Below are 52,712 nucleotides of genomic sequence, written 5' to 3' on the forward strand. Positions count from 1 at the left end.
GGGTAGATATCGGCAAAGACCGTGACATTCAGCCCGGGCGCTTCGAAATAGCCCTTTTCGTTGAGCTTCAGATTGGGGGCTGCGAATGCGGTTCCTGCGGTCAGCGCCAGGACGGCGCAGGTGGTCAGTAAGCTCTTAAAAGCTGGTCTCATCGTGTTTCTCCCATGCGGCGGCATATGTTCAGCCACTCTTGTAATCGGTTTCAACCGGCCTCGACCTTAGCCGCCTGACAGCGCTATCACAAGTGCGATGTCAGGTGACCTTTGACATTCTGCCTTCGGCGCACAATATCACCGACCATGACCGATACCCCCTCTTCCGTGCGCCTCGATGTCTGGCTGTGGCGCGCTCGCTTCTTCAAGACGCGCGCCCTGTCGGCCAGTATGTGTGACAGCGGCCATGTTCGCCTGGAACGCTTCGGCGCCGTATCGCGCGTCGAAAAGGCCTCCCACGCCGTCAAGCCCGGCGACCGCCTGATCTTTGCCCTGGGCGCGCGTTTAATCGACGTCACCATCCTCGATAATGGCGAGCGGCGCGGTCCGGCAACTGAGGCGCAAACCCTCTATAAAATCAATGAATCCCAGTCCTAGCTTGGTCGCAATGTCCAGCCAAAAACCGCTGCACACTTTTTGGCACATTGCTCTAAACCCAAGCGTTAGAACAAATGGCGCGTCACCCGCTTGACGGGGGCTCAAGTTTGCCGCATGACGCCAGCGAATTTCCAGAAGTCATGCTCTAAAGGCTTGTAAGCGTTATGACCTATATCGTCACCGACCCCTGCGTGAAGTGCAAGTTCATGGACTGCGTGGAAGTGTGTCCGGTCGACTGCTTCTACGAAGGCGAAAACTTCCTGGTCATCAATCCGGACGAATGCATCGACTGCGGCGTCTGTGAGCCGGAATGCCCCGTGGACGCAATCAAGCCGGACACTGAGGACGAAGGCACCAAGTGGCTGGAGATCAACACCAAGTACGCGGCTGTCTGGCCGAACATCTCGGAAAAGGGCACGCCGCCCGCCGATCGCGAAGAATTTGAGCGCGAGACAGGCAAGTACGAAAAGTACTTCTCGGAAAAGCCCGGCGACGGTAAGTAATCGCGCACCGTGCGTTGAAATGTCGCAGACTCTTTGGGTGATCATCGCCATCTGGTTTACAGGCGTGAACCTGATGGCGGCGATCCTGTGGTCGCACGACAAAAGCCGCGCGGTACGCGGTTCCCGGCGCATTCCTGAGAAAACCTTGTTTCTGCTGGCGATGCTTGGCGCATGGCCGGTATCATTGTTGATGGCGCAGTTGGTCCGGCACAAGCGCCGCAAAGATGCCTTTATGGGCCGGCTGTACCTGATCGCGGGACTGCAAAGTCTGGGGATTATGACAATTTGGCTCTATGCGGCCACGCATTAACGTTATAATGCGGACATGGTGCCGACTTTATGAAAATTATTTTAGTCCCGCACGGAACGATAAGGTGTAAAAATACCTGCGCCGCACGCAATGTCATTGACTTATAAAGTCTTTATACGTGATCGCCCCGCGTCGGGGCGAGACTTTATCTTGTCGCAAATTTGTGATATATACTAACGTATTGCAAGAGTCGCAAAGTCCTCCCGACGCCTCTGACATTCACCTGAACGTCACCGGCACAGACCCAACGCTCCACGCATAACTTCGTTTGTTTCTTGCGTTCAGTTCCGCTTTCCCTGGATCTGATGCGCACCATCGACACAGGTCGGATGAGAATCTTGTCATAAGTCAGGAATTCAGCGCGCCACCCGTTTTACAGAAATATTCTGTGCTACGGCGTGGTTTTTTTGCGTTCCATGAGGCCCGAGTTTTTGCCCTCCCCGGCCGAAACCACCTTTCTGACGGTTGGAAAGACATCGTACTCGCCACCCTGTTCCACTTTTGAAGCGAAAGGCTTTAAAGATGTCAGCAGATACCCTTACCCTCGCACGTCATGATTTCTCCATAGGCGACAAGGTCGTCTATCCGGCGCACGGCGTCGGCCAAGTCGCCGCTGTCGAGACCCAGGAAGTTGCAGGCCTGACACTGGAAGTCTTCGTCGTCACGTTCGACCACGAAAAGATGACCCTGCGCGTGCCGACCAAGAAGGCCAAGACCGCGGGTCTGCGCCACCTGGCCGCCGACGCCGTCATGTCGCAAGCCCTGGTGACCCTGAAGGGCCGCGCCCGTATCAAGCGCACCATGTGGTCGCGTCGCGCCCAGGAATACGAAGCCAAGATCAATTCGGGCTGCCTGGTTTCGCTGGCCGAGGTCGTGCGCGACCTGCACCGTTCGGACAGCCAGCCGGAACAGTCCTATTCGGAGCGCCAGCTCTATGAATCGGCGCTCGACCGCATGGCCCGTGAAGTCGCCGCCATCGAAAAGATCGATCGCGACGCCGCCGTCGCCATCCTCAACAAGAACCTGACCAAGGCCGCCTAAGCACGGCTCCTGATCGGACGGAGACAAGCCCTTCGGTTCGCCGGAGGGCTTTTTTCGTGGACCGGGGCAAACACGCGCGCATTTGAAGACCCGTGTTTCCACGAGGACGGAAAGGTGGCGTTTTCCCCTTGACCTGCCATCCCTCTTTGCCTATAGAACGCCCCTCTTCAAGCCTCGGCTTCGGCCGCAGGCATGTCTGTCATTTTTTATTTCCTAAGGTGGAACACATGTCGCGTCGCTGCGAACTCACCGGTGTCGGCCCGATGGTTGGCCATTCCGTGAGCCACTCCAACATCAAGACGAAGCGCCGCTTCCTGCCGTCCCTCCGTCAAACCGCCCTCGCTTCGGATGCGCTGGGTCAGTCCTATCGCCTGAAGATCTCGAACGCTGCCCTGCGCACGCTCGACTTCCGTGGCGGCCTGGACGCCTTCCTGGTCAAGGCTGACGACGCCGACCTGTCTTTGCGCGCCCGTCGCCTGAAGAAGCAGATCAAGGCGAAGCTGGAAGAAGTTAAGGCCTAAGGGTCGGCTTCCATTGCCAATTCGAAAAACCCGGCCATCGTGCCGGGTTTTTTGTTGTCCGAAACGCCTGACGAACTGACCGATTTCCGAAATCGGCCGGAACATGCAGCAGGCGCGCGGCATGACACAACCTCCAACAGGAGGTTTCATGCCCGATATCCATACGCTCAATATCCTTACTCACATCACAGCCGGATCCCTGGCCATTCTGACCGGCCTGGTCGTACTGGCCCGCCACAAGGGAGATGCCGCCCATAAGACCGCTGGCTGGGTTACGGTGGCCCTTGCCATAATGTGCGTCACGACGGCGCTGATCGGCGCCTTCCTGTTTCGCGGCAAGCTGGACCTGATGGGCGCCAGCATCGTTATCAGCTACAATCTGTGGGCTGGCGTGCGCGCGCTCAAACTCGAGAACAATGGCAGAGGCCTGGCAGACCTTGGGCCGGCGTTTTTTATCTTCGTTGCCGGCAATGCCCTGTTCGCCACGTCGCAGGTCAAGGGCCTGCTCAACTGGCAACCAGCTTTGGTCTATTCGATTGCCGGCAGTCTGGTGACCTACGGCAGCTGGGACGTCGTTCGCACGCTTCTGCCACAGCGCTGGCGTCTGTGGCTGAACCCGGCCGAGCACGCCTTTCGCATGGCAGGCCTGATCGCTGCACTCAGTTCGGTTGCTGCCGCGACGTTGTTCCCGTCGCCCTATGTGGCGCTGGGCGTGTCGGGCGTGGGCTCACTGATCGCTTTTGTATTCGCTTTCAGCGCCGCGCGGAAAGCACTGGGCGTCACGCCTTCAGCGGCCTTGAAGGCACGGTTGAACGCCGACAGTGAATTGTAGCCGACAGCCAGGGCAAGCGCCAAAATGGTCTCGTCCTCATTGATGCGCGCTTTGAACGCAGCGATGCGATAGCCATTGAGCCAGGCGCTGAAATTGCGCTGGCCTTCGCCCAGGTGGATGACGCGGCGCAGACGGTGTTCCGGCACGTCGAGGCGCTGGGCCAGTGTCGATAACGTCAGGCCGGGGTCGCTGTAGGCCTCGGCTATGACATCCCGCAGGCGGCGCAGGACCTGCTGCTCGCGGCCGTCGAGCGGCGCCCTGGCCTGCGCCCTGGCCGACAATTCATCACCAAAAGCCACGGCCGCCAGGGCCATCACACAGGTCAGCGCCGCCGCGATCGGCACAGCCCAGGCGGCGCCGCCGAGGACCGAGGTGATGGCCACGCCGGCGCCCATGACGGCTGACAATCCCAGGGCCCAGATGCGAACATTGCGGCGCGCTGTGACAAGGTCGTCGGGCAGGCCACGCCAGACAATAACCGGCAGTTCGAGAAACAGCGCCAGACTCAGCAAACTGGACGCCATGCCCGTCCACGCCGGCGCACCGCTCCGTGCGGCAAGGCCAAGGCCTAACAGGAGCAGCAGCACGCCGACATCCAGCCACAGGGGACGTGACGGCGTCTCAAAACCAGCGCGGATGGCGCGGTTGCACGCCAAAGGCGCCGCCAGGACGACGGGCAACAGAAAGCGCAGGGTTTCTGGAAACGCGGCATAAAGGAAGTAGGCGGCGCCTGCCATCAGGCTGACGGCCAGTTCGCCCCGTCCCGGCAGTTGCGTCCGCCGCCAGATCAGCACGGCCATCATCAGCTGACAGGCGGCAGCGGCGGGCGCCAGCACGGCAAGCATCAGCGCGTCCAGTCGTAGACAAGCAGCTTGGGCCTGGCCACCGGATCGAGATTGTCGCAGATCAGGTAGATGCGATAGCCGGTCGCTGTCCTGACCGTCGCCACGCCTTCGTAATTGTCCGCCGGCATTGGGGGCGCGATCTTCAGCAGGTCGCTGACAACGCTCAGGCGGTCGCCATCGAGCCGCAGCAGGCGCAACTGTGTGCGCAGTCCAATCAACGGATTATAGAAGCGATACAGGGCCAGGACCTCGTTGCCACCGGGCTCAAGTGTCGTCAGCGACGTTAGCTTGTACATGAAGCCTGGCGCCTGCGGCCCCTTGACGGCGCGGCACGCCAGTGTCTTCAACGGACACAGCCAGAAGCCGCCGCCTTCCCCGCCGGCCAGCAGGCTATCGCCGACGAGCGTCAGACCTTCCATGCCCTCATTGGCGGGAAAGACCGGCAGGCCGCTTAACGGCAAGGTTTCGCCTTTTTGCGTCCAGCCGTTACGGAAGGCCATGATGCGGTGGGTGCGCTCGAATGAGACGTAGCGCGTGCCAGTGCGTGGATCGAAAGCGCCATCTTCGGCATCGCTGAACAGGCGGTTGGTGAAGCTCTTGCCGTCGTCTCCGCGCAGTTGTTCAAGATCGATCGGCGCGTCCTGTTTAAGGTCGAAGCTGATGGCGACGCCGATGTCACTGATGACCTCGACACGCGGAGCGCCATTGCCGGGTGTGACGCGCAGGTCGGACATGCCGCGGAACTGCCACATGCGTTGTTGTGAAGACAGTTCGTAGCCACCGGCATAGCGGGCCGCCGGATTGACCGGACGTGGATCGCTGGCCGCCGGCAATGGCCGCATGTTCAGCGTGCGCTGCTGTCCGTAAGGGTGCAATCCGGCATGGGCGGAGACTGCGGCGAAGAAAGCAAGAGCCCCCACCACCACGCCGGCAAGCCGTCGCGGCCCCCCTCCCCAACAAGTTGGGGAGGTATGAGAAAGTACAGATGCTTTTCCCTTATACCTCCCCAGCTTGCTGTGGGCAGAGCGCAGCGAAAGTACAGCTTTCGCAAGCGATGGGACCGCACGACGCGAATGCTTGCATTCGCTAGATGCGGTGGTGGAGGCCTTTTTACGGCTCACTGAAAAGTTCCGTCAATTTGTCCATAAGGCCACCGGCAAGATGTTCGACGTCAATCAAAGTCAGGGCGCGCTTGTAGTAACGCGTGACGTCATGGCCGATGCCGATGGCGACCAGTTCGACCCGGCGCGCACCCTCGATATCGCTGATAACCTTGCGCAGGTGGTTTTCGAGATAGTGGCCTGAATTGACGCTGAGGGTCGAATCGTCGACCGGCGCGCCGTCCGAAATCACCATCAGGATCTTGCGCTGCTCGGGCCGTCCAGCCAGGCGGCTATAGGCCCAGTTCAGCGCCTCGCCGTCGATATTTTCCTTCAACAACCCCTCGCGCATCATCAGGCCGAGGTTCTTGTGCGCCCGGCGCCACGGATTGTCGGCGGCCTTATAGATGATGTGGCGCAGGTCATTAAGCCGGCCGGGGCCTGTTGGCTTGCCTGAGCGCACCCAGGCTTCGCGCGACTGTCCGCCCTTCCAGGCCTTGGTGGTAAAGCCCAGTATCTCGACCTTGACGCCGACGCGCTCAAGCGTCCGCGCCAGGATATCGGCGCACATGGCCGCGACCATGATCGGCCGGCCGCGCATCGACCCCGAATTGTCGAGCAGCAAGGTCACCACCGTGTCGCGGAACTCGGTGTCCTTCTCCTGCTTGAACGACAAGGGCGCCGACGGATCCACAATCACCCGCGTCAGCTTGGCGGCATCGAGCACGCCTTCTTCGAGGTCGAAGGTCCACGAGCGGTTCTGCTGCGCCATCAGCTTGCGCTGCAGGCGGTTGGCCAGGCGCGACACGACGCTGGCCATGTTCGCCAGTTGCGCATTGAGGAACCCGCGCAGCCGTTCCAGCTCTTCCGGGTCGCACAGTTCCTCAGCCGTCACGACCTCATCGAACTGCTTGGTGTAGATGTCGTATTCCGGCTTGATAGCGCCCTGGGGCTCGCTCTCGTCGCGAAAATCAACCTCACCCGCTTCACCATCCGGGATTTCATCGCTCGTCGACTCCGACGCCATCTGCGGGTCGCCCTGCATCTGCGTGTAGTCGTCCTCGCCCTCTTCGGACTGTTCCTGGCCATCGGCGCGCGGTTCGTCCTGTTCGGGGCGGTTGTCCTCTTCGGCCTCAGGCTCCTTGTCGTCCTCGGCGTCAGCCTCGGCTTCGCCTGTATTGTCTTCGTCCTGGCCCTGGTCTTGCTTTTCCTTCTCGGCGTCGAGACTGTCGTCCGTAAGATCGAGATCGGTGAGGATACGCCGCGCCTCTTCGGAAAAGCGCTTCTGGTCGTGGATATAGGGAAGGAGCGCGCGCAGGCGTTGGCCGGCCTTGTCCTCGACCTCGCCGCGGAAGAAGTTGACGACGCGCTCGATCAGGTCAGGGACGCTGTCACCCGTCAGGTGCTCGCGCGCGATCTGGCCCAGCATGTCGGCGAAGTTCAGCTCGTCCTTGTCTTCCTTGCGGCCCGTGCCCTTGCGTTCCAACTCACTGACATTGGCCGCGTGGAGGTTGGCGCGCACGCCCATCAGTGCACGGGCGCCCAGTGCCTCCAGACGCGCTTCTTCCAGGGCGTCAAACGCCTCGGCGCTCTTGTCGTCACGCGGACGGGCGCTGGAATGGATGCGGTCGTTGTGGTGGGCGATGCGCAAGGCTGCCCGGTCGGCGACGCCACGGATCGACTGGGCCTGACGCGGCGCCAGATCGCGCGGCGGATGCGGCAGGGTCAGCTTGTTGCCCTCACGCTTCGGACCATCGGAGCCGAAGATGATCTCAAGCTCGGAATCCTCGGCCAGGGCGCGGGTGGAATGCACCAGCGCCTTCTTGAACGGTTCGCTTAAGATGGTCGTTTTGGGCGGCATGGCCCTAGATCACCTTTACCTTCAGCGCGCTTTCCTTGACGTCGGTACCGAAGGCGCGCTGGTAGAACTCCGCCAGGGTATGGCGTTCCAGTTCGTCGGACTTGTTCAGGAAGGACAGGCGGAAAGCCAGTTCCGGATCGTCGCCGAAGATCAAGGTATTTTGGGCCCAGGTGATGACGGTACGCGGGCTCATGACGGTTGAGATGTCGCCATTGGCGAAGGCCGAACGCGAATAGTCGGCGACGCGCACCATGGCGTCGATGATCTGGCGTTTCTCAGGCGTGTCGAACTCAGGCACCTTGGCCAGGACGATCCCGACCTCGGCCTCGTGGCTGAGATAGTTGAGCGTGGTCACCAACGACCAGCGATCCATCTGGCCCTGGTTGATCTGCTGGGTGCCGTGATAGAGGCCCGTCGTGTCGCCAAGACCAATGGTGTTGGTCGTCGAAAACAAGCGGAAAGAGCTATGCGGCTTGATGACCTTGTTCTGGTCGAGCAGGGTCAGGCGCCCTTGTGCTTCCAGCACGCGCTGGATGACGAACATGACGTCCGGGCGGCCGGCGTCGTATTCGTCGAATACAAGCGCAACAGGGCGTTGCAGCGCCCACGGCAGGATGCCTTCGCGGAATTCGGTGACCTGCTGGCCGTCCTTCAGCACGATGGCATCCTTGCCGATCAGGTCGATCCGGCTGACGTGGCTGTCGAGGTTGACGCGGACCAGCGGCCAGTTCAGGCGCGCCGCGATCTGTTCGATGTGGGTCGACTTGCCCGTGCCGTGGAAACCCTGGACCATGACGCGACGGTCGAAGGCGAAGCCGGCGCAGATGGCAAGCGTCGTCTGTGGATCGAAGCGATAGGCTTCGTCGATATCGGGGACGTGGCTGTCGCGGGTGGAAAAGGCCGGCACCATCATGTCGGCATCGACGCCGAACACCTCGCGAATGCTGACCTTTTTATCCGGTTTCAGGTTCAGCAACGGATCGGCATATTCAAGATCGGCAGGCATTTCTTGGCTTTCAATCAAACGAAAACAGACCGTTTTCAGCTAGGCCGTTCGGGCGGGTGAAACAACCCTTAATGTTTGCACTGTGTCATATTTTTTCGCTAAAAATGCCGGCATGACACAGCCAGCCTTGCAAGCCGACATACCGGCCTCCGATCTCAACCGCACGTGTGTGAAAACCTTTCTGCGCGCCATCGAAGACGGCGATCTCGACACCATCATTTCGTGCTACCATCCGGACGTCAAACACACCGAATGGCCGAACGCACTGCGCAAGGATGGCGTGGTCTCAAGCCTCGAAGACATCAAGGCCGCCTTTTATCGCGGCAAGACGGCGATCAAAAGCCAGACCTTCCATATCAACGCCCTGATCTGCGACGGCGACGTCGTGGCGGCGGAATGCCTGTGGCGCGGCGTGCTGAATGTCGATTTCGGCAAGCTGCAAGCCGGCGACACAATGACGGCGCACGTCTGCACGGTCTTCGAACTGCGCGACGGCAAGATTTTCCGCCAGCGCAATTACGACTGTTTCGAGCCCTTTAGCTAATCCTCATCGGGATACTGATAGCTCTCCAGCTTGTCGAGAAACGGTGCGGCCTCGACGTCGTCGAGCGTGACGCGCGCCGGCCAGTCGTTGACGTGATCCATCCATGGAATGCGCATTTCGACGCCGAACTGGATATCGGGAGCGATGCGCTCGGGATGATCGAAGGCGCCGATGGCAATCGCCTGCCCGTCCGGCGCTTCATAGGTCAGAGGCGTGCCGCACTCCGGGCAAAAACCGCGCAGGACGAAGTTCGAACTCTGAAAGCGCTTGGGTTCGGCCTTCGTCCAGGTCAAGGCGCCCTCGGGGATCGACACCAGAGGCGCGAAGACATTGCCGAACGCCTTCTGGCACATGCGGCAATGACAGACAGACGCCTGACCCAATGGCCCGGAGACTTCGAAGCGCACCGCGCCGCACTGACATCCGCCCGTTGAAATCGTCATCTGCGCCTCCGCTTGCACGCTTCGTGTCTCCGGCTATATGAAGCAGCAACCGAAAAGCGGCAACAGGACAACCTGATGAAGCACGCAGACCTCGACACGCCCGTCTGGCACGCCCTGACCACACGCCACGCCCACCTGGCCGAAGGCAGGCCGCCGGTGCTGCGCTATCCTGCCGAGGTCTCGCCATTCGCGGCTTTGCAAACGCCCGATGCGCTTGAACACCTGATCGATGTCGTGCCCGATGGCGGCAATGCCTTGTTGTGGGCGGACGATACCCTGCCCGCGCCCGCCGGTCTCGAACGGCTGGTGGCATTTCCTGTGATGCAACTGATGGCCGAGAATTTTCGGCCGTCCCAGGTCACCGCAGATATTCGTCCCCTGACAGCCGCCGATGTGCCCGACATTTTGGAACTGACAGCCCTGACCCGACCGGGACCGTTTGGCACGCGCACCATCGAAAAGGGCGACTTTGTCGGCATCCGCGATAACGGCCGGCTGATCGCCATGGCGGGTGAGCGCATGTGCCTGCCCGGTTACACGGAAATCACCGCCATCTGCACCCATCCGGACTATCAGGGACGCGGCCTGGCGAAACAGCTGATCTCGGTCATGAGCAGCAAGATCGTTGCCGAGGGACGTATCCCCTTCCTGCACTCGCTGCCGGACAACGAATCCGCCTTGCGCGCCTATGCCGCCACCGGCTTCAACCCCCGCCGCATGTGGCAGGTCAACCTGTTCGGTCGTGCTGGCGCCGCGTCAGGTAGTGACGGCTATTTTGCCGGCCGCTGATCCTCTTCTTTTCGTCGTCTCTCTTGCTCTTCAGCATATTTGAACGCGGGTGCAAAATCGCATTCGGCCTCAATCGTTTTGTTATAGATGACAATAAAGTCCCACGCCTTTTTTTGATCGTATGGCTCGTCCCTGCTTTCATCCAATAGGATTAGCGAAACGATGTTTGGGATATCGGTTTTTGTAGCGATGTACGGCACATAGCCCTTCAAGCCGAACAGACGACAATTATCGACGGCCGCCTGCTCGCGGGCTTCAGCCTCAGCAGTTGTGGGATCTAGATATTTCGGATTGACTGACCACTGCACATGGCCACTCTTGCTACGATATTCCCTGTGATATTTTTGGAGGTTGCCTGTCGGTACCGGCGCTGCTGCCGACGATGCGGGCTCAGACTCGGCAAGGACCTGTTTTTCGCACCCTCCGCAGAGGATTAACACGGCCACGATTGCTGAAAGGCGCCACATGCGAACCTCAAGGTAAACTCGCACCATCGTAGCAAACAAAAAGCCCGGCCCAAAGACCGAGCTTGATATTTAGAACTCCCGCCACACACACCGGCGGGTAAAAGCCGTCAAATTGGATGAGATGCTAGCTGGCTAGCGCCGGCTGTATTCTTATACAGCCAAGCGACGACTGCGACGCAGATTACCAATTTCACGGTTTTTACGAGGTTTGCATCTTTTTGAGGACTTTATAGGCCTTGATCACACGTTGCAGCTTGTCTTCCGCCGAACGGTCGCCCCCGTTGTTGTCCGGGTGGCAGCGCTTGAGCAGCTCGGTATAGCGCACGCGAATCTGGTCCCAGGTCGCACCGGCTTCGAGGTCGAGGTCGGCAAAGGCCTGGCGCTCGATCTTGCCGTACTGCTTCTCGACCGGAATGGCCTTGTCGCGATTCGGCGACGCGCCGGCGCCGAAGACGCTGTGAGGGTCGTACATGCCGGCGCCTTTAGTGCCCTTGGTCGTGAAATTGGCAGCTTCGCGCGATTGACGCGACGCCCGGAACGCCCAGGTCGGACGGCCGCCAGTGGCGATCGCTTCGCGGTGGCTGCGCGCCTCGCCTTCGGACATGCCGGAGAAGAAGTTCCAGTTCTTATTATACTCGCCGGCGTGAAGCTGGCAGAAGTTATAGAACTCGTTCATCATTTCGCGCGACTTCGGGGCGCGCGCCGTCGCTGCCTTGTGGCACTCCGGCCACTCGCAAGGCTTCTGGCCCGGCTTGAGCTGCAGAACGTCGTCTTCGGGGCGGCGCGTGTGTTCCTCGCCTTCCTTGGGAGGCCGGATGCGCATATCCATAAAACGCGGCTTGTACTTGAATTCATCGCTCATATGATGAGATAGCACCTTGAAAGCATAATAACTGCTGAATTGTATCTGACGTGTGAGGCCGAAAATGGGTGAAATCGCTGATCGTATCCGATCGAAGCTAGAAGCCGCCCTTAGCCCGGTGCGTCTTGATATCCAAGACGACAGCGCCAAACATAGTGGGCATTCGGGCGCGCGTGAAGGGGGCGAGAGTCATTTTTCCGTGCTTGTAGTGTCCGAAGCGTTCGAAGGGCTTAACCGTGTGGCCCGTCAGCGACGCATAAACACCGTCCTGGCCGTGGAACTGGCAGGTCCGGTCCACGCGCTGAGCATCCAGGCAAAGACGCCGGCTGAGGCATAAAAGCGCGTCCCAAAGAGTGAACCGGTTTTTGGACAGGAAGCGCGACAGAAGACTGTCGCACTTTCAGCACATCGCTGAAAATCCTCCACCCAAGCCTTGACGCGCAAAGGCGCACACCGTAATGGCCCGGCCGTGCCAATGGTGCTTCCCGAAAGGGAAGATAATAGGGAACCGGGTGGAAATCCCGAACTGTCCTCGCAACTGTAAGCGTTGAGCCCGCCGCCACACGTCACCTGCTTTCGCGGGGAAGACGGCGTCGGGCGCTGGAAACGCAAGTCAGGAAACCTGCCGTGGCTGTCGTCCTTTGCCGGGTCGAGGTGTGCCGGGCGAGCGAGAAGCCTCTCGAAAGACGATGTGTTTGTGAGCCGTAGTCCAATGTGGGCTATCGGCTCTCGTCTTCTGGCGGAAAGAAACCGTTCCATGTTGAAGAAGATCCTCACGCTCGGCGCATCCGCGCTGGCGCTCCTCTCCCCGACGCTCGCTCATGCCGATGGCGAAGACGTCATCGTCACCGTCACGCGCGAAGCCCTGTCGGTGTCCAAGATCGGCCAGGCCGTCGACGTCCTGACCGACAAGGACATCAAGTCCTATCAATCCCTGTCGGTCAGCGACCTGCTGTCGCGCACCACCGACCTGCACACCATTTCCAATGGCGGTCCGGGCGCGGCGGGCGCCTCCAGCATCCGTGGCGCAGGCGCCGATCAGGTCCTGTACCTGCTCGACGGCATTGCGCTCAATGACCCGTCGCAGGTCGGCGGCGGCGTCGATCTCGGCGTCCTGTCGACCGGCGACGCCGAACGCATCGAAGTCCTGCGTGGACCGCTGTCGACCCTGTGGGGATCGGGCGCTGTTGGTGGCGTCGTCAGCATCACCACGCGCCGCGCGACGGAAGCCCTGGAGGGCGACCTGTCCGTCGAAGGCTTCGACCATTATGGCGCGGCACGCCTCGGTGTTGGCGGCAAGGCCGGCCGTCTGAACTGGCGCGTTTTTGCCTCCGGCCTGAACGATCGTGGCGTATCGGCGGCAGCCACCGGCACCGAAGCCGATGGCTTTACCCAGACGCAACTGAGCGCACGTGCAAGCTACGCAATCACCAACACGGTAAGTGTTACCGGCCTGGCGGCAAAGACGCACAATTACAGCGAAGTCGATGGCTACGACATCAACTTCAATTTCACCGACACGGATGAAACCTCGCTCAGCGACACGACTCTGGCCGCGCTTGGTCTAACGGCGAAGTATGACGCGTTCGAACACACCCTGTCGGTCAGCGCGACCGAAACCGAGCGTAACCTGTACGATCAGAGCCGCACCCCGACTTTTGAGGGCCGCGGCCGCTCGCTGACGGCGGATTACCACCTGGTCTATCGCATATCCGACGCCACGCGCCTGCTGGCTGGCCTGCGCCATCAAAAAGATGAGATGCGCACGCAATCGACCTGGACACCGCTGCAAACCGCCGATCAGGACCTGACCAGCGCCTATGGCCAGGTTCGCCACGATTTCGGCGCCACCACCGTGGCCGTCAGCGCCCGTCACGACGAGTCGTCGAGCTTCGGCGGCCAGGACATCGTTCAGGCTTCGGTAGCCTTCCCCGTCGGCCAGTGGCGGTTCCGCGCCAGTGCCGGCCAGGGCGTCAAGGTGCCAAGCCTGTATCAGCTCTACAGCGACTACGGCAATGCGGACCTTCAGCCCGAAAAGGCGCTGACCATCGACGGCGGCTTCGACTACAGCTTCGCTTCGGGCCAGGTTTCGGTGACGGTGTTCACGCGCAACATCGACAACCTGATCGGCTTCGATTCGTGCTGGCCGGCAACGGCTGCCCTGTGCGCAACCCATCCCTTTGGCTTCTACGACAATATCGACAAGTCCGAAGCCAATGGTGTCGAGCTGGAGTGGACGCAGGACATCAGCGATCGCCTTCACCTGCGCGGCAATCTGACGGCGCTCAATACCCGCAACGAATCGGCCGGACTGGAAGGCAAGGAGCTGGCGCGCAAGCCGAACCTGCTGGCCAATGTCGACCTCAACTACGACGTCAGCGACGCCCTCAACCTGGCGATCGGCGTGCGCCACGCCGGCGATGCCTTCGACAATGCGGCCAACACGGTCGCCCTCGATGCCTACACCCTGACCGACCTGCGCATGCGTTACCAACTGAACGATCGCGTCGAACTTTATGGCCGTATCGAGAACCTGACCGATCAGCGCTACCAGACGGCTGCCGGTTACGGCCAAGTCGGCCGCAGGCTGTGGGTCGGGGTGCGCACGCGGTTATTCTAGCCCTACGTGCACGAGTGCACACCAAATTGAGCGTGTGCAACAACTTACCTCACGCTTTTGGCAATTGTGGCGCGAATATGAACGAAAAACGTATTGTGCGTTGCGATGAAAAATGCTTCGTTCCGGGCGTACTTTAAGTATTGCCGGGCGCTTTCAGGCCGTCGGACGTTCCAACCCGTCCGACGGCCGTATAACATCTGCGCTAGACCATGATGCGTTTCGGTTGAACCGCCATCATGGCCTAAGTTTTTGCTTTGTCGCGATATCCAGCCAAAAACCGCTACACACTTTTTGGCATGTCGCTTTGAGCCGGCCAGCCGTCGGATTTCCCGCCCGTCTTTGACAAAACCTCGACACCTTCGATGCGCATGGCCTTATCGACCGCCTTCAGCATGTCGTAGAGAGTGAGCGCCGCCACGCTGACCGCGGTCAGCGCCTCCATCTCCACGCCGGTCTGCCCCGACGTCCGGACCTCGGCCGAGATATCGAAGCCCGGCAGGCCGGTATTTTCGGCGATGACCACCGCCACCTTGGTAAGCGCCAGCGGATGGCACAGCGGGATCAGGTCTGCCGTGCGCTTGGCCGCCATGATGCCGGCCAGTTCCGCCGTCGTGATCACCGCGCCCTTCGGCGTGCGGCCTTCGCGCACCAGGGTGACGGTTTCGGCGGCGCAGATGAGCCGGCCCGCCGCCTTCGCGGTCCGGACCGTCACGGCCTTGTCGGAAACATCGACCATACGGGCGCGGCCCGATTCGTCGAGATGCGTCAGGTCACTCATGTCCACCTCTTCAGATCTTGCGCATCGGCGGCACGCGGCTCGACCCAACGTTCCCCTTCCCGCCCCGCCTCGCGCTTCCACAGGGCCGCTTCGGATTTCAACCGGTCCATGGCATAGTCGGCCGCCTCGAACGCCGCACGGCGATGGGCGCTGGCGGCGGCGACAAAGACGATCGCTTCACCCGCCATCACCTTGCCGCAACGGTGCAGTACCGTCAGGGCCGTGATGTCGAAGCGCGCAGCGGCGGCGTCGGCAATTTCCCGCAGCGACAGTTCGGTCATGCCGGGATACCAGTCGAGATAGAGATGATCGACCGCCCCGTCTTCATTGCGCACGACACCGGAAAAGCTGACGATCGCACCGGCCGAACCTTCGGCGCGATCAAAGGCGGCATAGGCTGCCGCAGCGTCCAAGCCCTGTTCCAGCAGTTGCACGTCGAGTCGGGTCATCATCCCCCCGAAAAGATAGAAAAGAAGGCCACTTCATCACTGTCACCGATACCCTGATCGGCGGTGACGATTGCCTTGTTGACGCTCATGCGGATGTCGCGCACCGTCACCCGGCGGGCTGCCAGAGCATCGGAAAATATCCTGTCTCGCAATGCGTGCAGCGTTCCGTCGTCCGGAATGGCGGTGGTTAAGGACTTGCAGCCCACCACATCCGCCATCTTGCCAAAAAACAGCACTTCCACCTTTGCACTCCCTTGGATGGACCAATTTCCGCAATTCGCAACCACCAGTGAAAAAATTCAGCGGTTTCAGGCATCCCCCCCTTGCTAAAACACCTATCCTCGGCTCAATACAAGGCCTCAGTTTTACCAAGCCGGACTCAGATGGGCGCTTCGAACTACAGACTCTTGCGTTTCCTTGCCCGGCTTGCCGCTTTTGGAAAATCTCCGCCACCACTGGTCCTGCCTGACCCGAGCGACCCCGCGTCATTCAAGGTGCTTCTGCACCGCCCCCAGGTTGAGCTCGACACCGAAGGCCTGCGCGGCTTCTTCGCCGGTAAACGCATACTTGTGACCGGCGCCGGCGGATCGATCGGTTCGGAAATCTGTAAGCAGGCCCTGAGCCTCGGCGCCGCCCACGTGACCCTTATCGATCACTCCGAGCTGGCGCTCTATGAAATCGATCGTGCGATTCGCGAGCAGTTCGGCACAGCACACGCCCAACCCATCCTGTGCAGCATCCGCCGTAAGGAGCGCCTGGCCGCCGTCGTCAAGGCCCAGGCGCCAGACGTCATCTTCCACGCCGCCGCGCTCAAACACGTGCCGATGGTCGAGCTCAATCCGTGCGAAGCCGTTTTGACCAATGTGCTGGGCACGCAATATGTCATCGACGCTGCCAAGGCCGCCGGCGTCAAGCAACTGGTGCTGATCTCGTCCGACAAGGCCGTGGCGCCGTCGTCGCTGATGGGCGCCACCAAGCGCATGGCCGAACACCTGATCCGCAGCCAGATCACCGATTCGCACCAGGCCTGCGTCGTGCGTTTCGGCAACGTCCTGGGCTCGACCGGATCGGTCGTGCCTTTGTTCCGTTCGCAGATCGAGCGCGGCGGTCCGATCACCCTGACGGACAGGGACGCCGAGCGTTACTTCATGACGATCTTCGAGGCGGTCCAGTTGGTCCTGACCGCCGCCATGACCAATGCCCAGACGCCGGACACCCATTCCGGCCTCTACATCCTCGAGATGGGCGAACCGGTGCGCATCTACGACCTGGCGACGCGCATGATCAGCCTTTACGGCCTCAAGCTGGACAAGGACATCAAGATTACCTTCACGGGCCTGCGCGAAGGCGAGAAGATCACTGAAGCCCTGGTCGATGACAATGAGGTGCGCAAAGCGCTGTTGCCCGGCATTTTTGAAGTCTCCGACCACGTCAGCGTCCAGCCGATCGCCGACAACGTCATGCAGACCCTGTACGGAGTTGCGCAGGAAGGCCACGACGACACCGCCAAGGAAATGGTGTTTAACCTGGTGAATTCGCTTCGCGAATAGTGGATTAGGTCTTGAGGCAAGATCGCGAAAAGTCGCGATAGCTCTGCCCACCCGTCTTCCCCTCGGCCTTCAGTGTCCGCCATTGCGCGCCGCAGATCTTCATCCGGTTCGGCCCGCGCTTTTTCGCCTTTTTCCCCGCTTTGACGACTTTGGTCGCGGCTGAAGCTGGACTGGCGAGGCAAGTTTTCAGAAACGGCTTATAGGCCTCGGTATGCCCGGCATCGCGGCGTTCCAGCCAGGCTTGCGTGCAGGTCTGCATCCGGCCGTTCGGTCTGTCGGCTGCAGCTGCTGGAAAAGCCACGGTCATACCTGCCAGAACCAGCCATTTCACACCTTTCTGACACCGTAGGCGGCGCAGAACACGAACATGGCGGCCTCGACCTCGGCGTCGATTTCGGCATCGGTGGGCGGTGCTATGTAGTTCAAAAGCATCGCCTTGATCATCCGGCCGTGGATCAGCGAGGTAAACTGATGTGCCGCCAGCAGCGTATCGCCGATCTGTAACTCGCCGCGCGCCACGGCCTTGCCGAGATACTCCGCCAGCAGTTTCGCGCCCCGCAAAGGACCGGTTTCGTAAAACAGCTTGCCGATTTCAGGCGACTTGGCGCTTTCGGCCGAGATGACGCGCCAGTTGGCGAGCGTCCGTTCGCTGGTGAACATGCGCAGGTAACGCCTGGCGAATCGCGCAAGGACGACACGCGCCTCGTCCTCCTCGGTTAGCAACTCGCTCATCTGCTTGCGGTGGATTTCGCAGTGCCGTTCGACATAGGCGGCGAACAGCTCTTCCTTGCTGCGGAAATAGCTGTAGAGCGTGCCCTTGGATCCGCCGACACGCGCGGCAATGGTCGAGACCGAGGCCGCCGCGTAGCCCTCCTGCAGGAAGATTTCGCTGGCGATGTCGAGAATCTGCTCGCGACGCGCCGCCTGCTTTTCGGACTTGGTGTCCTTCGCCACACTTCGGGTTGGGGAGGGTTGAGCGCTGCTGGTCATGGGCGTCAGCGGCACAGCTGGTCGAGACCAGCCACCGACGTATTGGCGATGGCCGAGATATCGATATGTTTCGCCTGGGCGGTGCGCTCCATGACGAGGCCCGATTTCAGCCCCGGCTCGGCATAGGCGGCGTCGCTTTGCGCGTCTTCCAGCGTTACGAAGTGCGCGCCGCTCTTTTCCAGTTCGTCGAGGACCTGCGGCAGCATGATCGCGCCGAAGCCCCCAATATGGGTCAGCAGGACCTGGGGGATCATTCGGCCATAGACCTTCTGCGACACGGCCTTGCTGCGCGCGATCTGGGCCCTGACCTCGCCCATATAGCGGACCTTCATCGCCTCGACCGTGGCCGTGTCTCCCTTGGCGACGCAACGCGCATGGGTATCGGTATAGGCCCAGTCGTTGAAAGACATCGACACGTCCGCAATCGTGTAGCCATGCGTCTTCAGCCATTCCGCCACCACCGGCCCGCGCGTCACGTCACCGGCATTGAGGAAGGGATAACGGAAGGAGTGCCAGTTTTCGCCGGGCATCAGTTCGCTCAGCACCGGCTCATTCGCTGCGATGCCAGTGATGAAGTCCTCGGCCGTACCGGCATCGATATTGGCGTGGCTGACATGGTGATTGCCGAGCGGATGGCCGGCGGCGCGCCACATCTGAAGGACTTTGGCGTTATCGGGGTCACCCTTGAGGTGGACGGCATTAATATAGCCGTAGACGCGCGGCACCTTGTGCGTCGCGTACGCATCGAGCGTCATCCTGGCGACACCGGAGCGCGTCATTCCGGTCGGCAGGGCGCCGTGCGACGGCAGGTCGTCGATCGTGATGGCCAGCTTGTAGCCGCCGTCTGCTGCCGCAGCGTGTCCCGCCAGCACCAGAGCCACCGCGCCCACGCACATCCCGAGCCACTGACCGAATCTCATACCTTACGCCTTCCCTGGATTGTCCTTAGCCGCACTGTGCGTCAGAACGCCGGACGCCGCAAGTGTGACGAGGGTATTGCCCGCCAGTCGTTACGGATGTAATAAATAACGGGGCTATTTAAACAGGGGCACTTTCAATGACCGGCAATATCTTCCTGCGCACAAGCGTCATCGCTTTTGTGCTGTCCATGTGTTTCGGCGCCTATATGGGCGGAACCCATGACTTTACTTACGCGCCGGTGCACGGTCACCTCAACCTGATCGGCGGCGTACTGATGTTCCTGGCCGGCCTGTTCTACAACAGCCACCCCGGCCTGCCGCCGAAACTCATCCTGACGCACTACGGTATCGCGCTGCTGGGCCTGCTGCTGATTATCCCTGGCATTTATGGTTCTATCTCCGTGGCGCCTTGGGCGGCGCCGGTCGTAGGCGTTGGCTCGGTCGTGACCATTGCCAGCGCACTGTTCTTCGCCTTCATGGTCTACAAGGGTACGGGCAAGCCAAAGGCGTAACCCGGGTTGGATTACGCCTTCAAATCCTGATAGAGATGGTGGCTTAGCCGAACGCTTTGGCGATGGTGCGGGTGACGTTTTCCAATTCACCGAACAGTTCCGGCTCAATCGTATCGAAGACGAAGCAGGTCTTGCTCTGGGCGTGGCTCTTCAGCGCGTCCGGAACAGGGACGTCGCGCCCTTCCTTCATGGCTAGCGGGGGCAGGTAATAGGAGACGCGGCTGCCAGCCAGGCGAACCGTGCCGAACCACACCGGATCCTTCGCCGCCATGGTCGCGGTCGGCACATTGACCGTGCATTCTCCCACCACATCCTTGCCGATTTTCATGGCGGGGGCCGCGCGCACCATCAGGTCACGCAGGGCGATGTAGAGCGGATACTGGTCGGCCATGGCTATAATTCCTTTTAAAAACTGCCCGGTTTATGCTGACGCGGCTGATCGTCTCTAACATACGAGTTGCAAAAAAAGCGTTGCCATGGCGGCCATAGCATAATAGTTTCTATTGATACTATTGCGCGGAGGTACGCCATGGCTGAAACCGAAACCAACACCTTGGGTCTCGACGGCTTTGCCTTTGTGGAGTTTACCGGTCTCGACACGACCGACATGGCGGCTCAGTTGGAAGCCATGGGCTTTACGGCCGTTGCGCGCCATCCGGACAAGGCTATCACGCGCTATCGTCAGGGCAGCGTCGATTTCCTGCTGAACACCTGCGCCACGCCTCAAGCCCAGGACTTCGCCCGCGACCATGGCCCATCGGCCAATGCCATGGCCTTTCGCGTCCGCGATGCCGCTCGCGCCTATGCCTTGGCGCTGGAAAAAGGCGCACGGCCTGTCGACGCAGCGTCCGGCGCCTTTCCCGGAGCTCCTGTGATCGAAGGCATCGGCGGCTCACTGCTCTACCTGATCGATCATGATGTCTTTGCCGGCTGGGTGCCGCTCTCTGACGCGGGAGACGGCGTCGGCTTTGGCATTATCGACCACCTGACGCACAATGTCGGCCGCGGCCGAATGCGCGCCTGGTCGGAATTCTACCGCGACATCTTCGGCTTCGAGGAGCAGAAGTATTTCGACATCAAGGGCCAGGCGACCGGCCTGTTCAGCCAGGCGATGATCGCGCCCGACCAGCAGATCCGCATTCCACTCAATGAGAGCCAGGACGATGCGAGCCAGATCGAGGAATTCCTGCGCCAGTATAATGGTGAAGGCATCCAGCACATCGCACTCACCACCAAAAATATCTACGAGACGGTCGAGCGTCTGCGCGCGCGCGGCGTCAAACTTCAGGACACCATCGACACCTATTATGACCTGGTCGACAAGCGTGTGCCCGGCCACGGCGAGGACCTGGAACGCCTGCGTCGCAACCGCATCCTGATCGATGGCGGTGGTGAAGAGGGGATTCTGTTGCAGATCTTCACCGAGAATATCTTCGGGCCGATATTTTTCGAGATCATCCAGCGCAAGGGCAATGACGGTTTCGGCAACGGCAATTTCCAGGCCCTGTTCGAATCGATCGAACTGGATCAGATTCGCCGGGGCGTGATTAAAGTCGCTTGAGGATACCCCTCCACCGCTTCGCGGTCCCCCTCCCCATTCTCATGGGGAGGAGAGATGGAGGTAACTCTTCTCCTCCCTACGCTATGCGTGGGTAGGTCGGGTGAGCAAGAGTGCAGTTGCGCTCGCCACGCAAGGAAGCGGTGAAGTGGCACCTTTCTTCTACGGGAGCACAACGATGTCCCAGTACATGACCGGTTTCGGCAATCATTTCGCGACGGAAGCCGTGCCTGGCGCCCTGCCCGTCGGCCAGAACGCGCCGCAGCAGACGCCGTTCGGGCTCTATGCCGAGCAGTTGTCCGGCTCGGCCTTCACAGCGCCGCGCAGTGAGAACCTGAGATCATGGCTCTATCGCCTGCGCCCCGCCGCCAGCCACGCGCCATTCTCACCAATGCGCGACGCCCCCACGGTGGGCCTGGCCACGCCCAATCGCCTGCGCTGGTCGCCCCAGAAATTTCCGGAAAATCCGACAGATTTTCTCGATAGCCTGTTGCCATGGGCGATGAACGGCGACGTAGCCACGCGAAGCGGCATGACCGTCTGGCTCTATGCTGCCACGGCTTCCATGCGGCGTGTCTTCTTCAATGCCGATGGCGAAATGCTCATCGTGCCACAATCAGGCAATATTTCTATTTTCACGGAAATGGGTCGACTGGACATCGCGCCGTTGAGTATTGCCGTCATCCCGCGGGGCATCCGCTTCCGCGTCGCGCTCAAGGGCGACAGCGCCTCAGGATACGTCGTTGAGAACCACGGCGCGCCATTTCGCCTGCCCGACCTTGGCCCGATCGGCGCCAACGGCCTCGCCAATCCGCGCGATTTCGAAACACCGGTTGCCGCCTTCGAAGACGACGATACCTCCACCCAGTTGATCCAGAAATTCCATGGCGCACTCTGGACAACGACACTCGACCATTCTCCGCTCGATGTCGTCGCCTGGCACGGCAACTACGCCCCCTATCGCTACGACCTGACGCGCTTCAACACGATCAATACGGTCAGCTTCGACCATCCCGATCCCTCGATCTTCACCGTCCTGACCGCGCCGTCCGAAATCCCCGGCACGGCCAATTGCGACTTCGTCATCTTTCCACCGCGCTGGATGGTCGCTGAGCATACCTTCCGGCCTCCGTGGTTCCACCGCAACATCATGAGCGAGTTCATGGGCCTGATTGACGGTGCCTATGACGCCAAGGCTGGCGGCTTTTTGCCCGGTGGCGCAAGCCTGCACAACTGCATGAACGGCCACGGCCCGGATGCCGCCAGCTACGCCGCCGCCGTCAAGGCCGACCTCAAACCGCACAAGATTACTGACACCATGGCCTTCATGTTCGAAAGCCGCTGGGTATTGCGCCCGACGCACGCCGCCCTCACCTCACCAACGCTACAGAGCGACTACGACGCCTGCTGGCAGGACTTTCCGAAAGCCGAGTTGCCGAAATGATCGACGCCACCCACGATATCGCCATGCAAAGCTGGGTCGCCTCGGCCAACGGCCATCACGACTTTCCGATCCAGAACCTGCCGTTCGGCCTGTTTAGCCCGGCTGGCGAAGCCCCGCGCCCCGGCGTCGCCATCGGCGATCATATTCTGGAACTCCAGGCCCTGGTCACAGCAGGTTTAGCGCAGGACATTCCGCATAATCTGGAAATGATCCTGGCCACGCCCGCCTTGCGCAAATCTCTCCGCCAGCAACTGTCGCGCCTGCTGTCTGACGCCAGCTACCAGACCGCCGCCGAGCCCTATCTGCACATCGCGCGTGACTGCACGATCCATCTGCCGGTGCACGTCGGCGACTATACCGACTTCTATGTCGGTATCCATCACGCTACCAAGGTCGGCGCCCTGTTCCGGCCGGACAATCCTCTGCTGTCCAACTACAAGCACATCCCGATCGGCTATCACGGCCGCGCGTCTTCCGTACGCGTCTCGGGAGAGCCCGTCGTCCGCCCACGCGGCCAGACCCGGGCGCCGGATGCCGAAGCGCCGTCGTTCGGCCCATCGAAACGGCTCGATTTCGAGCTCGAACTCGGAGTCTGGATCGGTTCAGGCAATGCCCTCGGTGATGCCATAGCCATCGCCGACGCCCCGCAGCACGTCGGCGGCTTCTGCCTGCTCAACGACTGGTCGGCGCGCGACTTCCAGGCGTGGGAATATCAGCCACTTGGACCATTTCTGGCCAAGAACTTCCACACCACGGTCTCGGCATGGATCGTCACGCCCGAAGCGCTGGCCCCGTTCCGCGCGGCGCAGGCCCCGCGCCTTGAAGGCGACCCTAAGCCCCTGCCCTACCTTTGGAACGACGCAGATCAGGCACAAGGCGGTCTTTCCCTGGAACTGGAAGTGTCCCTGCGCACCGCGAAGATGCGCGACCAGAACCTGCCGGCCGTCACCATTAGCCGCAGCCACACCCGCCACATGTACTGGACGGTGGCCCAGATCCTGACCCACCACGCCTCGAACGGCTGCAACCTGCAACCCGGCGACCTGCTGGGCACCGGCACCCTGTCTGGCCCCGACAAGGACGCGTCCGGCAGCCTGCTGGAACTCAGCGACGGCGGCAAATCGCCCATTGCCCTGCCGTCGGACGAAACACGGACCTTCCTTGAAGACGGCGATGAGATTATCCTGAGCGCCCGCGCCAGGGCCGATGGATTTGCATACATCGGCTTCGGCGAGTGCCGCGCCCAGATCCTTGCCGCGAGAGGCTGATGAAACTTTACGACTATTGGCGTTCGTCCGCTGCCTATCGCGTTCGTATCGCCCTGAACCTCAAAAACATCGCCTATGAAGCCGTGCCCATCGACCTGCGCACCGGTGCGCAATCGGCCCCGGACTACCGAAACGTCAATCCGCAAGGCCTGGTTCCCGCGATCGAAACCGACGGCCAGGTCATCTCCCAGAGCATAGCGATTATGGAATGGCTGGAGGAAACCCATCCCCGGCCGCCGCTTCTGCCAGCCGATCCGGCAGGCAGGGCAGTCGTGCGTGCCATGATGCTGACGGTCGCCTGCGACATCCATCCACTCAACAATCTGCGTGTGCTGAACAGTCTGAAATCCGAGTTCGGCGCCACGCAAGGTCAGATCGATGCCTGGATCGCGCGCTGGATCACGGCTGGCTTCGATGCGCTTGAAACCATGCTTGAACACCACTGTACCGGCAGGTTCGCCTTCGGAGACACCCCGACCTTTGCCGACTGCTGTATCGTTCCGCAAGTTTTCAACGCCATCCGGTTTGGCGTGGATTTGTCTCCTTACTATTATCTCAACGACCTGTACGAAGTCTGTCAGGTTTTCCCGGCTTTCGCTCTGGCGCACCCGCAAAACCAGCCGGGCGCCGAATGAGCTTTGCACGCGTCTTCTCTACCCCGTCAGGCGTTACCCTGGGCCCGCTCGATCTCGTTGCCGACGGCAAGGCGCGTAACTTCGTCCTGGAGATCGGCGAGGCGCATTTTCACGGCTTCGTCGTCCGCGAAGGCGAACGCGTCTACGGCTATGTCGACCGCTGCCCGCACGCCGGCATGCCGCTGGCTGAGGAACTCGACGAATACCTGACCTCACGCGGCGACCTGATCAGCTGCGGCTGGCATGGCGCCCTGTTTCGCATCACCGATGGCTACTGCGTTGGCGGCCCATGCGCTGGCCGCAGCCTGACGCCGTGGCCTGTAGAGGTCCGCGACGGTCAAATGGTTACGGCGTAGCCTCATCGGTAACGCGTTTGGCCGTCAGGCTGGAACCGGCCGAGGCCACCACCACAAGCGCCACGGCCAGCCATTGCAGCCTGCTCAGCGCTTCGCCCAAGGCCGCCAACCCCACCAGGGCGGCGATCGCCGGCGACAGGCTGGTCATCAGGCTGAAGGTCCGCGCCGGAAGGGCTTTCAGGGCCAGCATTTCCAGGCTGTAGGGAATGGCGCTCGACAGGACCGCCACGGCCATGCCCCACGGCAGGACGTCGAGGCGCCACAGGTCCGCCCCTGAGTGGACTACCCCGATGGGCAGGATAAAAACGGTCGAAACGGCCATACCGATGGCCACCGCCTTGCCGCCGTGAACGCGGCCGCCGACCTTCTGGCCGACGACGATATAGGTGCCCCAGCAGACGGCGGCGGCGAGGCACCATGCGACACCGATCGGATCGAGCGCCTGCCCCGTCCCTTCCCAGGGCAGCAGGATCAGAAATCCCGCCAGCGCGCAGGCGATCCAGAAAAAGTCGCTGAAACGCCGCGACGAAATCACCGCGACGGTCAGCGGCCCCAGGAATTCGATGGCAACGCCGACACCCAGCGGCACGCGAGCGATACCGAGATAGAAGCTCAGGTTCATGACGCCAATGACAAAGCCGAAGACACCGAGCAGCTTCCAGTCGCGTCGGTCCGGCAAACCCCGCCACGGCTGAAAGACAATCAGCAGGAACAGGGCGGCAAACGCCTGGCGCAGGGCCGTTGCCCGTTCTGCGCCGATGATCGGGAACAGGTGCTTCCCAAACGACGCGCCGGCCTGGACAGACACCATGCTGATCAGCATGGCGATGACGGCTATGGCTTTCGGCGGCAGGGCAAGGCGTGGATAACCGCTCACATAACACCTCCGGTTACCGGGTTAGCCAGTCCGGCATTGTTACTCAAGAAAATAAAATTGGTCTGGTTGATCACCGCTTCCGGTAATGCCAATCTCAGTCCAAACACAGAGGAAACCGCCATGCTGAAGCCTGCCGCCGCTGCCTTCGCAGCCCTGTCCCTGCTTGCCTCCACCACCGCCCAAGCCCGCAAGCCACCGGCCCCGGTGGTCATCGGATATGTCGCCGCCTTCCGCGACATGAAGGCAACCATGGCCATGACCGACCTCAGCAAACTGACCCACATCAACGTCTCCTTCGTCAATCCGGGCAAGGACGGCAGCATCGTCACCGGCGACGCGATGAGTTGCATGGATACCGATAACGGCAATGGCAACGGCACGCGATCGGTCGCCGAAGTGCGCGAGATCGTCAGCATGGCGCACGCCAAGGGAGTCAAGGTGCTGGTGTCACTGGGCGGCGGGATCATCCCCGGCTGCTCGGGCAACTGGACGGAACTGACGCGGCCCGGCGCGCGCGAAAAGCTGGTCGCCGACCTGCTGGCCTTTGCCGATGCCACAGACCTCGACGGTATCGATGTCGATCTGGAATGGGAGGTGCTGACCGCCATCGACAAGGAAGGCAATTATGTCGCCTTCACCGAGGCCCTGCGCAAAGGCCTGTCGCAGCGCAAAAAGCTCCTGACCTGTGCCACCGCTTCGAACCCCGGCGGCATGATCCCGGTCGGGTCGATCAAGCATTTCGACTATATCAACCTGATGTCTTACGACCAGATCGGCATGACGTGGGGCAAAGCCGGCGCCGAACATTCGACCATGTCCGAAGCCCGCAGGGACATCGCCACCTGGAAGGCTCGCGGGGCCAAAAAAGAACAGCTGACGCTGGGCGTGCCCTTCTACGGTTACGGCTTCAACGGCTACAGGGGCGGCTACAGCTACCAGAAAATCCTGACGACGTTCGGCAAGGATGCCGCCAATTTCGATGTCGTAGGCCAGGCGTGCGCCGGCTGCGACTACGTTACCTATAACGGCCGTGCGACCATGCGCGCCAAGGCGGCGCTGGCGGCCAAGGAAACCGCCGGCATCATGATCTGGGAGCTGTCCGAAGACGCGCCTGCCCCCGACAGCCTCCTGGAAGTCGCGTACGACAGCCTGCACAATCCGGACTGAATCGGCCTTTCATAACCGTTTCAAATGACAACTATGCGTCAGGATTATGGCGTAAAAATAAATTTGACATAAATGTCAGTTTTGATTTGACCCTGCATCAGGCTTTGGTTAGGTTGACGGCGCAGAATAAGAAGAGTGCCACAAATGTCAGCCTGCGCATCGAAGTTTGCCCGCGGTTCCGCAGCCATTCTGGCCGCCGCCGCATGCGGGGCCAATCTTCGCGCGTTGCGGGAATTTCAAAAGAAATCCACGAACCAGCAACAGTTCGTACGCACGGCCCCTGGCACGCTCCATGCATAAAATAAAAGAAAAAACAGGGAATGACGGCCAATGCGCGACAGTCTGCTTGAATATGTATTCCGCCTGGGCGACGACGCCCTGATCCTGGGCCAACGGCTCAGCACGTGGTGCGGCCACGCCCCCAATCACGAAGTCGATCTCGGCCTGTCGAGCCTGGCGCTCGACCTGGTCGAACAGGCAACCGACTTTCTCGATCTTGCCGCAGCTATCGACGGCAAGGGTCAGGATGCCGATACCCTGGCCTTCCGCCGCGATCCGCCCGACTATCATAACTGCCTGCTGGTCGAGCAGCCGAACGGTGACTTCGCCCAGACCCTGGCGCGCCAGTTCCTGTTCTCCAACTGGCAGGCGGTCTACCTCGATGCCCTGTCGGGTTCGGCCAATGCCGATATCGCGCGCATCGCATCGAAATGCCTGCGCGATGTACAGTCTCACAACGAATTCTGCCGTGACTGGATGATCCGAATGGGCGACGGCGATTGCGTCAACCATAAGCGCCTGATCATCAGCCTCGACACCATGACCCGCTATGTCGACGAACTGTTCGTCATGGACGATGTCGATACCGCTCTGCTGGCGCAAGGTATCGCCGTCGATAAGCCGTCATTGCGCGCCGAGTTCGACTCGCGGGTCAATGCGACCCTGCATCAGGCGCGTCTGGCCCATCCACGCCCGGCAGATCCGATCATCGGCGGCCGTCGCGGCCATCACAGCGAGCATCTCGGCCATATGCTGGCCGAGATGACGTTGCCGATGCGCACTGCCGGCGCCCGCTGGTAGACCTTAAAGTTATTTCTTGATTTCAATCTTCGGCAGGTGGGAGATCGGTTCCAGGGTAATATCCCGGAACCAGGTCTCCGCCCCTTCCGATTGCAGCTGGATGCTGCCGTGGGTCAGCGGATCACAGGTACCGCTCGGCACCGGATCGCACAGGCCCCAGACCTCGGCCACTGGCACGCCGTTGACAACGTGGATGGCGCGGTCGCCAAAGACATAAAGGTCGAGCGTATTCCACTCGCCGACCGGCTTGTCAGCATTGAAATTGTTTTCGATATTCCAGTTAGCGGTGTTACCGACAGCCTGGCCTTCCGGCGCGCCGTGCATGTAACGCAGCTTCGGCGCAATCAGGCTTTCGTCCTTGGCCACGGCCGATTTGACGACAACGCCATCGCCGACCGGCACGGCCATGCCAACCGACCCTGTCATAATTTCGAATTCGACCGAGCGGCTCCATGTGCCCCAGACTGTGCCTGGCGTGCCATGGCTGTGATACAGCAGGCCATTGTTTTCCGGTTCATTCAGGCGCGGGGCGTAGCGCTTACCGCTCCACTTGTATTGCAGGCGTAGGTGATAGTTTCTGTAGTCGCCGTTGTGAATCAGGCTGCCCCAGGTCTTACCAGAGATGAAGATTGCCGGACGGCCATCGCTTTCGCGAACGTCGAAAATCTCGCCCTTTCCACCGGTACGCAATGCCGGGCCATGGTCAGGTTTATAGGTTTCAGAAGGATCGGCATAGCCCAGCCAGGCATACCAATCATTGAGATCCTTGCCGTTGAACAGGTTGATGGCCGGCCCGGTGGCCTTCGGCAGGTTCGTCAGAACCAGGGTCTGCGGCTTGAAAGCCGGCATTTCAGCAGCCATCACCGGCGCGGCGCAGGCAGCAATAAAGACGGCGGCCAGAAGAGGTCTCAACATAGGTGCTCCCTTAATTATATACCGGACACGCTAAACATGACAGCGCTTACCGTCAAGCTGGAACGCTCGCCCGCTGAGCTGGACTCGCCGCTTATTTATGCGTCTTGGCGGCTTCCAGCATGGTGTAGATGTTCATCTTCATGCCGCCAGGCATGGTCATGTCGCCGGCCTTCATGTCGGCGGGACAAGCGCCCTGCCATTGGCCATCCATCACGACCTTGGATTCCGTCCGGCCCATCATCGCCGGGCTATAGGTGCTGTCGATCGTCTGCTGGAAGGCGGCGTCGCTGGCCGAGACGATTTCGATATGGCTGGTCATGGTCGTGCCGTTCATGGTGCAGACCTGGTCGATCGCAGCGCCGGTTGGCGTGCCACGGATATCGCGCTGGGCGCATTGGATATCGTTACGCATCTGGCCGGCCATCTGACTCATCTTTTCGCCCAGTGCGGCATCGACGCAGATCGTCATCGGCACGGGCGAAGCTGCGCCGTCGACCGTATTAGTGATCCGCCACAGGCCCGGCTTGCGGCCCAGCGGATTGGCCTGCATCGGATCGAACTTGGCGGCCACGGCAGGCGCAGCCTTCGATGTGACGTCTTCCACCTTCTGCGCCGGCTTGTTACATGCGGCGGCGGTCACACACAGCATGGCCAGCAGGGCCGTCGTACCTAGGTTCATACGCATACCCATAACTGACCTCATCTGTTTTGACGTTTATTCGGCGGCTTCACTCTCGGCGGTTTGTCTTGCCGGTGCATCCATGTGCAGCGACTCTTCCAGCGCGCGCTCGGCCGAACGCGCCTCCGCGTCCGACATTTCCGACGCAGGGACTTCGCCAGGATAGGCATGCGGCGCATCGTCCTGATGGGATTGACGCCCACAGGCCGCAAGCAGAACAATAACACCCAGGCAGAGTATCAGGCGCATAAAAACTCCCCGTACCGGTGCATCTGCATAGCGTCGATAGGCGCAAGTGTAAATGCCGCGGTCACGATTGCGCTGCCTCGTCAGGTACTTGCCAGTCAATCGGCACGCGGCCATTGGCTTCCAGAAAGGCATTGGCCTTGGAAAACGGCCGGCTGCCCAGAAAACCATTATGCGCCGACAAGGGGGACGGGTGCGCCGAGCGGATGACCAGATGCCGCGACGTATCGACAAAGGCCGCCTTCTTCTGGGCGTAGGCGCCCCACAGGATGAAGACAACCGGATGCGGCTGATCATTTACGGCGCGGATGACGGCGTCGGTGAACAGCTCCCAGCCCTTGCCCTGGTGCGCGGCGGCCTGGCCCATCTCGACCGTCAGCACGGCATTGAGCAGCAGTACGCCCTGTTTGGACCAATGTTCGAGGAAGCCATGCCGTGCGGGCGCGATGCCCAGATCGGCGGACAGTTCTTTATAGATGTTGACGAGCGACGGCGGGATGCGCACGCCCGGCCGCACCGAAAACGACAGGCCATGCGCCTGGCCTTCGCCGTGGTACGGGTCCTGACCGATAATGACAACGCGCACCTTGTCGAGCGGCGTCAGGTCGAGCGCCCGGAAATACTCGCTGCCTTTGGGGAAGATGCGCGCGCCCTGCCCCCGGCGTTCCTGCAGGAAACCCTTGAGCTTGGCCATGTAGGGCTTGTTGAATTCCTCAGCCAGCGCAGCCTTCCAGCCGGGCTCCAGCTTTACGCCTGGCGTTTCCGCCTCAAGACTGTCGGTCATGTTCGTAGTTCCATGCGATGCGGGCCATGCAAGGGGGGTACGTTCGCAGTGACTCACATGCAGCGTCAAGCCGGCATTCACTTCACGCAGGCGCCCGTCGCGCGGCCGCTCATGGCCATGGCGCTTTCCAGCGGCCCCTGGCGCGCGGTGACCGTGCCGGTGAAGGCCTTGCGGTCTTCGGAAAAGACCAGCTTGCCAGCGCCCTCGGCGCCGCCACAGGTGCCGGTCCAGGTCAGGGTATTGCCGGTGACCTGAAAATCACGGGCCGTGCATTTTAACCCGCCCAGTTCGGCCGGTGGGCGATTGAGATCGGCGTCACTGATACAGATGCTGGCCGTGGATGTCGCGGGTGGCAGGTCGCCGATGCGCGTTGAGGAGGTCACCTCCCACATTTGCGCCGAGTCAGGCCTGGTGCCCGCCGGCGGCGTATTCATAGGTTCTACCGGCTTATCGACGGCCGGCGGCGGTGTAGGCGTCGTCGGATCAGGCGTTGCATCCTGCCGCGCCAGAACAGGCGCCGCGATCACCAGGCATGCCAGTGCGGCGCCGATGAAAAGATGGTGAGTGATAGACGGCATTGCACGTCTCCTGAATGACATTGGAGACGTTAGGCAAGTGCGCCATAAGCGCGCAATCAGAGAAGGCCCGGCTATTGATAATGGGCGCGTTCGGCTTCACGTTCGGCCTTCCAGGTCTTCAGCAAGGCCGCGCGGCGCTTGGGGTAGCGCTTCTCCAGCGGCTGCCAGCTCTGGACGCGGTCGGCGCGGAAATGGCGGAAGCTGTTGCGCAGCTCGCACCAGACAATCAGCAGTCGGACATGGTCGAAAAAGCCAAGCGCGATCGGCCAGACAATGCGGCTGGTCTCGACGCCCTTGAGGTCGAGATAAGCCATCTCGACGCAGGTTTCGCGGCGAATGGCTTCGCGCATGTCACCCAGGTCGACCGTCGGCTTTTCCATCGGCGGCCAGGACGGCGCCACCAACAAGCCGGTCGACTCCAGCCCCTCGCTGACATCCTTGGGCAGGACGGCGGAAATCTTGGTCAGGGCGTTCTGCGCGGCTTCGGCCAAACGCATGTCGGCGCGGTCGACGACCCAGCGCGTCCCCAGAACAAGGGCCTCGAGCTCTTCCTGGCTGAACATCAGCGGCGGCAGCATATAACCCGGCCGCAGGACATAACCCACGCCCGGTTCGCCTTCGATATGCGCGCCCTGCGCCTGAAGCGCGGCGATGTCGCGATACAGCGTGCGCAGCGAAATATCGAGTTCCTGGGCGAGGTCGGCGCCGGCCACAGGATAACGGTGACGGCGGAGCAGTTGCAGCAGGTCTAACAGGCGGGTGGCGCGGGACATGGGCGTGGTCTCGGTAAGCGCAATGGCGGGCATTGCGGTCATGTTCGGATGGGGACGCTTACTCGCACGCTTACTCATGGCGCGAGCATGCCGGACCATGATGACAAATTATGGCAGCATGTTTTCGCTCAGGGCAAGTCCTTGACTTTCACATACCATTGATACATACCGGTTGGTATGAACAATCCCACTCCTTCACGCAAAAATCCGGCGCAGACGCGAGACCGCCTGCTGACGGCCGCTTTTTCGGAAATCTACACCACCGGCTATCAGGGCAGCGACCTGAACAGCATTCTGGACCGCGCCGGCGTGACCAAGGGCGCGCTCTATCACCACTTCGGCAGCAAGGAAGCCTTGGCTCACGCCGTCATCGACCATTTCATCGCGAAGATCACCAGCGACAAGTGGCTGGCGCCGCTCGACGATGTCGATGACCCGATCGATGCCTTGATCGAGATTGTCGAGGGTACCTGCTTTACCGAAGAGGCCGTGTCCGGCGGCTGTCCACTCAACAATCTGGCGCAAGAAATGTCGCCGGTGGATAACGGCTTCCGCCTGCGCCTCAACCGGCTGTTCAGCGAATGGATCGGCGGCGTTGCCGACGCCCTGCGGCTCGGCCAGGCCAACGGCAAGGTGCGCCGCGATATCGACGCCCGCGAAGCCGCCATGTTCATGGTCGCCGCCTACGAGGGCTTCATCTCGCTGGCCAAGACCGCCCAGGACCCCAGCCTGTTGCGTTCAGGTGTCCGGCAAGTCGTTGTTTACCTGAATGGTTTACGCCCGTTATAACAGGAAATGGTCATGGATAGCGCTGCCCCTCTCACCTCGCCTGAGGTCGTCTCCCGCGAGGACTGGCTGACAGCGCGTCAGGCGTTGCTGGTCAAGGAGAAGGACCTGCTGCGCCAGATGGACGCCCTGGCTGCTGAACGGCGCACCCTGCCGTGGGTCAAGGTCGACAAGCTCTATGTCTTTGATACGCCGGATGGCCCGCGAAGCTTAAGCGACCTGTTCGAAGGCCGCAGCCAGCTTCTGATCCAGCATTTCATGTTCGGACCGGAGTGGGAAGAAGGCTGCGTCGGCTGTTCGTTCGGCGCCGACCATATGCACGGCATCTGGCTCCATCTCGAAAACCACGACGTCAAGTTCACGGTCGTAGCGCGGGCGCCGCTCGACAAGATCGAAGCCTTCAAAGCGCGTATGGGTTGGGAATTCGACTGGGTGTCGTCGCATGGCAGCGATTTCAACTACGACTACAATGTCTCGTTCACAGAGGCCCAGAAAGCAGCCGGCCGCGTCGCCTATAATTTCCGCGAGGACGACTACGCCTGCGATGAACTGCCGGGCATGTCGGTGTTCGTAAAGGGTGCCGACGGCGCCGTCTATCACACCTATTCGTGTTATGCGCGCGGCACCGAGGTCTCAGGCGCCTTTGGCTTGCTTGACCTTACGCCGCTCGGCCGCAACGAGACCGGGCCAAACGGCGACCTGAGCGACTGGGTCCGCCATCACGACAAGTACGAAGATGCGAAGGCGAAATCCGCCTGTTGCAAGGCCTAACGTTTATAAGGCACGCCGAAGACCTGGACCCAATACAGCCCCCTGCCCGACCGGCCCGGCGTCACCCAGACGCCGGTGTCCTCATAGCGGCAGTTGAGGATGTTTTCGCGGTGACGCATGCTGTGCATCCAGGCGTCAACGATCTCCTTCGCTGAGGCTTCGCCGTCGCTGATGTTTTCGCCGATCAGGATGAAGTAGTAGCCGCTGGCATTGGCGCGCTTGCCGACGGTCGAGCCGTCGCTGCCAACGTGGCTGATGAAATTGGCCAGCGCCATGTCTTCGCTGTGCTTGCGCGCCGCTTCCATAAGCAGGTCGTTGGTTTTCAGATCGCCACAGCCGGCGCTGACGCGTTCCAGATTGACGCGGTCAAAGACCGTCACCGCCATCGGCACGTCCTGCAACCGGCTCTCGCGCTCAAGCGCCTGGGCTGAAGTGGCGATCGTCGCTGCGGCGATAAGGCTGGCGCGTAACATGGTGGTTTCCCCGATTGCCTGCGCGCATCCTAACAGCGATACGCCATTCTGGCGAGTGTCAGGTGCCGCGGATACGCTCCATCATGATCGAGAAATCCTGCTGACCATAGCCGTCAGCACATAAAGCCTCGTAAAGGGCATGGGCGCGCGCCCCCAAAGGCGTATCGGCGGACGCCATCTGAGCGGCCTGCATGGCCAGCGTCAGGTCCTTCAGCATCAGGCCCGCCATGAAGCCGGGCTTGTAATCGTTGTTGGCGGGCGATGCCGGTACGGGGCCCGGCACCGGACAGTAGCTGGTCAGCGACCAGTTCTGGCCTGAGGCTTTCGAGGCGATATCGAAGAAGACCTGGTCATCGAGCCCGAGCTTTTCCGCCAGGGCAAAGGCTTCGCAGGTACCGATCATGGTGATGGCCAACAGCATGTTGTTACAGATCTTGGCCGCCTGCCCCGCACCGGCGGCGCCCGCATGGATGACGGTCTTACCCATGGCGCTGAGAATGGGTTGGGCGCGCGCAAACGCCATTGCGTCACCACCGACCATGAAGGTCAAAGTGCCGGCATTGGCCGCCGCCACACCGCCCGACACCGGCGCATCGACCATGTCAAAGCCGGCGACTACGGCCTGTTCGTGGGCTTGGCGGGCGCTGGCAACATCGATGGTCGAACAGTCAATCAAGAGCGCCGAAGAAGGTGCGGCCTTGCGGACCTCTTCATGGACCGACAGAACATGCGACGCAGCGGGCAACATGGTGACCACCGCATCGGCATCTTTGCAGGCTTCCCCGATCGAAGACGACGCCACAGCGCCTGCGGCGACGGCCTGCGTAACGGCTTCCGTGCTCAGGTCGAACGCTCGTATGCCGTGGCCGGCCTTGAGCAGATTGGCGGCCATGCCGGATCCCATATTGCCCAGGCCGATAAATGCGATATCCATAGGCGCCTCCGTTTAAGGCAGCTGCAAATCCATATTACCCAAGGAGTCGAACATCTGTTCGACCAGCGGACTGAAGTCCGCCACCGCCAGCCAGTCGGGGGCGTGATCCTTGTCCTCTATGACCGCGCGAACGCCTTCCGAGAAGTCGCGTGTGCGAGTGATGCGGCAGGCCAGTCGGTACTCCATCTTCATGACCTCTTCAAAAGAGGTCATGCGCCTGCCTTCGCGCAGTTGCTTGAGCGCCACCGCCACAGACTGCGGCGACCGCTTGGTCAGGATTTCCGCCTGCTTCAGCGCCCACTCACCACTGTCTTTATTCAACGCGATGGATATTTGTGTCATCGTATCCTGCGCAAAGCAGCGATTGATGGTCGCCATATGCGGCGCATAGGTCGGCTGCAGCACGCCTTCCGCGAGCCCGGACAGCGCCACGTCGACTTTTTGCCCGGTGAACACGGCTTGTTTCAGCGCTTCGATACGCTCCGACGGTACGAAATGTGTGCCGAGGCCGGCCGCCACAACATCACCGCCACGCAACTGCGCGCCCGTGAGTGCCAGCCACGTGCCGAGTTCGCCTTCCAGACGCGGCAGGAACCAGCCCCCACCGACATCGGGAAACAGACCAATTCCCGTTTCCGGCATGGCAAAGATGGTCCGCTCGGTGATGATCCGGTGCGAGCCATGGACCGAAATGCCGACACCACCGCCCATGGTGATGCCGTCCATGATGGCGATATAGGGCTTGGGATAGTGCTTGATCTGGTTGTTCAGCGTGTATTCGATGCGGAAGAATTCGGCCGCCTCGACACCGTCCTTGCGGCCGCTTTCGGCCACTTTACGGATATCACCGCCGGCGCAAAAACCGCGCGTGCCTTCGGCATGATCGACCAGGACCGCGCGCACAGCGTCATCATGTTTCCATGCTGTCAGGGCCTCGGCCAAGGCAGCGCACATCTCCGTCGTCAGGGTGTGCAAGGCTTTCGGCCGATTGAGCGTGATGCGGCCGATGCCATTCTCTATGCGTGAAATAAGGTCTTCAGTCATCTGAAAGGTAGCTCCCCCTCTCCCCTTTCAAGGGGAGAGGGTTGGGGTGATGGGTAAATCCGTCGAAACCAGAGGCGCTGAACCTACCCCTCGTCCGGTCCTGCGGACCACCTTTTCCCCTTAAAAAGGGAGAAGGGATTTTCATGCCGTCTCCATATGCCGGGCGATGATGACGCGCATGATTTCGTTGGTGCCTTCGAGGATCTGATGGACGCGCAGATCACGGACGATGCGTTCGACACCGTAGTCGTGCAGATAGCCATAACCGCCGTGGATTTGCAGCGCGTCATTGGCGACCTTCGAGCCCGTATCGGTAACGAACCGCTTGGCCATGGCGCACCATTTGGTGGCGTCGGGCGCTTTTGCATCGAGTTTCTGCGCAGCGTCGTAGAGCAGCGAGCGAGCGGCCTGAAGCTCGGTTTCCATATCGGCCAGCTTGAACTGCGTTGCCTGAAACGCATCGAGTGTCTTGCCGAACTGCTTACGTTGAGCAGCGTAGTCGCGGGCGCGATCGAGTGCGTCCTGGGCACCGCCAAGCGAACAGGCCGCGATATTCAGCCGACCGCCATCGAGCCCCTTCATGGCGAAGGTAAAGCCCTGCCCTTCGTCGCCAAGCCGGCTTTCAACGGGAATGCGGAGATTGTCGAACAGAACCTGACGCGTCGGCTGGGCGTTCCAGCCCATCTTCTTCTCATTAGCGCCAAAGCTCAGGCCCGACGTGTCTTTTGGGATAATAAAGGTCGAGATGCCCTTGGGGCCGTCTTCGCCGGTGCGCGCCATAACGACGTAGATTTCCGAGATACCGGCACCGGAAATAAACTGCTTGGAACCGTTGAGCACATAAAAGTCGCCGTCACGAATAGCGCGTGTCGCCATGGCCGCAGCGTCCGATCCGCTGCCGGGTTCAGTCAGGCAATAGCTGGCGAGCTTGTCCATACCGACCAGTTGCGGCAGCCAGTGCGCGCGCTGGTGTTCGGAGCCGAACATATCGATCATCCAGGTGCACATATTGTGGATCGACAAAAAGGCCGCCGTGGCGATACAGCCGCGCGACAACTGCTCAAAGATCAGCACGGCGTCGAGGCGCGTCAGGCCGGAACCGCCATGGTCCTCGCGAGTGTAAATCGACGCGAAACCAAGGGCTGCCGCTTCGCGCATGACATCGACCGGGAAGTGCTTGCGTTCGTCCCAGTCACCTGCGTTTGGCCGCAAACGGTCGTAGGCAAAGCGTCTTGCCGTATCCTGGATGAGCAACTGGTCTTCGTTAAGCAGCATCTCGGTTCCCGTTTTTAAGAAACCCCACCACCACATCTCGCCAGTGCAAGCACTGTCTCGTGCGGTCCCCCTCCCCAGCAAGCTGGGGAGGTATAGGAAAGCGCCCCCTTTTTATACCTTCCCGACTTGTCGGGGAGGGGGACCATGAGCGCAGCGAAATGGTGGTGGGGTTTCTTGCTTTCTTATTGCCTATCGCATTGTCGGAATAACAAACGCCTGGTCGCCCAGGTCACCGTCGGGCCAGCGTTGAGTGATCGTCTTGACCTTGGTGTAGAAGCGCACGCCGTCTTCGCCGTACTGGTTCATGTCGCCAAAGGCCGAGCGCTTCCAGCCGCCAAAGCTGTGATAGGCCACCGGCACTGGGATCGGCACATTGATGCCGACCATGCCGACATTGACCTTGGCAGCGAATTCGCGCGCCGCCAGCCCGTTGCGGGTGAAGATGGCAACGCCATTGCCATAGGCGTGGTTCGACGGCAGGGCGGCCGCTTCTTCAAGCGTTTCGGCGCGCACGACCTGTAGCACCGGACCGAAGATTTCGTCCTGATAGGTCTTCATCCCCGGCTTGACCCTATCGAACAGGGTCGGGCCGATGAAATAGCCATCCTCATGGCCTTGCAGCTTTAGCCCCCGGCCATCGAGCAGCAGGTCTGCGCCCTCATCGACGCCCATCTGGATATAGGATTCGACCTTGGCCTTATGCACGGCCGAGATGGCCGGGCCATAGTGGGCGTCAGCGTCGGTCGAAACCCCGACCTTGAGGCCGCGCGCCGCATCAATCATGCGCTCGATAAAGGCATCGGCGGTTTTCGCGCCGACCGGCACCGCCACGGGCAGGGCCATGCAGCGTTCACCGGCCGAGCCGTAGGCCGCGCCGACAATGTCCTTCACCACCTGGTCGAGATCGGCGTCGGGCATGATAATGCCGTGGTTCTTGGCGCCGCCCATGGCCTGGACGCGTTTGCCGTGCGCCGCGCCCGTCGCGTAAATGTACTGGGCAATGTCCGACGAGCCAACGAACGACACGGCCTTGATCAGGTCGTGAGTAATCAGGGCATCGACGGCCTCCTTGTCGCCGTGGATGACCTGGAAGACGCCTTCGGGCAGGCCGGCTTCAAGCAGCAGTTCGCCGAGGCGCACCGGCACCGACGGGTCCTTTTCCGATGGCTTGAGCACAAAGGCATTGCCGCACGCCAGGGCCACTGCGGCCATCCACAACGGGATCATGGCCGGGAAGTTGAACGGCGTGATACCGGCAACGACACCTAACGGCTGACGCATCGAATAGACGTCGATGCCAGGGCCGGCGCCTTCGGTATAGTCGCCCTTCAACAAGTGCGGGATACCGCAGGCGAATTCGACGACCTCAAGCCCACGCTGGATATCGCCTTTCGAGTCGGCGACGACCTTGCCGTGTTCGGACGACAAAAGGAGCGCCAGCTCGTCCATATGGGTCTCGATCAACCCCTTGAAAGCAAACATGACGCGCGCCCGGCGTTGCGGGTTCATCTGCGCCCAGCCGGCCTGCGCCCTCGCCGCCTGCTGCACGGCGGCGTCAACCTCGGCCGCCGTGGCCAGGGCGACGCGCGCCTGGACCTTGCCGGTGTTCGGATCGAAAACGTCGCCGAACCGGCCGGATGTGCCAGGGATAGCCTTGCCGTTCAGGAAGTGGTGAATATCGCGCATCGCCCTCGCCTCTCAAATATCAGGCGACAACCTTTGTGCGCGCCTTCGCGGCGCGGAGTTTAGCCTTCGCCATGGCGTCGGCAACCTCATTTGTGATCACATCTTCGCTTTTCGCGCGGGCGAAGATTTCGTCCAGCCTCGGACCAATGGCATCGACCGCCGCCGTCACCACCGCCGTGTCGTTATTGCCGCTGATTTCGCCGTTGACCATGATGATGCCGCCGGCATTGATGACATAGTCCGGCGCGTACAAGATGCCGCGTTCAGCCAGGATCTGGCCTGCCTCCGGCGTCGCCAGCTGGTTATTGGCCGCGCCCGCGACAACGCCCGCCCGGATATAACGCGCGGCGTATTCGCTGATCGTCCCACCCAGGGCGCACGGCGCCACGACATCGACATCCTCTGTCAGGATATCGTCCACAGACACGCCAATCGCGCCAAAGCGGCTTTGCGCCTCGGCGACGCGCGCCGGATTGATGTCGGCGACAACCAGATTGGCGCCGAGATGATAGAGCTCTTCACAGAGATACATGCCGACATGGCCCAGGCCCTGGATGGCAACCTTGAGGCCCGCGACTTCCGGCCGGTTGAGTTTGGCGCGCACGGCGGCTTCGATGCCAACGCGGACACCGCGCGCCGTATAAGGCGACGGATCACCGCCCGACTTTCCCGCTACTGCCGACAGGCCGCTGACGAACTTGGTCTGGGTAGCGACGATTTCCATATCGGCGACGCCGACGCCGACGTCTTCGGCGGTGATGTACTGGCCGTTCAGGCTGTTCACGGCGCGGCCAAAAGCCTGCATGACGGCGACGCGCTTGTCGGCCGCCACAGGCCCGAGGATCACCGCCTTGCCACCGCCCATGGGCAGGTTGGCCATGGCGTTCTTGAACGACATGCCGCGCGACAGGCGCAATGAATCCGAAAGTGCCGCAGCACTGCTGTCATAGCTCCACAGGCGGCAACCGCCCGCCGCAGCCCCCAATGCCGTCGAATGGACCGCGACAATGGCGCGCAGCCCCGAGGCTTCGTCCTCCACCATCATTACCTTTTCGTGGCTGTCGAAGTCGGGGTGATCAAACATGTACATGGTCCTTGGTCTTGTCGAAGAGGATGGCGCGGCCCTTGGTGGGCTTGGCGGCAGGTTCGGGTGTGGCGGGTGCTTCGAAGCGCGCCAGCAGGTCAGCCTGGCGAAGGGCGACCTTGTCCATATTGGCGGCCTTGATGTGACCAAAGCCGCGGATGTCCTGAGGCAGGTTGGCAAGCGCCACGGCGGTATCAAGATTGCCGGGCGTCAGGTCGCGGGCAATGCGGCCGATGAGGTTGAAATAATCTTCGACCAGGCGGCGCTCGGCGCGGCGTTCCGTCGTGTAGCCGAAAACGTCGAAGGCAGTACCACGCAGGGCCTTGAGCGACTTCAGCACGGCAAACAACTGGAACACCCACGGGCCAAACTTGCGCTTCTTGGCGTGGCCATGGATGTCCTTTTCGCCGAGCAGCGGCGGCGCCAGAAAGACGCGGATCGCCTTGGTGTCTTCGAACTGCTCAGCCAAAGCCGCCTTGAACGCCGGATCGCTGTAGAGCCGCGCAACTTCGTATTCGTCCTTATAGGTCATCAGCTTATAAGCAGAGCGCGCCACGGCTTCGGTCAGGCGCAGGCTCCCGTATTGCCTTTCGGCGACGCGGACGGTTTCGACCAGATGTGTGTACCGGGCGGCGTAAGCAGCGTCCTGGTAGGCTGTCAGGTCGGCAACGCGGCCCGCGATAAAGGAATCGAGATCGAAGACCGGAGATGGCGTTTCCGCCTTATCCAAACGCCCGGCAACATAGGCGCGACCGATAGCAAAAGCGCGCTGATTGGCCTGGACCTCGGCACCATTGAGCGCAATGGCGCGTTCGATAGCTTCGCGCGACAGCGGCAGCAGGCCCGACTGCCATGCTGCGCCCCACATGATCATCAGAGCATAGACGGCGTCGCCAAGATACTTACGCGCCAAACCGGCGGCATCGAACACATCGAGCGACTTGACTGCCTCCGTGACCTTGCGCGTCATGTTGAGCGTGTCGAAAACGGTCTCTGTATCCTGGGTAAACTCGGCCGTCGGGGTCAGGCGGTTGTCGAGCAGGCCGCACGTGCGGTCGGCCGACAAAAGCGGCAAGGTCGACTTGCCGTGGGCCGTGACCATGTCGGCGGCGATCAGCACGTCGGCCTCCCCCAGCGGAATACGGCCGCCTGGCATCATCGTTCCGGCCTTGGCCAGGCGGACATGCGCATCAACCGCCCCACCGCGTTGCGCCAGGCCGATCTGATCGACGCACAGGACCTCGGCTTCATCCAGATGCGCTGCCATGCCGAACATAGCGCTAAGCGAGGTGACACCCAGCCCGCCGATGCCGGTCAGAAGCACGTTGAACGGCGCTTCGGTCAGGACCGGCGGCGTGATATCGGGCAGGTTTTCAATCAGATGGTCGACGGCATTTGGCGCGGCCTTTTTCAGTTTCGCACCTTCCAACGAGACGAAGCTAGGGCAAAAGCCTTTGACGCACGACGTATCGACATTGCACGCCGACTGGTCGATTTCGCGCTTGCGGCCCAGTTCCGTTTCCTTGGGGCCGACAGCGATGCAGTTGGACTTGACCGAGCAGTCGCCACAGCCTTCGCAGACAGCGCTGTTGATGAAGATGCGTTCCTTGGCCTTGGGTTCCAGGCCGCGCTTGCGGCGGCGGCGCAGTTCGGTGGCGCACATCTGGTCGTAGATCAGCACCGTCGTGCCGGGCAGCGCTTTCAACTCGGCTTCGGCGGTTTCGATATCGTCGCGGTGATAGAAGCTGACGCGCGGCGGCATGTTGGCATGGCCGCGCCAGCGATCGGGATCGTCCGACACCATGACGATGTGCTTGATGCCCTCGGCCGCGACCTGTTGCGCGACCGTCACCGGATGCAGCTGGCCGTCGACGTGCTGGCCGCCGGTCATGGCAACTGCGTCGTTATAGAGGATCTTGTAGGTGATATTGACGCCAGCCGCGATCGACTGACGGATCGCCAGCAGGCCCGAATGGAAATAGGTGCCGTCGCCGAGATTGGCGAAGATATGCGGCTCATCGGTGAATGGCGCCTGGCCGACCCAGGTGACCCCCTCGCCGCCCATGTGCGTACAGACTTCCGAATGGCGCGCCGGCATGAACTGGACCATGTAATGGCAGCCGATGCCGGCCGTGGCGCGGCTGCCATCGGGCACAGTCGTCGAGGTGTTGTGCGGGCAGCCGGCACAGTAGAAGGGCTTGCGTGTATGCAGTTGCACGACGTTGTCGCGCGCTTCGGTGCGGTCGCGGACGCGGTCGATAATGGCGCGGCGCGCTGGCGTCTTCAAGGTTTCGGGCAGGACTTCATAGAGCGCGCCGGCGACATGGGCGGTATCGAGATCCATGACGTCGCGCACCAGGGTGCGGCCGTCGCGACCGGCCTTGCCAAGTATCTGCGGGCGGACGGACAGATCGTAAAGCGCATCGCGCAGTTGCGGCTCGATCAGGGCGCGGCGTTCTTCGACAACCAGAACGGTCTCAAGCCCCTTGGCGAAGCTGCGCGCCGTCATGCGATCCAGTGGCCAGGCCATGCCGACCTTCCAGATGCGCAGCCCCATGGCGGCCGCTTCAGCATCGGAGATTTCGAGCAGGCGCAGGGCATCCAGCACGTGCAGATAGCCCTTGCCGCTGGCGGCGATGCCGAAACGCGGGGTCTTTGAGTCGCGCACGATCGGATCGAGGCCATTCGCGCGGGCAAAGGCCTGCGCGGCCGGCAGGCGGAAGTGGCGGTGGCGGATTTCCTTGGCTTCGGGCGTGTCGCCCAAACGGATGCTCAGGCCGCCTTCAGGCAGGTCGAAGTCGGGCGTCAGCACAGTGTAACGGTCCGGATCGATATGGGCCGAGGTCGATGCGTCCATCAGGTCGGCGATCGTCTTGATGCCGACCCAGCAGCCGGCATAACGCGACATCTCGATGCCCTTCATGCCGAATTCCAGCACTTCGTCGATGGTCGACGGCACCAGCGACGGCATTTCAGCGTCGGCAAAGGCAAATTCCGACTGGTTGGCGAGCGTGGACGACTTGCACGAATGGTCGTCGCCGGCCAGGGCCAGCACACCGCCAAGCGGCGAGGTGCCTGCGAAATTGGCGTGCTTGAAAACGTCGCCGGTGCGATCGACGCCCGGGCCCTTGCCGTACCACAGGCCGAAGACGCCGTCTCTCAGATGACCCTGGAACAGCGGCACATGCTGCGTCCCCCAGACGGCGGTGGCACCCAGGTCTTCGTTGATGCCACGCTGGACGACGATATCGTGGGCGTCGAGCCAGGATTTCGCCTGGGCCAGTTGCATGTCGTAGGTGCCCAGTGGCGAACCGCGATAACCGGAAATGAAACCTGCCGTATTCAGCCCGCGCTTCATGTCCGCCTGACGGATCATGACCGGCAGCCGGACCAGGGCCTGGACCCCGGTCATAAAGGCCCGGCCGGACTCCAGCTGGTACTTGTCGGCAAGCGTGACATTGGCGCGCATTGGGCATTCCAACCTGTTTTATAATTACATATGAGACTATACCTCCTATCAGGAATGTCCTTCCAAAGTGCGCGCGCGACAGCCTTGTCAGCGGAATTATTTTCTGAGAATATCGCCATAATTAGATAGATTATTTGCTGCGGAGCACAAAAGCCGATGGCACGTCCTAAAACGGGCTATGAGATCGACGATATCGACCGCAAGATTCTGCGGCTCCTGCGCGAGGACGCTCACCTGACGACGCAGGAAATTGCCGACAAGGTCGGGCTGTCGCAGACCCCGTGCTGGTCGCGGATCAAGCGGCTTGAAGACCAGGGGGTGATCGCCGGCTACGTCGCCCTGCTCAATCCGGAAAAGATCGGCAAGCCGATGTCGGTGATCATCGAGATCAATCTCGACATGCACGATGACGAAAAGATCGAGAACTTCTCACGCCACCTGGCGCAACTGCCGGAAGTGACCGACGCGTACCTCACCACCGGAGAATACGACTATGTCATCATGGCTGCGGTCGAGGATACCGAGGACTATGAGCAGTTCCTGCGCAAGCGGCTGCTGAAATTCCCCGGCATACGCCATGCAAAATCGACCTTCTGCCTCAGGCGTTTGAAACGCGATCCGTCGCCGAGCGTGTGATCGGAACACGGATTTCATACGCGGCTTGACTTTATTTAGGTGTTTAGCTAAATACAAATTATGAGTCTGATTTTCAAAGCCCTGTCCGACCCGACCCGCCGCCGCGTTCTGGAACTGCTGCGCCAGCGGCCCATGTCGGCTGGCGAACTGGCGGCACAATTCAACGTATCCAAGCCGACCATGTCGGCGCATTTCGCCGTCCTGCGCGAAGCCGGTCTGGTTGTTACGCATAAGCAGGCGCAAAGTGTTGTCTATCACCTGCAGATGTCCGTCCTCGAGGACGCCATGTTTGCCTTCGCCCAGGCTTTTGGCTGGGAGTTGCGCCAGATGGAAACGCACGCCCCATCCTCCACCAAACCGGAGCATTCTTCATGACATCTTGCGCGTCCCAACCCCGCACCGGCCTGATCGCCAGCGTCTGCATGCTCGTTGTCCTGGTATTGGGCATAGTGGTGGCCAAGGCCACAGGCCTGATCCAGATCGACCACGTCGAGCGCTATGTCGGCCTTTTGTTCGGCAGCCTGCTGGTCGTCGCCGGCAATGCCCTGCCAAAGCTGCTGCGGCCGTCCCTGGCGCAAAGTGACGACCCCAACGGACATAAGATTGCGCGCCGGCTAAAAGCCGAACGTTTCGCCGGATGGACGCTTGTCCTGGGTGGACTGGCCAGCATGGCGCTGTGGATCTGGGCACCGGAAGACATTCGCATCCTGAGTGCATCCGGTACCGGCTTGGCCGCCTATATCGTGTCTCTTGTCGCCTCTGTCTGGCTGTTGCGCGGCAAGCCTTTCGCCGCTGGCCGAACCGAAAACCCGCTGCAACAGCGTGACAGCGCTATCCGCGGAGCCCTGTTTCAGATTCTCAACGGCCTGGCGTGGGCCTTTGCCATATTCATGGCGAGCGACCTCTGGGGAATGAACGCCGTGCTTTGGCTGGTTGTCGGCTTTACGGTCTCCATGAGCATGCTTGACGTCCTGCTGAGGCGCTTCAAGCCCCGTGCGCAGTGATCGTCAAGGCTCGATGTCGAAATGCATGACGTCCTCACGCGCGCCGAGCTTGGTGTAGAGATTGATCGCAGGGTCGTCGCCATAGTCGGCCTGGACGTAGATGACGTATGCCCCGCGTTCGCGCGCAACGGACTTGAGCCGTTCGATCAGAGCCGTTGCGATGCCCTTGCGGCGATGCACCTCATCGACGGCCAGGTCGTAGATGTAGACCTCGCTGCGCGCCTGTTCGAATTTCTGAAGTACATAGGCAGCCAGGGCGCCCACCACCGCCTCACCTTCGGTCGCGACCAACAGGATATTCGCGGGATTCCCAAGATAGCCTAGCGCATAGTCGTCAGACGGCGGCGCGCCCTGATAGCTGTCGGCATCGTCGAAGGCGCGCCCGAACAACGCCATGGCCGCGCGGAACAGCGTCAGATCGTCAGCTGTCAGGACAACAATGGTCATGCCTATTCCGGCGCGCGCGTTTCCAGCGCCAGGGCATGCAAGGGCCCACTCAGCAGGTCGGCCAAGGCCTTGTTGACCAACTGATGCTGACGCACGCGGGCCAGACCACGGAATTCCTCGGCCACGATGCGGGCGCGGTAGTGGTCGCCGTCCCCAGCAAGGTCCTCGATCACCACCTGCGCACCGGGAAAGGCGGTCTCGAGCCGTGCCTGAAGTTCGCTTTGCGCAATGGCCATTATCAAGTCTCCAATCGTTTGGCGTCTCTAACCCCTTTTTGCCCGCCTGACCAGAGAAACGGCATTCATAAAGATGTCATAAAAATTATTGTGCATTTTCAATAAGATTCCATCAAAACTCAACGGTAGAATATGCCTTAAGGCACTTATTAAGCAATCTCGTTCACTATCCTGCCGGCCACCGCAGTATGCGGAGCCAGTATCAAGGATTGCAGAATGTCGATCGTTTCCCCCCGCGCCCTGCCCGCCTTCGTCAAGGCCGGAGTCAGCCTGCTCGCTATCAGCCTGGCGCTCGGCGCCGCAGCGCCGGCCTTCGCCGGTGGCGACGATCTTCCGGCCAAGCGCAAGCGCGCCGCCGCCCAGTCGCCGGCAGCTCTGAAGCAACAGATCGCCAGCGAAGCCCAGCGCCTGATCGAACTGCAAAAGCAACGGTATGACAACGATTCTGCCGCGAAGCAGGCCCAGATCGACGCCCTGATGGCCGAGGTCAAGAACCTGGCTGCCCAGGTCAAGGCGTTGCAGGACAAGTCCGACGCCCCCGTCATGGTCGCTGCGGCCGCGCCTGCGCCAACGCCCAAGCAACTGGCCGCTACGGTCGCGCCTACCGCAGCCACCACTTTCAAGAATGCCACGCCAAGCCTGTCTTCGGCCGGAGGCGATTTCACCCTGACCTTCCGCAGCCTGTTCCAGATGGACGCCGCCTCTTACATGCAGGACGATAACCTGCCGGCATCGGTCACCGATCGCGACCTGAACTCAGGCACCAATTTCCGCCGCGCCCGTATCGGCATGGTCGGCAAGGCCTACAAGGATTTTGAATACGCCATCTGGATGGATTTCGGCGGTTCGGGCGGCGAAGACGTCGGCCGCTTCCACGAAGCCTGGGTGCAATATAACGGCTTCAAATACGCCAAGCTGCGCGTCGGTGAGTTTGGCCCCAGTGCCGGCATGGCTGATGCGACCGGCGCCGGCAACACGCCGATGCTGGAACGCGCCGCCGTTGCCGAAATGGCGCGTGGCGTCGCCGCCGGCGACACACGCATGGGCGTAGCCGCTTTCAATGCGAACGACCGTTACCTGTGGTCGCTCGCCATTACCGGCAATACGGTATCGACGCTCAATACTCAGGCATCAGGCTTCGTGCCGGCCAGCTTCGACGAACAGCTGGGCGTAGTTGCCCGCGTCGCCGGTACACCTTTGAAAGGCAAGGACTGGCTGGTGCATGCCGGTCTCAACTATTCCGCCATCATCAATCCGAACGAAACCCACGCCACGGGCAGCCCGCCGTTCGGGGTGCAACTGCGCGAGCGCCCGGAATTGCGCGTGGACGGTACGCGCCTGGTCGATACCGGCGCCATCAATGCTGAAAACCTGAGCGTCACGGGCATCGAGCTGGCGGCACAGGCAGGCCAGGGCTTTGTTCAGGCAGAAGCCTTCAATTTCGACATCACGCGTAAAAATCCGGCCGCTGGCGTCACCGACCCAAGCTTTGCCGGCTGGTACATCGAAGGCGGCTGGACGCTGACCGGCGAAGCCCGTCGCTATAACGCCACCACCGGCGCCTTCGATGGCATCGTCCCGAAAAACAATTTCGACCCGAAGGGCGGCCATTGGGGGGCGTTCGAGCTGGTGGCGCGATATGCCAATCTCGATCTCGACTACAATATCGGCAGCGCCGTTGTCGGCGACCGCGTCCGCGGCGGCCAGCAGGACATCTCCACGCTGGGCCTGAGTTGGACGCTGAATCCGTCGGTACGCTTCGTCTTCCAGGGGCAGCAGGTGCAGGTCGTGCGCATGAATAACACCACGGGCGCTCTGCTGGACCAGGACTACAGCACCTTTGCCGTCCGCAGCCAGTTCGGTTTCTAATAAGTGACTTGAATGAACGTGAAACTCCGTTATGCCGTGGTTAGAGCGTTACTCCGCTAAATATTTAGCGGAGTAACGCTCTAAGTTTTTGTTTGTCGCATTTCCTAACGCCGAACCGGCATCCACTTCGTCGGGAAATGCTGAGCACGGGAAACGGAATTTTCACATGATCGATCACATGGGCGTCCGGGTTTCAAACCGCGAACGCAGCAAGGCCTTCTATCGGGCAGCTTTTGAGCCGCTTGGCTACACAATGGTCATGGACAATCAGTGGGGCTCGGGCTTTGGCGTCAACAAGCCGGACTTCTGGCTGGCGGACGGCATTGCCACCGACAAGATTCACGTCGCGGTCAAGGCCGAAAACCGCGCGGCAGTCGATGCGTTCTACAAGGCCGCGATCGCCGCAGGCGGCACCGACAACGGCCCTCCCGGCATCCGCGCCCACTATCACCCGAACTATTACGGCGCCTTCGTGCATGATCCGGACGGCCACAATATCGAAGCCGTCTGTCACAAGCCGGAATAGTCTCGTGAACGCTCGCAGCAAAGTTCTTTACGTACCCGCCAACCGGGGCCGCGCCTACGATATGGGCGCGATGCAAAGCACCTTCCTGGCGGATGGCGCCGAGACTGCCGATACCTACTCGATCTCGGAATGGTGGCTGGAACCGGGTACACCCGGGCCCGGAGTCCACAGCCATGACGCCAATGACGACATCTTCTATGTGCTGGAAGGCACCATGACCTTTGTCGCCGGCGACGATACGATCCAGGCCGAAAAAGGCGCCTTCCTGCGCGTTCCGGCCGGCGTGAAACACGACTTCCGCAACGATTCCGATGCCCGGGCGGGCCTGCTCAACATCTACATTCCGGGCGGTTTCGAGCAGGACATGCCGGCCATCGTGGCATGGTTTGCCACACAGAAAAGCAGCTAAGGCTTTTTCGCCATCAGCGTTTTGAAATAGGCGATCAAATCCGCGCGCTCGGCTGCGTCCGTCACCGCCACAGGCATATAGCCACCGGGCACGGACTTATCCGGATCGGCGAGAAAAGCATCGAGCTCAGCTTCGGTCCAGGTCTTGCCTGTGCTACCAGCCTTTTTCAGTGCGTCCGAATAGCCGAAGCCCTTGACCGATCCGACCGGGCGGCCAATGACCCCAAACAAGGGCGGACCTTGCAACCGCGCTTGTACAGCGGTGTCGTCGTGGCATTCAGCGCACGTACTTTCAAACAGCGCCCGCCCTCGTTCTGCCTCAGGCGCAGCGTTTGCCGATAGCGGCAGAAGCAGGCTAACCAGCATCATCGTCACGCGTATCATGCGATCCCCAGCCATTGTGTCGGGTCCGGGCAGATGCGTTTCCACAGTTCGCGCTCGCTGCGTTTGAACACGCCGGGAAAGTCGCCGCGTCTGCCGGCGATATCGAGAATTAGCTGGAAATGCAGGTGCGGCAGCCAGCCGCCATTGACGTCGCGATCGCCCAGGGTCGCGATTTGCTGGCCCTTGGCGACCGGGTCACCGTCCTTCAGGCCCTGCAGGCTTTCGCGGCTCAGGTGCCCAAACAGGCTGAAAATCGTCAGGTCTGGTTCCAGCGTGTGTTCAAGTATGATGGTCGGGCCATAGTCGAGCGGGGCAGCATTGTCCTGGAAGCTGTGAAACGTCCCTGGCCACGGCGCGAAGACCGGGGTCCCCGCCGCCGCAAAGATGTCGATGCCGAGGTGGATGGTGCGCGGCTCAACGCCTTCCAGACCAGCACCAAAAGCTGCATTGTCGTAGATGGCGCGGTCTTCATCGTAGCCACCGGCGGCCAGGCGGTCCAAGGGCACTGCGTCCATGCCGCCCGTATCCATCGTCACCGGCACAAAGCCCGATTGCAGCCCCGCGATGACTTCGGCCGGGTGTTCAGCGCGCCGGTCCAGCCAGGCTTCGAAACGATCGTAGTTATCCATCCCGATGGTGTAGCGCTCCGATGCGTTTTTGGCTATTGGGAGGCCATAAATTTGGAGAGCGTTTTGGCCTTGAACAAAATCTATGATGGCTCAGAGCCGGTACGCGTCAACAAGTGGCTGGCGCAATCGGGCGTCTGTTCACGCCGCGAAGCCGACAGCCTGATCGAACAGGGTCTGGTACGTATCGATGGCGAGCGCTTTACCGACGCTGGCCGCAAGATCCTGCCCGGCCAGACCCTGACGCTTGATCAGGGCGGAGTGGCCGATCTCGGCGCCAAGCTTACGATCCTTTACAACAAGCCGGTCGGCATTGTGTCGGGCCAGCCTGAGCCCGGTGAGACCCCGGCCGTACGTATGATCCGCCGCGCCAATGTCTATGGGCCGGCCGATGTCTATCCCGACAACAATTCCAAGCTGGCGCCGGTCGGCCGGCTCGACAAGGATTCGCACGGACTGCTGATCCTGTCGGAGGACGGCGTCATCGCCAAGACGATCATCGGCCCGGACAGCGAACTGGAAAAGCAATACCACGTCGAGGTGCGCGGGCCGGTCTTCGAAGAAAAGCTGAAATGGCTGCGCCACGGGCTTGAGCTGGATGGCAGGAAACTCAAGCCCGCCAGAGTGACGCAGACGGGTCCGCAGTCGCTGACCTTCGTGCTGACCGAAGGCCGCAACCGCCAGATTCGCCGCATGTGCGACATGTGCGAACTGCGCGTCGTCGATCTTTATCGCGACCGTATCGGGCCGATCCATATCGGCGACCTGCCCGAAGGCCAGTGGCGTTTGATCACGCCGGAAGAACGCGCTGCACTGTTAAAGGGATAGAAAAGTCCCCCCTTCCGTTATTTGCTCCGCAAATGCCCATGGCTTGCGAAAGCTGTACTTTCGCTGACGCCAAACCCGCGTGAACGGGGAAGGAAAAGCAAGATAAACCATTGCAATTAATGACTATTTTTCCTTCCCCGTTCACGGGGAAGGTGTCGCGGCGCTTGCGCCGTGACGGAAGGGGGGAGCGTAGGCCAGATCAAACGCCGCCTCCTCCACCTGCGTCGGAACATGCGCCAGCCTGTAGAACCGCCGGGCGCAGTACCAGGAAAAGCGCAGAGGCCCGATCCCCAGCGTCTTGAACAGCCTGCTATGCCCAAAGGCGACGGCGGCAATCCCGGCAGCTAGCACGTTCAGGAACCAGAACCACAAACCAAGCGCCACAAACGGCCGGGCCAGCATCGGCGTCGCCGCCAGCACCCGCTTGAAAAAGTTGCGCTGAAATTCGAGATGCCGATCTTCGTCGGCTGAGATGACGCGCATGACGTCGGCGACATGCGGGCACGGCACGCGCTCCGCCAGCGTCATGTAAAACGCCGATCCCACCACCTCAGCCACAGCCATGACCGCCATCTTGGCGCGCAGCCCCATCAGCCGTCGCGAGCGCTCAAACAACTGTTCCGACACGTGTTTGGTAATCGTCGTCGCGCCCATGGCCCGCAGCAATCGCGCCAGTTCGGCAGCATGGCGGCCTTCTTCGCGGACATAAAAAGCGATCGACTCCTTCATATTGTCGTCAAGCGCGGGATCGGTTGATATCCGCGCCTGGTGGGCAATCCGCCCCTCTCCAGCTTCGCCCAACTGGAAGCACTGCAGGGCGTGAACCAGCGGTTCACGTAACGCCTCCGGCAGAGGCTCTATGCTCGTCGGAGTGTCCGGAGATGCGCGGCCCGCGTTCCGTTCAAAATAGGCCAGCCATTCAGTTGTTTGCATAAGGTTCCCCTCGCGTGGTGGTGATGGAGATCACCACCTACGCCCAAGGCTCATGAGCGGCATGAGCAGGGTCTGAGGATTTGCTGAAGAACGACGAAGTCTCCACCAGAGGATGGGCTTTCTTCGCCCTCCCCATTTATGGGGAGGGGGGACCGCCGAAGGCGGTGGGCGGGGCCTGCTTTAGAAGACCAACTCACCGTTGCGTGTTATCTTAGACATGACAGGGCCTCCATAATATTGTCGCGCTGATAATTAAGAGGCCCCGCCCACCATCTGCTCCGAAGATGGTCCCTCTCCCTGCAAGCAGGGAGGGCAAGTCGGCTTAGTTCCCTTTAACCAGCTCAGGCGCCACGTATCGGAAGGTCAGCGACATCCGCCGTTCGCGCGGAAGAATCAGCCCGCCGACCTTGTCGTTCTTGCGACCGATAATGCCGTGCAGCCAATTTTCGCGCACCTCGCCGCGCATCATCACCAGGCTGCGCGGCTGAAGATACTGACAGCGCGTCGCATGCCCCATCCGCGTGAAATCCATCGTAATCCCACACCCCAAGCTGATGATCGCTACCGCTTTGATACGCGCGATGTCGCGGTCCTTGTGCGCGCCGATCCCCTGCCCCGGATAGTATTCGTTGACCAAAGCCCGGTCGGCCACACCGTCGAGATGGCGATCGGCCGCCAACCTTTGCGCAAAAGGCTTAAGCCAATCCGGCATGGGCGACGACCGGTAGTCGCCGTCGAGCCCCAGCGGCGAGTCGTCATAGGCCCACCCGTACCACTGCCGGCGGCGCAGTAATTCCATCGACCATGGCTGCCGGTCGATGGCGGCAATCAGCACCGCCTCCTCGGCCTTCGAGATATAGTCCGGCCGGTAGGTCAGGCCGGGAACATGGCCAGTGTCGAACAGCGATCCGCTGTCGATCACCGGCAGCCGCGTTTTCGCGGACAGGCGGAGCATGGCTTTACGCTTTCTGCCAAAGAATTGATCCGACCCACACCAGAACATATAGTGAACACATTCATTACGATTTGACAAGCCCCAGCAGCAATTTATCCCCTTAATCATGCCGCACACCACATTGCCTCTTGAGTCGCCAAGTCTGTCACAAGGTCAACGCACCGCTTCCGTCTGGACCGATCGCCGCCGCGAAAGCAGCCGCGCGCGCACGGTCGACGACGCCCGCGACGCCTTCGACACCGACTATGCCCGTATCATCCATTCGGGCTCGTTCCGCCGGCTGCAGGGCAAGACTCAGATACTCAATATCGGCGACAGCGACTTTTACCGCACGCGCCTGACCCATTCGCTGGAGGTCGCGCAGATCGCCGGCGGACTGGTCAAGCATCTTGAGAAGTACGCGCCCGATCATCCGGCGACGGCGCACCTGCCGACCGTGCCGCTG

The 52,712-nt window shown here is 61.2% G+C and carries 63 protein-coding genes and 1 riboswitch (2 of these 64 running past the window's edge); of the genes, 28 read left to right on the plus strand and 35 right to left on the minus strand.

What is annotated here, in order from left to right:
- Positions 1-152 carry the 5' portion of a glycoside hydrolase family 9 protein gene (locus AC1DON_RS19040; RefSeq protein WP_476936394.1) on the minus strand. Its footprint begins 2,344 nt before the window's first position, so the window shows 152 of its 2,496 coding nt (coding positions 1-152); its start codon is at positions 150-152; its stop codon lies off the left edge, out of view.
- Positions 153-299: 147 nt separating this feature from the next.
- Between AC1DON_RS19040 and AC1DON_RS19045 the strand changes: the two genes are divergently transcribed.
- The 5 genes from AC1DON_RS19045 (at position 300) to rpmB (ending at position 2,965) form a co-directional block, all read left to right on the plus strand.
- Positions 300-590, plus strand: a complete 291-nt coding sequence (locus AC1DON_RS19045; protein WP_476936395.1) for an RNA-binding S4 domain-containing protein — start codon at positions 300-302, stop codon at positions 588-590.
- 164 nt (positions 591-754) lie between these two features.
- Complete coding sequence (gene fdxA / locus AC1DON_RS19050; protein WP_476936396.1) at positions 755-1,093, plus strand: ferredoxin FdxA; 339 nt, start codon at positions 755-757, stop codon at positions 1,091-1,093.
- 19 nt (positions 1,094-1,112) lie between these two features.
- Entirely contained in the window at positions 1,113-1,403 is a 291-nt protein-coding gene (locus AC1DON_RS19055; RefSeq protein WP_476936397.1) for a DUF1294 domain-containing protein, read from the plus strand.
- Positions 1,404-1,925: 522 nt separating this feature from the next.
- Positions 1,926-2,444, plus strand: a complete 519-nt coding sequence (locus tag AC1DON_RS19060) for a CarD family transcriptional regulator (protein WP_476936398.1) — start codon at positions 1,926-1,928, stop codon at positions 2,442-2,444.
- A 227-nt stretch (positions 2,445-2,671) separates the two neighbouring features.
- The gene (gene rpmB, locus AC1DON_RS19065; protein WP_476936399.1) at positions 2,672-2,965 is read left to right on the plus strand and encodes a 50S ribosomal protein L28; all 294 of its coding nucleotides are present in this window, start codon (positions 2,672-2,674) and stop codon (positions 2,963-2,965) included.
- Between the two features lie 696 nt (positions 2,966-3,661).
- Here the strand turns inward: rpmB and AC1DON_RS19070 are convergent.
- The 4 genes from AC1DON_RS19070 to cobS form a co-directional block, all read right to left on the minus strand.
- Positions 3,662-4,642, minus strand: coding sequence for a helix-turn-helix domain-containing protein (locus AC1DON_RS19070; protein ID WP_476936400.1), 981 nt, complete (start codon positions 4,640-4,642; stop codon positions 3,662-3,664).
- Positions 4,642-5,562 (minus strand): esterase-like activity of phytase family protein, encoded by a 921-nt coding sequence (locus tag AC1DON_RS19075; protein ID WP_476936401.1) that lies wholly within the window; start codon positions 5,560-5,562, stop codon positions 4,642-4,644. Before AC1DON_RS19075 ends, AC1DON_RS19070 begins: the two co-directional genes overlap by 1 nt.
- Positions 5,563-5,752: 190 nt before the next feature.
- Positions 5,753-7,603: a cobaltochelatase subunit CobT gene (gene cobT / locus AC1DON_RS19080; RefSeq protein WP_476936402.1), complete on the minus strand. Its 1,851-nt coding sequence runs from the start codon at positions 7,601-7,603 to the stop codon at positions 5,753-5,755.
- A 4-nt stretch (positions 7,604-7,607) separates the two neighbouring features.
- The gene (cobS, locus tag AC1DON_RS19085; RefSeq protein ID WP_476936403.1) at positions 7,608-8,609 is read right to left on the minus strand and encodes a cobaltochelatase subunit CobS; all 1,002 of its coding nucleotides are present in this window, start codon (positions 8,607-8,609) and stop codon (positions 7,608-7,610) included.
- A 112-nt stretch (positions 8,610-8,721) separates the two neighbouring features.
- Here cobS and AC1DON_RS19090 point away from each other — a divergent pair, with 112 nt between their 5' ends.
- Positions 8,722-9,153, plus strand: coding sequence for a nuclear transport factor 2 family protein (locus AC1DON_RS19090; RefSeq protein WP_476936404.1), 432 nt, complete (start codon positions 8,722-8,724; stop codon positions 9,151-9,153).
- Here the strand turns inward: AC1DON_RS19090 and AC1DON_RS19095 are convergent.
- Positions 9,150-9,596: a GFA family protein gene (locus AC1DON_RS19095; protein ID WP_476936405.1), complete on the minus strand. Its 447-nt coding sequence runs from the start codon at positions 9,594-9,596 to the stop codon at positions 9,150-9,152. The two genes, AC1DON_RS19090 and AC1DON_RS19095, sit on opposite strands and share 4 nt — an antisense overlap.
- 75 nt (positions 9,597-9,671) lie before the next feature.
- Between AC1DON_RS19095 and AC1DON_RS19100 the strand changes: the two genes are divergently transcribed.
- Entirely contained in the window at positions 9,672-10,385 is a 714-nt protein-coding gene (locus AC1DON_RS19100; RefSeq protein ID WP_476936406.1) for a GNAT family N-acetyltransferase, read from the plus strand.
- On the opposite strand, the gene AC1DON_RS19105 is transcribed toward AC1DON_RS19100, so the two are convergent.
- Positions 10,367-10,852, minus strand: coding sequence for a hypothetical protein (locus AC1DON_RS19105; protein WP_476936407.1), 486 nt, complete (start codon positions 10,850-10,852; stop codon positions 10,367-10,369). The genes AC1DON_RS19100 and AC1DON_RS19105 overlap by 19 nt on opposite strands.
- A 199-nt stretch (positions 10,853-11,051) precedes the next feature.
- On the minus strand, positions 11,052-11,714 hold the full coding sequence (locus tag AC1DON_RS19110) for a J domain-containing protein (protein ID WP_476936408.1): 663 nt from the start codon (positions 11,712-11,714) through the stop codon (positions 11,052-11,054).
- Between the two features lie 64 nt (positions 11,715-11,778).
- On the opposite strand from AC1DON_RS19110, the gene AC1DON_RS19115 reads away from it, so the two are divergent.
- Together AC1DON_RS19115 and AC1DON_RS19120 are read left to right on the plus strand one after the other, a co-directional pair.
- Positions 11,779-12,051 (plus strand): BolA family protein, encoded by a 273-nt coding sequence (locus tag AC1DON_RS19115; protein WP_476936409.1) that lies wholly within the window; start codon positions 11,779-11,781, stop codon positions 12,049-12,051.
- 122 nt (positions 12,052-12,173) lie between these two features.
- Positions 12,174-12,358, plus strand: a riboswitch (cobalamin riboswitch).
- Between the two features lie 113 nt (positions 12,359-12,471).
- Positions 12,472-14,334 (plus strand): TonB-dependent receptor plug domain-containing protein, encoded by a 1,863-nt coding sequence (locus tag AC1DON_RS19120; RefSeq protein ID WP_476936410.1) that lies wholly within the window; start codon positions 12,472-12,474, stop codon positions 14,332-14,334.
- Positions 14,335-14,614: 280 nt separating this feature from the next.
- Here the strand turns inward: AC1DON_RS19120 and moaC are convergent, their stop codons facing one another.
- The 3 genes from moaC to AC1DON_RS19135 are packed head-to-tail and all read right to left on the minus strand — an operon-like array spanning position 14,615 to position 15,803.
- Complete coding sequence (gene moaC / locus AC1DON_RS19125) at positions 14,615-15,112, minus strand: cyclic pyranopterin monophosphate synthase MoaC (protein ID WP_476936411.1); 498 nt, start codon at positions 15,110-15,112, stop codon at positions 14,615-14,617.
- Positions 15,109-15,561 (minus strand): molybdenum cofactor biosynthesis protein MoaE, encoded by a 453-nt coding sequence (locus AC1DON_RS19130; RefSeq protein ID WP_476936412.1) that lies wholly within the window; start codon positions 15,559-15,561, stop codon positions 15,109-15,111. The genes moaC and AC1DON_RS19130 overlap by 4 nt, the downstream gene beginning before the upstream one ends.
- Positions 15,561-15,803, minus strand: coding sequence for a MoaD/ThiS family protein (locus AC1DON_RS19135; protein ID WP_476936413.1), 243 nt, complete (start codon positions 15,801-15,803; stop codon positions 15,561-15,563). Before AC1DON_RS19135 ends, AC1DON_RS19130 begins: the two co-directional genes overlap by 1 nt.
- 141 nt (positions 15,804-15,944) lie before the next feature.
- On the opposite strand from AC1DON_RS19135, the gene AC1DON_RS19140 reads away from it, so the two are divergent.
- Positions 15,945-17,111, plus strand: coding sequence for a polysaccharide biosynthesis protein (locus AC1DON_RS19140; protein ID WP_476936414.1), 1,167 nt, complete (start codon positions 15,945-15,947; stop codon positions 17,109-17,111).
- Between the two features lie 4 nt (positions 17,112-17,115).
- On the opposite strand, the gene AC1DON_RS19145 is transcribed toward AC1DON_RS19140, so the two are convergent.
- From AC1DON_RS19145 to AC1DON_RS19155, 3 genes are read right to left on the minus strand one after another with little or no spacing between them, the layout of a single operon-like run.
- A complete protein-coding gene (locus AC1DON_RS19145; RefSeq protein ID WP_476936415.1) occupies positions 17,116-17,412 on the minus strand; it encodes a hypothetical protein in 297 nt (98 codons plus the stop codon).
- Between the two features lie 26 nt (positions 17,413-17,438).
- Positions 17,439-18,101 (minus strand): TetR/AcrR family transcriptional regulator C-terminal domain-containing protein, encoded by a 663-nt coding sequence (locus AC1DON_RS19150; protein WP_476936416.1) that lies wholly within the window; start codon positions 18,099-18,101, stop codon positions 17,439-17,441.
- A gap of 5 nt (positions 18,102-18,106) precedes the next feature.
- Positions 18,107-19,021, minus strand: a complete 915-nt coding sequence (locus tag AC1DON_RS19155) for a polysaccharide deacetylase family protein (RefSeq protein ID WP_476936417.1) — start codon at positions 19,019-19,021, stop codon at positions 18,107-18,109.
- 137 nt (positions 19,022-19,158) lie between these two features.
- Here AC1DON_RS19155 and AC1DON_RS19160 point away from each other — a divergent pair, with 137 nt between their 5' ends.
- Complete coding sequence (locus AC1DON_RS19160; RefSeq protein WP_476936418.1) at positions 19,159-19,533, plus strand: hypothetical protein; 375 nt, start codon at positions 19,159-19,161, stop codon at positions 19,531-19,533.
- Between the two features lie 43 nt (positions 19,534-19,576).
- On the opposite strand, the gene AC1DON_RS19165 is transcribed toward AC1DON_RS19160, so the two are convergent.
- Positions 19,577-19,924, minus strand: a complete 348-nt coding sequence (locus AC1DON_RS19165; protein ID WP_476936419.1) for a hypothetical protein — start codon at positions 19,922-19,924, stop codon at positions 19,577-19,579.
- A gap of 138 nt (positions 19,925-20,062) precedes the next feature.
- Between AC1DON_RS19165 and hppD the strand changes: the two genes are divergently transcribed.
- The 5 genes from hppD to AC1DON_RS19190 all read left to right on the plus strand — a co-directional run bounded on the left by hppD (position 20,063) and on the right by AC1DON_RS19190 (position 24,794).
- On the plus strand, positions 20,063-21,094 hold the full coding sequence (gene hppD / locus AC1DON_RS19170; RefSeq protein ID WP_476936420.1) for a 4-hydroxyphenylpyruvate dioxygenase: 1,032 nt from the start codon (positions 20,063-20,065) through the stop codon (positions 21,092-21,094).
- A gap of 175 nt (positions 21,095-21,269) precedes the next feature.
- Entirely contained in the window at positions 21,270-22,535 is a 1,266-nt protein-coding gene (gene hmgA, locus AC1DON_RS19175; RefSeq protein ID WP_476936421.1) for a homogentisate 1,2-dioxygenase, read from the plus strand.
- Positions 22,532-23,803 (plus strand): fumarylacetoacetase, encoded by a 1,272-nt coding sequence (gene fahA / locus AC1DON_RS19180; protein WP_476936422.1) that lies wholly within the window; start codon positions 22,532-22,534, stop codon positions 23,801-23,803. Before hmgA ends, fahA begins: the two co-directional genes overlap by 4 nt.
- Positions 23,803-24,438, plus strand: a complete 636-nt coding sequence (gene maiA, locus AC1DON_RS19185; RefSeq protein ID WP_476936423.1) for a maleylacetoacetate isomerase — start codon at positions 23,803-23,805, stop codon at positions 24,436-24,438. The genes fahA and maiA overlap by 1 nt, the downstream gene beginning before the upstream one ends.
- Positions 24,435-24,794, plus strand: a complete 360-nt coding sequence (locus tag AC1DON_RS19190; protein ID WP_476936424.1) for a Rieske (2Fe-2S) protein — start codon at positions 24,435-24,437, stop codon at positions 24,792-24,794. Before maiA ends, AC1DON_RS19190 begins: the two co-directional genes overlap by 4 nt.
- Here the strand turns inward: AC1DON_RS19190 and AC1DON_RS19195 are convergent.
- The gene (locus tag AC1DON_RS19195; protein WP_476936425.1) at positions 24,784-25,671 is read right to left on the minus strand and encodes an EamA family transporter; all 888 of its coding nucleotides are present in this window, start codon (positions 25,669-25,671) and stop codon (positions 24,784-24,786) included. The two genes, AC1DON_RS19190 and AC1DON_RS19195, sit on opposite strands and share 11 nt — an antisense overlap.
- 120 nt (positions 25,672-25,791) lie before the next feature.
- Here AC1DON_RS19195 and AC1DON_RS19200 point away from each other — a divergent pair, with 120 nt between their 5' ends.
- Both AC1DON_RS19200 and paaC read left to right on the plus strand, forming a co-directional pair.
- Positions 25,792-26,838 carry a glycosyl hydrolase family 18 protein gene (locus AC1DON_RS19200; RefSeq protein WP_476936426.1) on the plus strand — a complete coding sequence of 349 codons (1,047 nt, stop codon included), beginning with the start codon at positions 25,792-25,794 and terminating at the stop codon, positions 26,836-26,838.
- A gap of 330 nt (positions 26,839-27,168) precedes the next feature.
- Positions 27,169-27,918: a 1,2-phenylacetyl-CoA epoxidase subunit PaaC gene (paaC, locus tag AC1DON_RS19205; RefSeq protein ID WP_476936427.1), complete on the plus strand. Its 750-nt coding sequence runs from the start codon at positions 27,169-27,171 to the stop codon at positions 27,916-27,918.
- 9 nt (positions 27,919-27,927) lie between these two features.
- Here paaC and AC1DON_RS19210 read toward each other — a convergent pair whose 3' ends face one another.
- The 6 genes from AC1DON_RS19210 to AC1DON_RS19235 all read right to left on the minus strand — a co-directional run bounded on the left by AC1DON_RS19210 (position 27,928) and on the right by AC1DON_RS19235 (position 31,893).
- Positions 27,928-28,833, minus strand: coding sequence for a 3-keto-disaccharide hydrolase (locus tag AC1DON_RS19210; RefSeq protein WP_476936428.1), 906 nt, complete (start codon positions 28,831-28,833; stop codon positions 27,928-27,930).
- 91 nt (positions 28,834-28,924) lie between these two features.
- Complete coding sequence (locus AC1DON_RS19215) at positions 28,925-29,512, minus strand: DUF3617 domain-containing protein (RefSeq protein ID WP_476936429.1); 588 nt, start codon at positions 29,510-29,512, stop codon at positions 28,925-28,927.
- Between the two features lie 36 nt (positions 29,513-29,548).
- Entirely contained in the window at positions 29,549-29,761 is a 213-nt protein-coding gene (locus AC1DON_RS19220; RefSeq protein ID WP_476936430.1) for a hypothetical protein, read from the minus strand.
- A gap of 61 nt (positions 29,762-29,822) precedes the next feature.
- A complete protein-coding gene (gene ung / locus AC1DON_RS19225) occupies positions 29,823-30,542 on the minus strand; it encodes a uracil-DNA glycosylase (protein ID WP_476936431.1) in 720 nt (239 codons plus the stop codon).
- Positions 30,543-30,619: 77 nt separating this feature from the next.
- Positions 30,620-31,120, minus strand: coding sequence for a DUF3617 domain-containing protein (locus AC1DON_RS19230; RefSeq protein WP_476936432.1), 501 nt, complete (start codon positions 31,118-31,120; stop codon positions 30,620-30,622).
- Positions 31,121-31,191: 71 nt separating this feature from the next.
- Positions 31,192-31,893 (minus strand): helix-turn-helix transcriptional regulator, encoded by a 702-nt coding sequence (locus AC1DON_RS19235; RefSeq protein ID WP_476936433.1) that lies wholly within the window; start codon positions 31,891-31,893, stop codon positions 31,192-31,194.
- Positions 31,894-32,070: 177 nt separating this feature from the next.
- Between AC1DON_RS19235 and AC1DON_RS19240 the strand changes: the two genes are divergently transcribed.
- Positions 32,071-32,682, plus strand: a complete 612-nt coding sequence (locus AC1DON_RS19240) for a TetR family transcriptional regulator C-terminal domain-containing protein (protein ID WP_476936434.1) — start codon at positions 32,071-32,073, stop codon at positions 32,680-32,682.
- 12 nt (positions 32,683-32,694) lie between these two features.
- Positions 32,695-33,450 (plus strand): DUF899 domain-containing protein, encoded by a 756-nt coding sequence (locus tag AC1DON_RS19245; protein ID WP_476936435.1) that lies wholly within the window; start codon positions 32,695-32,697, stop codon positions 33,448-33,450.
- Here AC1DON_RS19245 and AC1DON_RS19250 read toward each other — a convergent pair.
- The 7 genes from AC1DON_RS19250 to AC1DON_RS19280 all read right to left on the minus strand — a co-directional run bounded on the left by AC1DON_RS19250 (position 33,447) and on the right by AC1DON_RS19280 (position 43,415).
- Entirely contained in the window at positions 33,447-33,923 is a 477-nt protein-coding gene (locus tag AC1DON_RS19250; RefSeq protein WP_476936436.1) for a CAP domain-containing protein, read from the minus strand. The two genes, AC1DON_RS19245 and AC1DON_RS19250, sit on opposite strands and share 4 nt — an antisense overlap.
- Before the next feature lie 58 nt (positions 33,924-33,981).
- On the minus strand, positions 33,982-34,857 hold the full coding sequence (mmsB, locus tag AC1DON_RS19255) for a 3-hydroxyisobutyrate dehydrogenase (RefSeq protein WP_476936437.1): 876 nt from the start codon (positions 34,855-34,857) through the stop codon (positions 33,982-33,984).
- A gap of 12 nt (positions 34,858-34,869) precedes the next feature.
- Positions 34,870-35,901 carry an enoyl-CoA hydratase/isomerase family protein gene (locus tag AC1DON_RS19260; protein WP_476936438.1) on the minus strand — a complete coding sequence of 344 codons (1,032 nt, stop codon included), beginning with the start codon at positions 35,899-35,901 and terminating at the stop codon, positions 34,870-34,872.
- Positions 35,902-36,042: 141 nt separating this feature from the next.
- On the minus strand, positions 36,043-37,176 hold the full coding sequence (locus tag AC1DON_RS19265) for an isobutyryl-CoA dehydrogenase (protein WP_476936439.1): 1,134 nt from the start codon (positions 37,174-37,176) through the stop codon (positions 36,043-36,045).
- Between the two features lie 189 nt (positions 37,177-37,365).
- Positions 37,366-38,862, minus strand: coding sequence for a CoA-acylating methylmalonate-semialdehyde dehydrogenase (locus AC1DON_RS19270; protein WP_476936440.1), 1,497 nt, complete (start codon positions 38,860-38,862; stop codon positions 37,366-37,368).
- 19 nt (positions 38,863-38,881) lie between these two features.
- Positions 38,882-39,946: a Glu/Leu/Phe/Val family dehydrogenase gene (locus AC1DON_RS19275; protein ID WP_476936441.1), complete on the minus strand. Its 1,065-nt coding sequence runs from the start codon at positions 39,944-39,946 to the stop codon at positions 38,882-38,884.
- Positions 39,939-43,415 (minus strand): indolepyruvate ferredoxin oxidoreductase family protein, encoded by a 3,477-nt coding sequence (locus AC1DON_RS19280; protein WP_476936442.1) that lies wholly within the window; start codon positions 43,413-43,415, stop codon positions 39,939-39,941. Before AC1DON_RS19280 ends, AC1DON_RS19275 begins: the two co-directional genes overlap by 8 nt.
- Positions 43,416-43,571: 156 nt before the next feature.
- On the opposite strand from AC1DON_RS19280, the gene AC1DON_RS19285 reads away from it, so the two are divergent.
- The 3 genes from AC1DON_RS19285 to AC1DON_RS19295 are packed head-to-tail and all read left to right on the plus strand — an operon-like array spanning position 43,572 to position 45,055.
- Positions 43,572-44,051, plus strand: coding sequence for an Lrp/AsnC family transcriptional regulator (locus AC1DON_RS19285; protein WP_476936443.1), 480 nt, complete (start codon positions 43,572-43,574; stop codon positions 44,049-44,051).
- A 60-nt stretch (positions 44,052-44,111) separates the two neighbouring features.
- Complete coding sequence (locus tag AC1DON_RS19290) at positions 44,112-44,426, plus strand: autorepressor SdpR family transcription factor (RefSeq protein ID WP_476936444.1); 315 nt, start codon at positions 44,112-44,114, stop codon at positions 44,424-44,426.
- Complete coding sequence (locus AC1DON_RS19295; protein WP_476936445.1) at positions 44,423-45,055, plus strand: hypothetical protein; 633 nt, start codon at positions 44,423-44,425, stop codon at positions 45,053-45,055. The genes AC1DON_RS19290 and AC1DON_RS19295 overlap by 4 nt, the downstream gene beginning before the upstream one ends.
- A gap of 3 nt (positions 45,056-45,058) precedes the next feature.
- Here the strand turns inward: AC1DON_RS19295 and AC1DON_RS19300 are convergent, their stop codons facing one another.
- The gene (locus AC1DON_RS19300; RefSeq protein ID WP_476936446.1) at positions 45,059-45,502 is read right to left on the minus strand and encodes an AAC(3)-I family aminoglycoside N-acetyltransferase; all 444 of its coding nucleotides are present in this window, start codon (positions 45,500-45,502) and stop codon (positions 45,059-45,061) included.
- 2 nt (positions 45,503-45,504) lie between these two features.
- Positions 45,505-45,738, minus strand: a complete 234-nt coding sequence (locus AC1DON_RS19305; RefSeq protein ID WP_476936470.1) for a BolA/IbaG family iron-sulfur metabolism protein — start codon at positions 45,736-45,738, stop codon at positions 45,505-45,507.
- A 216-nt stretch (positions 45,739-45,954) separates the two neighbouring features.
- Here AC1DON_RS19305 and AC1DON_RS19310 point away from each other — a divergent pair, with 216 nt between their 5' ends.
- The 3 genes from AC1DON_RS19310 to AC1DON_RS19320 all read left to right on the plus strand — a co-directional run bounded on the left by AC1DON_RS19310 (position 45,955) and on the right by AC1DON_RS19320 (position 48,542).
- On the plus strand, positions 45,955-47,607 hold the full coding sequence (locus AC1DON_RS19310; protein WP_476936447.1) for an OprO/OprP family phosphate-selective porin: 1,653 nt from the start codon (positions 45,955-45,957) through the stop codon (positions 47,605-47,607).
- Between the two features lie 166 nt (positions 47,608-47,773).
- Positions 47,774-48,133, plus strand: coding sequence for a VOC family protein (locus AC1DON_RS19315; RefSeq protein ID WP_476936448.1), 360 nt, complete (start codon positions 47,774-47,776; stop codon positions 48,131-48,133).
- 4 nt (positions 48,134-48,137) lie between these two features.
- Positions 48,138-48,542 carry a cupin domain-containing protein gene (locus AC1DON_RS19320; protein WP_476936449.1) on the plus strand — a complete coding sequence of 135 codons (405 nt, stop codon included), beginning with the start codon at positions 48,138-48,140 and terminating at the stop codon, positions 48,540-48,542.
- Here AC1DON_RS19320 and AC1DON_RS19325 read toward each other — a convergent pair.
- Positions 48,539-48,925, minus strand: a complete 387-nt coding sequence (locus AC1DON_RS19325; RefSeq protein ID WP_476936450.1) for a c-type cytochrome — start codon at positions 48,923-48,925, stop codon at positions 48,539-48,541. The genes AC1DON_RS19320 and AC1DON_RS19325 overlap by 4 nt on opposite strands.
- The gene (locus AC1DON_RS19330; protein ID WP_476936451.1) at positions 48,922-49,554 is read right to left on the minus strand and encodes a peptidoglycan DD-metalloendopeptidase family protein; all 633 of its coding nucleotides are present in this window, start codon (positions 49,552-49,554) and stop codon (positions 48,922-48,924) included. The genes AC1DON_RS19325 and AC1DON_RS19330 overlap by 4 nt, the downstream gene beginning before the upstream one ends.
- A 63-nt stretch (positions 49,555-49,617) precedes the next feature.
- Between AC1DON_RS19330 and AC1DON_RS19335 the strand changes: the two genes are divergently transcribed.
- Positions 49,618-50,379 carry a pseudouridine synthase gene (locus AC1DON_RS19335; RefSeq protein ID WP_476936452.1) on the plus strand — a complete coding sequence of 254 codons (762 nt, stop codon included), beginning with the start codon at positions 49,618-49,620 and terminating at the stop codon, positions 50,377-50,379.
- Between the two features lie 141 nt (positions 50,380-50,520).
- Here AC1DON_RS19335 and AC1DON_RS19340 read toward each other — a convergent pair whose 3' ends face one another.
- Together AC1DON_RS19340 and AC1DON_RS19345 are read right to left on the minus strand one after the other, a co-directional pair.
- Positions 50,521-51,312, minus strand: coding sequence for a ferritin-like domain-containing protein (locus tag AC1DON_RS19340; protein ID WP_476936453.1), 792 nt, complete (start codon positions 51,310-51,312; stop codon positions 50,521-50,523).
- Between the two features lie 322 nt (positions 51,313-51,634).
- Positions 51,635-52,267, minus strand: a complete 633-nt coding sequence (locus tag AC1DON_RS19345; protein ID WP_476936454.1) for an alpha-ketoglutarate-dependent dioxygenase AlkB — start codon at positions 52,265-52,267, stop codon at positions 51,635-51,637.
- A gap of 106 nt (positions 52,268-52,373) precedes the next feature.
- On the opposite strand from AC1DON_RS19345, the gene AC1DON_RS19350 reads away from it, so the two are divergent.
- A protein-coding gene (locus AC1DON_RS19350) for an anti-phage deoxyguanosine triphosphatase (RefSeq protein ID WP_476936455.1) crosses the window boundary here: on the plus strand, positions 52,374-52,712 show its 5' end (the start). It continues 1,068 nt past the right edge of the window; the window shows 339 of its 1,407 coding nt (coding positions 1-339); it begins with the start codon at positions 52,374-52,376; its stop codon lies beyond the right edge, outside the window.

Source organism: Asticcacaulis sp. P4_H10, assembly GCF_056400965.1.

What these genes read in the sequence shown, in the direction of transcription:
- AC1DON_RS19045 (WP_476936395.1), top strand. Translation starts at nt 300, where the DNA reads ATGACCGATACCCCCTCTTCCGTGCGCCTCGATGTCTGGCTGTGGCGC.
- fdxA (WP_476936396.1), top strand. Translation starts at nt 755, where the DNA reads ATGACCTATATCGTCACCGACCCCTGCGTGAAGTGCAAGTTCATGGAC.
- AC1DON_RS19055 (WP_476936397.1), top strand. Translation starts at nt 1,113, where the DNA reads ATGTCGCAGACTCTTTGGGTGATCATCGCCATCTGGTTTACAGGCGTG.
- AC1DON_RS19060 (WP_476936398.1), top strand. Translation starts at nt 1,926, where the DNA reads ATGTCAGCAGATACCCTTACCCTCGCACGTCATGATTTCTCCATAGGC.
- rpmB (WP_476936399.1), top strand. Translation starts at nt 2,672, where the DNA reads ATGTCGCGTCGCTGCGAACTCACCGGTGTCGGCCCGATGGTTGGCCAT.
- AC1DON_RS19070 (WP_476936400.1), bottom strand. Translation starts at nt 4,642, where the DNA reads ATGCTTGCCGTGCTGGCGCCCGCCGCTGCCGCCTGTCAGCTGATGATG.
- cobT (WP_476936402.1), bottom strand. Translation starts at nt 7,603, where the DNA reads ATGCCGCCCAAAACGACCATCTTAAGCGAACCGTTCAAGAAGGCGCTG.
- cobS (WP_476936403.1), bottom strand. Translation starts at nt 8,609, where the DNA reads ATGCCTGCCGATCTTGAATATGCCGATCCGTTGCTGAACCTGAAACCG.
- AC1DON_RS19090 (WP_476936404.1), top strand. Translation starts at nt 8,722, where the DNA reads ATGACACAGCCAGCCTTGCAAGCCGACATACCGGCCTCCGATCTCAAC.
- AC1DON_RS19095 (WP_476936405.1), bottom strand. Translation starts at nt 9,596, where the DNA reads ATGACGATTTCAACGGGCGGATGTCAGTGCGGCGCGGTGCGCTTCGAA.
- AC1DON_RS19100 (WP_476936406.1), top strand. Translation starts at nt 9,672, where the DNA reads ATGAAGCACGCAGACCTCGACACGCCCGTCTGGCACGCCCTGACCACA.
- AC1DON_RS19105 (WP_476936407.1), bottom strand. Translation starts at nt 10,852, where the DNA reads ATGTGGCGCCTTTCAGCAATCGTGGCCGTGTTAATCCTCTGCGGAGGG.
- AC1DON_RS19110 (WP_476936408.1), bottom strand. Translation starts at nt 11,714, where the DNA reads ATGAGCGATGAATTCAAGTACAAGCCGCGTTTTATGGATATGCGCATC.
- AC1DON_RS19115 (WP_476936409.1), top strand. Translation starts at nt 11,779, where the DNA reads ATGGGTGAAATCGCTGATCGTATCCGATCGAAGCTAGAAGCCGCCCTT.
- AC1DON_RS19120 (WP_476936410.1), top strand. Translation starts at nt 12,472, where the DNA reads ATGTTGAAGAAGATCCTCACGCTCGGCGCATCCGCGCTGGCGCTCCTC.
- moaC (WP_476936411.1), bottom strand. Translation starts at nt 15,112, where the DNA reads ATGAGTGACCTGACGCATCTCGACGAATCGGGCCGCGCCCGTATGGTC.
- AC1DON_RS19130 (WP_476936412.1), bottom strand. Translation starts at nt 15,561, where the DNA reads ATGACCCGACTCGACGTGCAACTGCTGGAACAGGGCTTGGACGCTGCG.
- AC1DON_RS19140 (WP_476936414.1), top strand. Translation starts at nt 15,945, where the DNA reads ATGGGCGCTTCGAACTACAGACTCTTGCGTTTCCTTGCCCGGCTTGCC.
- AC1DON_RS19150 (WP_476936416.1), bottom strand. Translation starts at nt 18,101, where the DNA reads ATGACCAGCAGCGCTCAACCCTCCCCAACCCGAAGTGTGGCGAAGGAC.
- AC1DON_RS19155 (WP_476936417.1), bottom strand. Translation starts at nt 19,021, where the DNA reads ATGAGATTCGGTCAGTGGCTCGGGATGTGCGTGGGCGCGGTGGCTCTG.
- AC1DON_RS19160 (WP_476936418.1), top strand. Translation starts at nt 19,159, where the DNA reads ATGACCGGCAATATCTTCCTGCGCACAAGCGTCATCGCTTTTGTGCTG.
- AC1DON_RS19165 (WP_476936419.1), bottom strand. Translation starts at nt 19,924, where the DNA reads ATGGCCGACCAGTATCCGCTCTACATCGCCCTGCGTGACCTGATGGTG.
- hppD (WP_476936420.1), top strand. Translation starts at nt 20,063, where the DNA reads ATGGCTGAAACCGAAACCAACACCTTGGGTCTCGACGGCTTTGCCTTT.
- hmgA (WP_476936421.1), top strand. Translation starts at nt 21,270, where the DNA reads ATGTCCCAGTACATGACCGGTTTCGGCAATCATTTCGCGACGGAAGCC.
- fahA (WP_476936422.1), top strand. Translation starts at nt 22,532, where the DNA reads ATGATCGACGCCACCCACGATATCGCCATGCAAAGCTGGGTCGCCTCG.
- maiA (WP_476936423.1), top strand. Translation starts at nt 23,803, where the DNA reads ATGAAACTTTACGACTATTGGCGTTCGTCCGCTGCCTATCGCGTTCGT.
- AC1DON_RS19190 (WP_476936424.1), top strand. Translation starts at nt 24,435, where the DNA reads ATGAGCTTTGCACGCGTCTTCTCTACCCCGTCAGGCGTTACCCTGGGC.
- AC1DON_RS19200 (WP_476936426.1), top strand. Translation starts at nt 25,792, where the DNA reads ATGCTGAAGCCTGCCGCCGCTGCCTTCGCAGCCCTGTCCCTGCTTGCC.
- paaC (WP_476936427.1), top strand. Translation starts at nt 27,169, where the DNA reads ATGCGCGACAGTCTGCTTGAATATGTATTCCGCCTGGGCGACGACGCC.
- AC1DON_RS19210 (WP_476936428.1), bottom strand. Translation starts at nt 28,833, where the DNA reads ATGTTGAGACCTCTTCTGGCCGCCGTCTTTATTGCTGCCTGCGCCGCG.
- AC1DON_RS19215 (WP_476936429.1), bottom strand. Translation starts at nt 29,512, where the DNA reads ATGAACCTAGGTACGACGGCCCTGCTGGCCATGCTGTGTGTGACCGCC.
- AC1DON_RS19220 (WP_476936430.1), bottom strand. Translation starts at nt 29,761, where the DNA reads ATGCGCCTGATACTCTGCCTGGGTGTTATTGTTCTGCTTGCGGCCTGT.
- ung (WP_476936431.1), bottom strand. Translation starts at nt 30,542, where the DNA reads ATGACCGACAGTCTTGAGGCGGAAACGCCAGGCGTAAAGCTGGAGCCC.
- AC1DON_RS19230 (WP_476936432.1), bottom strand. Translation starts at nt 31,120, where the DNA reads ATGCCGTCTATCACTCACCATCTTTTCATCGGCGCCGCACTGGCATGC.
- AC1DON_RS19235 (WP_476936433.1), bottom strand. Translation starts at nt 31,893, where the DNA reads ATGTCCCGCGCCACCCGCCTGTTAGACCTGCTGCAACTGCTCCGCCGT.
- AC1DON_RS19240 (WP_476936434.1), top strand. Translation starts at nt 32,071, where the DNA reads ATGAACAATCCCACTCCTTCACGCAAAAATCCGGCGCAGACGCGAGAC.
- AC1DON_RS19245 (WP_476936435.1), top strand. Translation starts at nt 32,695, where the DNA reads ATGGATAGCGCTGCCCCTCTCACCTCGCCTGAGGTCGTCTCCCGCGAG.
- AC1DON_RS19250 (WP_476936436.1), bottom strand. Translation starts at nt 33,923, where the DNA reads ATGTTACGCGCCAGCCTTATCGCCGCAGCGACGATCGCCACTTCAGCC.
- mmsB (WP_476936437.1), bottom strand. Translation starts at nt 34,857, where the DNA reads ATGGATATCGCATTTATCGGCCTGGGCAATATGGGATCCGGCATGGCC.
- AC1DON_RS19260 (WP_476936438.1), bottom strand. Translation starts at nt 35,901, where the DNA reads ATGACTGAAGACCTTATTTCACGCATAGAGAATGGCATCGGCCGCATC.
- AC1DON_RS19265 (WP_476936439.1), bottom strand. Translation starts at nt 37,176, where the DNA reads ATGCTGCTTAACGAAGACCAGTTGCTCATCCAGGATACGGCAAGACGC.
- AC1DON_RS19270 (WP_476936440.1), bottom strand. Translation starts at nt 38,862, where the DNA reads ATGCGCGATATTCACCACTTCCTGAACGGCAAGGCTATCCCTGGCACA.
- AC1DON_RS19275 (WP_476936441.1), bottom strand. Translation starts at nt 39,946, where the DNA reads ATGTTTGATCACCCCGACTTCGACAGCCACGAAAAGGTAATGATGGTG.
- AC1DON_RS19280 (WP_476936442.1), bottom strand. Translation starts at nt 43,415, where the DNA reads ATGCGCGCCAATGTCACGCTTGCCGACAAGTACCAGCTGGAGTCCGGC.
- AC1DON_RS19285 (WP_476936443.1), top strand. Translation starts at nt 43,572, where the DNA reads ATGGCACGTCCTAAAACGGGCTATGAGATCGACGATATCGACCGCAAG.
- AC1DON_RS19290 (WP_476936444.1), top strand. Translation starts at nt 44,112, where the DNA reads ATGAGTCTGATTTTCAAAGCCCTGTCCGACCCGACCCGCCGCCGCGTT.
- AC1DON_RS19295 (WP_476936445.1), top strand. Translation starts at nt 44,423, where the DNA reads ATGACATCTTGCGCGTCCCAACCCCGCACCGGCCTGATCGCCAGCGTC.
- AC1DON_RS19300 (WP_476936446.1), bottom strand. Translation starts at nt 45,502, where the DNA reads ATGACCATTGTTGTCCTGACAGCTGACGATCTGACGCTGTTCCGCGCG.
- AC1DON_RS19305 (WP_476936470.1), bottom strand. Translation starts at nt 45,738, where the DNA reads ATGGCCATTGCGCAAAGCGAACTTCAGGCACGGCTCGAGACCGCCTTT.
- AC1DON_RS19310 (WP_476936447.1), top strand. Translation starts at nt 45,955, where the DNA reads ATGTCGATCGTTTCCCCCCGCGCCCTGCCCGCCTTCGTCAAGGCCGGA.
- AC1DON_RS19315 (WP_476936448.1), top strand. Translation starts at nt 47,774, where the DNA reads ATGATCGATCACATGGGCGTCCGGGTTTCAAACCGCGAACGCAGCAAG.
- AC1DON_RS19325 (WP_476936450.1), bottom strand. Translation starts at nt 48,925, where the DNA reads ATGATACGCGTGACGATGATGCTGGTTAGCCTGCTTCTGCCGCTATCG.
- AC1DON_RS19330 (WP_476936451.1), bottom strand. Translation starts at nt 49,554, where the DNA reads ATGGATAACTACGATCGTTTCGAAGCCTGGCTGGACCGGCGCGCTGAA.
- AC1DON_RS19340 (WP_476936453.1), bottom strand. Translation starts at nt 51,312, where the DNA reads ATGCAAACAACTGAATGGCTGGCCTATTTTGAACGGAACGCGGGCCGC.
- AC1DON_RS19345 (WP_476936454.1), bottom strand. Translation starts at nt 52,267, where the DNA reads ATGCTCCGCCTGTCCGCGAAAACGCGGCTGCCGGTGATCGACAGCGGA.